This is a genomic window from Hydrogenophaga sp. FG152 (genome assembly GCF_057809615.1).
On the sequence record NZ_JBMDKH010000006.1, the window covers coordinates 222,253 to 263,264 of the forward strand.

44 protein-coding genes and 1 tRNA gene (1 of these 45 running past the window's edge) are annotated in these 41,012 nt (G+C 68.6%); 18 read left to right on the forward strand and 27 right to left on the reverse strand.

The window, feature by feature from the left end; all coding sequences use genetic code 11:
* Together lgt and ACODTB_RS09795 are read right to left on the reverse strand one after the other, a co-directional pair.
* On the reverse strand, nucleotides 1–150 hold the 5' portion of the coding sequence (gene lgt, locus ACODTB_RS09790) for a prolipoprotein diacylglyceryl transferase (RefSeq protein WP_291118277.1). Its footprint begins 651 nt before the window's first position; the window shows 150 of its 801 coding nt (coding positions 1–150); the start codon lies at nucleotides 148–150; its stop codon lies off the left edge, out of view.
* A 5-nt stretch (nucleotides 151–155) separates the two neighbouring features.
* The gene (locus tag ACODTB_RS09795; RefSeq protein ID WP_291118280.1) at nucleotides 156–1,076 is read right to left on the reverse strand and encodes a LysR family transcriptional regulator; all 921 of its coding nucleotides are present in this window, start codon (nucleotides 1,074–1,076) and stop codon (nucleotides 156–158) included.
* 104 nt (nucleotides 1,077–1,180) lie between these two features.
* Between ACODTB_RS09795 and ilvD the strand changes: the two genes are divergently transcribed.
* Nucleotides 1,181–2,887: a dihydroxy-acid dehydratase gene (gene ilvD, locus ACODTB_RS09800; protein WP_291118283.1), complete on the forward strand. Its 1,707-nt coding sequence runs from the start codon at nucleotides 1,181–1,183 to the stop codon at nucleotides 2,885–2,887.
* An 18-nt stretch (nucleotides 2,888–2,905) separates the two neighbouring features.
* Here the strand turns inward: ilvD and ACODTB_RS09805 are convergent, their stop codons facing one another.
* Complete coding sequence (locus ACODTB_RS09805) at nucleotides 2,906–3,151, reverse strand: TIGR04438 family Trp-rich protein (protein WP_291118286.1); 246 nt, start codon at nucleotides 3,149–3,151, stop codon at nucleotides 2,906–2,908.
* Between the two features lie 123 nt (nucleotides 3,152–3,274).
* Here ACODTB_RS09805 and ACODTB_RS09810 point away from each other — a divergent pair, with 123 nt between their 5' ends.
* Entirely contained in the window at nucleotides 3,275–3,589 is a 315-nt protein-coding gene (locus tag ACODTB_RS09810; RefSeq protein ID WP_291118289.1) for a c-type cytochrome, read from the forward strand.
* Between the two features lie 82 nt (nucleotides 3,590–3,671).
* Here the strand turns inward: ACODTB_RS09810 and acs are convergent, their stop codons facing one another.
* Nucleotides 3,672–5,666: an acetate--CoA ligase gene (gene acs / locus ACODTB_RS09815; protein WP_291118292.1), complete on the reverse strand. Its 1,995-nt coding sequence runs from the start codon at nucleotides 5,664–5,666 to the stop codon at nucleotides 3,672–3,674.
* 149 nt (nucleotides 5,667–5,815) lie between these two features.
* Here acs and ACODTB_RS09820 point away from each other — a divergent pair, with 149 nt between their 5' ends.
* The 4 genes from ACODTB_RS09820 (at nucleotide 5,816) to proX (ending at nucleotide 10,190) form a co-directional block, all read left to right on the forward strand.
* Nucleotides 5,816–6,415 carry a YqhA family protein gene (locus tag ACODTB_RS09820; RefSeq protein ID WP_291118295.1) on the forward strand — a complete coding sequence of 200 codons (600 nt, stop codon included), beginning with the start codon at nucleotides 5,816–5,818 and terminating at the stop codon, nucleotides 6,413–6,415.
* A gap of 384 nt (nucleotides 6,416–6,799) precedes the next feature.
* On the forward strand, nucleotides 6,800–7,999 hold the full coding sequence (gene proV / locus ACODTB_RS09825; RefSeq protein WP_488929272.1) for a glycine betaine/L-proline ABC transporter ATP-binding protein ProV: 1,200 nt from the start codon (nucleotides 6,800–6,802) through the stop codon (nucleotides 7,997–7,999).
* Between the two features lie 29 nt (nucleotides 8,000–8,028).
* A complete protein-coding gene (proW, locus tag ACODTB_RS09830; protein ID WP_291118301.1) occupies nucleotides 8,029–9,123 on the forward strand; it encodes a glycine betaine/L-proline ABC transporter permease ProW in 1,095 nt (364 codons plus the stop codon).
* 98 nt (nucleotides 9,124–9,221) lie between these two features.
* A complete protein-coding gene (gene proX / locus ACODTB_RS09835) occupies nucleotides 9,222–10,190 on the forward strand; it encodes a glycine betaine/L-proline ABC transporter substrate-binding protein ProX (protein ID WP_291118461.1) in 969 nt (322 codons plus the stop codon).
* Nucleotides 10,191–10,242: 52 nt separating this feature from the next.
* Here proX and gltS read toward each other — a convergent pair whose 3' ends face one another.
* Together gltS and fumC are read right to left on the reverse strand one after the other, a co-directional pair.
* A complete protein-coding gene (gene gltS / locus ACODTB_RS09840; protein WP_291118303.1) occupies nucleotides 10,243–11,472 on the reverse strand; it encodes a sodium/glutamate symporter in 1,230 nt (409 codons plus the stop codon).
* A 16-nt stretch (nucleotides 11,473–11,488) separates the two neighbouring features.
* On the reverse strand, nucleotides 11,489–12,886 hold the full coding sequence (fumC, locus tag ACODTB_RS09845; RefSeq protein ID WP_291118306.1) for a class II fumarate hydratase: 1,398 nt from the start codon (nucleotides 12,884–12,886) through the stop codon (nucleotides 11,489–11,491).
* Nucleotides 12,887–13,037: 151 nt separating this feature from the next.
* Between fumC and ACODTB_RS09850 the strand changes: the two genes are divergently transcribed.
* A complete protein-coding gene (locus tag ACODTB_RS09850) occupies nucleotides 13,038–14,591 on the forward strand; it encodes a fumarate hydratase (RefSeq protein WP_291118309.1) in 1,554 nt (517 codons plus the stop codon).
* Complete coding sequence (gene murI, locus ACODTB_RS09855) at nucleotides 14,588–15,388, forward strand: glutamate racemase (RefSeq protein ID WP_291118312.1); 801 nt, start codon at nucleotides 14,588–14,590, stop codon at nucleotides 15,386–15,388. Before ACODTB_RS09850 ends, murI begins: the two co-directional genes overlap by 4 nt.
* On the opposite strand, the gene ACODTB_RS09860 is transcribed toward murI, so the two are convergent.
* From ACODTB_RS09860 to ACODTB_RS09875, 4 genes are all read right to left on the reverse strand, one after another.
* Complete coding sequence (locus tag ACODTB_RS09860; protein WP_488929273.1) at nucleotides 15,385–16,686, reverse strand: MFS transporter; 1,302 nt, start codon at nucleotides 16,684–16,686, stop codon at nucleotides 15,385–15,387. The two genes, murI and ACODTB_RS09860, sit on opposite strands and share 4 nt — an antisense overlap.
* Before the next feature lie 62 nt (nucleotides 16,687–16,748).
* Nucleotides 16,749–17,369 carry a DUF6806 family protein gene (locus ACODTB_RS09865; RefSeq protein WP_291118316.1) on the reverse strand — a complete coding sequence of 207 codons (621 nt, stop codon included), beginning with the start codon at nucleotides 17,367–17,369 and terminating at the stop codon, nucleotides 16,749–16,751.
* 42 nt (nucleotides 17,370–17,411) lie between these two features.
* Nucleotides 17,412–17,496, reverse strand: a tRNA-Leu gene (locus ACODTB_RS09870).
* Between the two features lie 117 nt (nucleotides 17,497–17,613).
* A complete protein-coding gene (locus tag ACODTB_RS09875) occupies nucleotides 17,614–19,170 on the reverse strand; it encodes a methyl-accepting chemotaxis protein (RefSeq protein ID WP_488929274.1) in 1,557 nt (518 codons plus the stop codon).
* A gap of 295 nt (nucleotides 19,171–19,465) precedes the next feature.
* Here ACODTB_RS09875 and fliE point away from each other — a divergent pair, with 295 nt between their 5' ends.
* From fliE to ACODTB_RS09915, 8 genes are read left to right on the forward strand one after another with little or no spacing between them, the layout of a single operon-like run.
* Complete coding sequence (fliE, locus tag ACODTB_RS09880; RefSeq protein WP_291112553.1) at nucleotides 19,466–19,789, forward strand: flagellar hook-basal body complex protein FliE; 324 nt, start codon at nucleotides 19,466–19,468, stop codon at nucleotides 19,787–19,789.
* A 5-nt stretch (nucleotides 19,790–19,794) separates the two neighbouring features.
* Nucleotides 19,795–20,679 carry a FliM/FliN family flagellar motor C-terminal domain-containing protein gene (locus ACODTB_RS09885; RefSeq protein ID WP_291112551.1) on the forward strand — a complete coding sequence of 295 codons (885 nt, stop codon included), beginning with the start codon at nucleotides 19,795–19,797 and terminating at the stop codon, nucleotides 20,677–20,679.
* A 6-nt stretch (nucleotides 20,680–20,685) separates the two neighbouring features.
* The gene (locus ACODTB_RS09890; protein WP_291112549.1) at nucleotides 20,686–21,072 is read left to right on the forward strand and encodes a FliM/FliN family flagellar motor switch protein; all 387 of its coding nucleotides are present in this window, start codon (nucleotides 20,686–20,688) and stop codon (nucleotides 21,070–21,072) included.
* Nucleotides 21,069–21,863, forward strand: a complete 795-nt coding sequence (fliP, locus tag ACODTB_RS09895) for a flagellar type III secretion system pore protein FliP (protein ID WP_291112547.1) — start codon at nucleotides 21,069–21,071, stop codon at nucleotides 21,861–21,863. The genes ACODTB_RS09890 and fliP overlap by 4 nt, the downstream gene beginning before the upstream one ends.
* On the forward strand, nucleotides 21,860–22,129 hold the full coding sequence (gene fliQ, locus ACODTB_RS09900; RefSeq protein WP_291112544.1) for a flagellar biosynthesis protein FliQ: 270 nt from the start codon (nucleotides 21,860–21,862) through the stop codon (nucleotides 22,127–22,129). Before fliP ends, fliQ begins: the two co-directional genes overlap by 4 nt.
* 10 nt (nucleotides 22,130–22,139) lie before the next feature.
* Complete coding sequence (fliR, locus tag ACODTB_RS09905) at nucleotides 22,140–22,913, forward strand: flagellar biosynthetic protein FliR (RefSeq protein WP_291112542.1); 774 nt, start codon at nucleotides 22,140–22,142, stop codon at nucleotides 22,911–22,913.
* Between the two features lie 3 nt (nucleotides 22,914–22,916).
* Entirely contained in the window at nucleotides 22,917–24,041 is a 1,125-nt protein-coding gene (locus ACODTB_RS09910) for an EscU/YscU/HrcU family type III secretion system export apparatus switch protein (protein ID WP_291112540.1), read from the forward strand.
* A gap of 13 nt (nucleotides 24,042–24,054) precedes the next feature.
* Nucleotides 24,055–26,142 carry a flagellar biosynthesis protein FlhA gene (locus ACODTB_RS09915; protein WP_291112538.1) on the forward strand — a complete coding sequence of 696 codons (2,088 nt, stop codon included), beginning with the start codon at nucleotides 24,055–24,057 and terminating at the stop codon, nucleotides 26,140–26,142.
* A 7-nt stretch (nucleotides 26,143–26,149) separates the two neighbouring features.
* Here ACODTB_RS09915 and fliK read toward each other — a convergent pair whose 3' ends face one another.
* Together fliK and ACODTB_RS09925 are read right to left on the reverse strand one after the other, a co-directional pair.
* Nucleotides 26,150–27,115 carry a flagellar hook-length control protein FliK gene (gene fliK / locus ACODTB_RS09920; protein ID WP_291112536.1) on the reverse strand — a complete coding sequence of 322 codons (966 nt, stop codon included), beginning with the start codon at nucleotides 27,113–27,115 and terminating at the stop codon, nucleotides 26,150–26,152.
* A gap of 101 nt (nucleotides 27,116–27,216) precedes the next feature.
* Nucleotides 27,217–28,098 carry a flagellin N-terminal helical domain-containing protein gene (locus ACODTB_RS09925; protein ID WP_488929275.1) on the reverse strand — a complete coding sequence of 294 codons (882 nt, stop codon included), beginning with the start codon at nucleotides 28,096–28,098 and terminating at the stop codon, nucleotides 27,217–27,219.
* A gap of 194 nt (nucleotides 28,099–28,292) precedes the next feature.
* On the opposite strand from ACODTB_RS09925, the gene ACODTB_RS09930 reads away from it, so the two are divergent.
* A complete protein-coding gene (locus ACODTB_RS09930) occupies nucleotides 28,293–29,141 on the forward strand; it encodes a class I SAM-dependent methyltransferase (RefSeq protein ID WP_291112533.1) in 849 nt (282 codons plus the stop codon).
* Here the strand turns inward: ACODTB_RS09930 and ACODTB_RS09935 are convergent.
* From ACODTB_RS09935 to flgB, 12 genes are read right to left on the reverse strand one after another with little or no spacing between them, the layout of a single operon-like run.
* A complete protein-coding gene (locus ACODTB_RS09935; protein WP_291112531.1) occupies nucleotides 29,122–30,189 on the reverse strand; it encodes a hypothetical protein in 1,068 nt (355 codons plus the stop codon). The two genes, ACODTB_RS09930 and ACODTB_RS09935, sit on opposite strands and share 20 nt — an antisense overlap.
* A 14-nt stretch (nucleotides 30,190–30,203) precedes the next feature.
* Entirely contained in the window at nucleotides 30,204–31,115 is a 912-nt protein-coding gene (gene flgL, locus ACODTB_RS09940; RefSeq protein WP_291112529.1) for a flagellar hook-associated protein FlgL, read from the reverse strand.
* A 13-nt stretch (nucleotides 31,116–31,128) separates the two neighbouring features.
* The gene (gene flgK / locus ACODTB_RS09945; RefSeq protein ID WP_291112527.1) at nucleotides 31,129–32,505 is read right to left on the reverse strand and encodes a flagellar hook-associated protein FlgK; all 1,377 of its coding nucleotides are present in this window, start codon (nucleotides 32,503–32,505) and stop codon (nucleotides 31,129–31,131) included.
* 3 nt (nucleotides 32,506–32,508) lie between these two features.
* Nucleotides 32,509–32,889 (reverse strand): rod-binding protein, encoded by a 381-nt coding sequence (locus ACODTB_RS09950; RefSeq protein WP_488929276.1) that lies wholly within the window; start codon nucleotides 32,887–32,889, stop codon nucleotides 32,509–32,511.
* 12 nt (nucleotides 32,890–32,901) lie between these two features.
* Nucleotides 32,902–34,050: a flagellar basal body P-ring protein FlgI gene (locus ACODTB_RS09955; protein WP_291112523.1), complete on the reverse strand. Its 1,149-nt coding sequence runs from the start codon at nucleotides 34,048–34,050 to the stop codon at nucleotides 32,902–32,904.
* 10 nt (nucleotides 34,051–34,060) lie between these two features.
* Nucleotides 34,061–34,723 (reverse strand): flagellar basal body L-ring protein FlgH, encoded by a 663-nt coding sequence (gene flgH, locus ACODTB_RS09960; RefSeq protein WP_488929281.1) that lies wholly within the window; start codon nucleotides 34,721–34,723, stop codon nucleotides 34,061–34,063.
* Nucleotides 34,720–35,508 (reverse strand): flagellar basal-body rod protein FlgG, encoded by a 789-nt coding sequence (gene flgG / locus ACODTB_RS09965; RefSeq protein WP_291112519.1) that lies wholly within the window; start codon nucleotides 35,506–35,508, stop codon nucleotides 34,720–34,722. Before flgG ends, flgH begins: the two co-directional genes overlap by 4 nt.
* A gap of 43 nt (nucleotides 35,509–35,551) precedes the next feature.
* Nucleotides 35,552–36,280 carry a flagellar basal-body rod protein FlgF gene (gene flgF, locus ACODTB_RS09970; protein ID WP_291112517.1) on the reverse strand — a complete coding sequence of 243 codons (729 nt, stop codon included), beginning with the start codon at nucleotides 36,278–36,280 and terminating at the stop codon, nucleotides 35,552–35,554.
* 10 nt (nucleotides 36,281–36,290) lie between these two features.
* Complete coding sequence (locus ACODTB_RS09975) at nucleotides 36,291–37,484, reverse strand: flagellar hook protein FlgE (protein ID WP_291112515.1); 1,194 nt, start codon at nucleotides 37,482–37,484, stop codon at nucleotides 36,291–36,293.
* A gap of 17 nt (nucleotides 37,485–37,501) precedes the next feature.
* Nucleotides 37,502–38,170 carry a flagellar hook capping FlgD N-terminal domain-containing protein gene (locus ACODTB_RS09980; protein WP_291112513.1) on the reverse strand — a complete coding sequence of 223 codons (669 nt, stop codon included), beginning with the start codon at nucleotides 38,168–38,170 and terminating at the stop codon, nucleotides 37,502–37,504.
* Nucleotides 38,171–38,172: 2 nt separating this feature from the next.
* On the reverse strand, nucleotides 38,173–38,592 hold the full coding sequence (gene flgC / locus ACODTB_RS09985) for a flagellar basal body rod protein FlgC (protein WP_291112511.1): 420 nt from the start codon (nucleotides 38,590–38,592) through the stop codon (nucleotides 38,173–38,175).
* A 2-nt stretch (nucleotides 38,593–38,594) separates the two neighbouring features.
* Nucleotides 38,595–38,957 carry a flagellar basal body rod protein FlgB gene (gene flgB / locus ACODTB_RS09990; protein ID WP_291112510.1) on the reverse strand — a complete coding sequence of 121 codons (363 nt, stop codon included), beginning with the start codon at nucleotides 38,955–38,957 and terminating at the stop codon, nucleotides 38,595–38,597.
* A 16-nt stretch (nucleotides 38,958–38,973) separates the two neighbouring features.
* Here flgB and flgA point away from each other — a divergent pair, with 16 nt between their 5' ends.
* On the forward strand, nucleotides 38,974–39,648 hold the full coding sequence (flgA, locus tag ACODTB_RS09995) for a flagellar basal body P-ring formation chaperone FlgA (RefSeq protein ID WP_291112508.1): 675 nt from the start codon (nucleotides 38,974–38,976) through the stop codon (nucleotides 39,646–39,648).
* Between the two features lie 10 nt (nucleotides 39,649–39,658).
* Here the strand turns inward: flgA and ACODTB_RS10000 are convergent, their stop codons facing one another.
* The 3 genes from ACODTB_RS10000 to flgM all read right to left on the reverse strand — a co-directional run.
* A complete protein-coding gene (locus ACODTB_RS10000) occupies nucleotides 39,659–40,378 on the reverse strand; it encodes a glycoside hydrolase family 73 protein (RefSeq protein WP_291112506.1) in 720 nt (239 codons plus the stop codon).
* Nucleotides 40,365–40,790 carry a flagellar export chaperone FlgN gene (gene flgN / locus ACODTB_RS10005; RefSeq protein ID WP_291112504.1) on the reverse strand — a complete coding sequence of 142 codons (426 nt, stop codon included), beginning with the start codon at nucleotides 40,788–40,790 and terminating at the stop codon, nucleotides 40,365–40,367. Before flgN ends, ACODTB_RS10000 begins: the two co-directional genes overlap by 14 nt.
* On the reverse strand, nucleotides 40,787–41,012 hold a 226-nt coding region (gene flgM / locus ACODTB_RS10010), incomplete at its 5' end, for a flagellar biosynthesis anti-sigma factor FlgM (protein ID WP_488929277.1). The genes flgN and flgM, both read right to left, overlap by 4 nt.

Here is a 41,012-nt window from a genome sequence, read left to right on the forward strand (position 1 = left end):
GGTCACGCTGGCGAATGGGGGATGGCGCAGGCGCGCGTTGGCCAGCAGCAGGAACAGGCCGAAGGCCAGCAGGTAGGTCAGGCCATACCAGTGAATGGCCAGCGGGCCGATCTGGAGGGCGACGGGGTCGATCTGGGGGTGTTGCAACATGGGGCCTATTGTGGTGCAGCTTGCGCGCGGGCGAATTCGATGAAGTGGCTCAGCGCCGGCGTGAGTGCATCGGCGCGCCAGACCAGGCTGGTCTCGCACGCCGGCACGGCCCGCCCGCGTGAGGGCTTTGGGCTGCGGTAGACCACACCGGGGCGCTGGAACTGCCGCACGCTCTGCGGCACCCAGGCCAGCCCCAGCCCGGCCGACACCAGGTTGACGATGGTCTGCATCTGGATCGCCTCCTGCGCCACCTGTGGCGCGCGGCCGGCCGCGTGGTACAGCGCGAAGATGGCGTCGTGCAAGGTCGGCAGGATGCGCCGCGGAAAGATCACCAGCGGCTCGGCCAGCAGCGCCGGCAGCCCCGGGTGGTCCCGCGCGGCCAGCGGGTGCGACTCGGGCAGCGCGACCACGAAGGGCTCGCTGGCGATGCGCGCGTGCGCCAGGCCCGGCGCCTGCAACCCCGGGGAATGCAGCACCATGCCCGCGTCCACCTCGCCCCGCGCGAGCAGCTCCAGCTGCACGTCGCCCGTGGCCTCGATCAACTCCAGCGCCACCTGCGGCCAGCGCTGGCGAAAGGCGCGCACCCAGCGCGGCAGCAGTTCGAACCCCACGGTGGACACGAAGGCCAGCCGCAACCGGCCCAGCTCGCCCGCGGCGGCCGCGCGCGCCAGCTCGGGCAGCGCCTGCGCCCGGCCCAGCAGGTCGCGCACCTCAGGCAGCAGGGCCCGGCCCGCGGGCGTGAGCGCCACGCTGCGCTTGGTGCGATCGAACAGGCGCACGCCCAGCGCCTGCTCCAGCCCCGCGATGGCCTGGGTGAGCGGCGGCTGCGTGATGTGCAGGCGCGCGGCGGCCCGGCCGAAGTGCAGCTCTTCGGCCAATGCGGCGAACTGGCGCCACTGGCGCAATTCAATGTGCAACGTTTTCATGGCATCACTCATATGCATGGCATATTAATGGAAGCCCCGAAAGCAATTGGAAACGGCCGCCGGCCTGACGCATACTTCCCGCACCTCCCCACGAAGAGACCTCCATGGCCGACAACAAAACCATCTCCATCAAGCCCATCAACAGCCGCAGCGCCAACATCACGCAGGGCAAGTCGCGCGCGCCCAACCGCTCCATGTACTACGCCATGGGCTACGAGGAAAGCGACTTCAAGAAGCCCATGGTGGGCGTGGCCAACGGCCACAGCACCATCACCCCCTGCAACAGCGGCCTGCAGAAGCTGGCCGACGCGGCGGTGGCCGGCATCGAGGAAGCCGGCGGCAACGCCCAGATCTTCGGCACGCCGACCATCTCCGACGGCATGGCCATGGGCACCGAAGGCATGAAGTACTCGCTGGTCAGCCGCGAGGTGATCTCCGACTGCATCGAGACCTGCGTGCAGGGCCAGTGGATGGACGGCGTGGTCGTGGTCGGCGGCTGCGACAAGAACATGCCCGGCGGCATGATGGGCATGCTGCGCGCCAACGTGCCCGCCATCTACGTGTACGGCGGCACCATCCTGCCCGGCCGCTACAAGGGCCAGGACCTCAACATCGTCAGCGTGTTCGAGGCCGTGGGCCAGAACGCCGCCGGCAACCTGAGCGACGAAGACCTGCGCGAGATCGAGATGCGCGCCATCCCCGGCTCCGGCTCGTGCGGCGGCATGTACACCGCCAACACCATGTCCTCGTCCTTCGAAGCCCTGGGTCTGTCGCTGCCGTACTCCAGCACCATGGCCAACCCGCACGACGAGAAGCAGAACTCGGCCAGGGAGTCGGCGAAGGTGCTGATCGAGGCGATCAAGAAGGACATCAAGCCGCGCGACATCGTGACCAGGAAGTCGCTGGAAAACGCCGTGGCCGTGATCATGGCGACCGGCGGCTCCACCAATGCGGTGCTGCACTTCCTGGCCATCGCGCACGCGGCCGGCGTGGAGTGGTCCATCGACGATTTCGAGCGCATCCGCAAGAAGACCCCCGTGCTGTGCGACCTCAAGCCCTCGGGCAAGTACCTCGCGGTCGACCTGCACCAGGCTGGCGGCATCCCGCAGGTCATGAAGGTGCTGCTCAAGGCCGGCCTGCTGCACGGCGACTGCCTCACCATCACGGGCCAGACCGTGGCCGAGGTGCTCAAGGACGTGCCCGATGCGCCGCGCGCCGACCAGGACGTGATCCGCCCCATCGACAACCCCATGTACGCGGAAGGCCACCTGGCCATCCTCAAGGGCAACCTGTCGCCCGAAGGCGCGGTGGCCAAGATCACCGGCCTGAAGAACCCCGTCATCACCGGCCCGGCGCGCGTGTTCGACGACGAGCAGTCCGCGCTCCAGGCGATCCTGGACGGCAAGATCGTCGCGGGCGACGTGATGGTGCTGCGCTACCTGGGCCCCAAGGGCGGCCCCGGCATGCCCGAGATGCTCGCCCCCACCGGTGCGCTGATCGGCGCGGGCCTGGGCGAGAGCGTGGGCCTGATCACCGACGGCCGCTTCTCCGGCGGCACCTGGGGCATGGTGGTGGGCCACGTCGCGCCCGAAGCCGCCGCAGGTGGCACGATCGCCTTCGTGAAAGAAGGCGACTCCATCACCATCGATGCCCACCAACTGGTGCTGGAGCTCAACGTGCCCGAGGCGGAGATCGCCAAACGCCGTGAAGGCTGGACGCCGCCGGCACCGCGCTACACGCGCGGCGTGCAGGCCAAGTTCGCGTTCAACGCGGCCAGCGCCAGCAAGGGCGCCGTGCTCGACAACTACTGATCCGCCAGCGCGGATCGGTCAGCGCGAGGGGCGCTTGGGCTTGATGCCCAGCGCCTCGCGCTGCTTGTCGATGCGGTCCTTCTTCTTCTGATCCATCTTCTCCATCGCCTTGCGCTTGGTGTAGCCGGTGGCGTCGGCCCAGGCCCACCAGGCCACGGCCAGGGCAAACGGCGACAGCACCCACCACCACGACCATTCGGCCACCACGCCGAACTCCAGGTACTTCAACAACGACAGCACGACGCCTGCGATCAGCAAATACATCACAAACTCCGGTAAAGGCCCCGTGAAGCGGGCAAGAAACTGTAAGCGTTCGTTTCTGGGCGGGTGCGGCTCGGTAGAATCGATCGCGTGACACTCTCCCGCATTCATCGACAAGGACACCCCATGAAACGCGCTCTCCTGATTATGGCCGCCATGACGACGCTGGCCGCTCCGGCCATCGCCGACGAAGCCCTCGCCAAGAGCAAGAACTGCATGGCCTGCCATGCCGTGGACAAGAAACTGGTGGGCCCCTCCTACAAGGACGTGGCCAAGAAGTATGCGGGCGACGCCAAGGCCGTGGACGCACTGGCCGCCAAGATCGTCAAGGGCTCCGAAGTGGGCAAGGGCAACTGGGGCGCCGTGCCCATGCCGCCCAACCCGCAGGTCAGCGAAGCCGAGGCCAAGAAGCTCGCGGCCTGGGTGCTGAGCATCAAGTAAGCCGCCTGCCTGCTCACCCACAAAAAAACCCGCTGGAGTCCAGCGGGTTTTTTGTTGCCGGCACGGCGCCGGCATGGGACCTTCAGTTGGTCTCGGCCAGCTGTTCGAGGATGGCCGGGTTCTCCAGCGTGGAGGTGTCCTGCGTGATGGCCTCGCCCTTGGCGATGGAGCGCAGCAGGCGGCGCATGATCTTGCCGCTGCGGGTCTTCGGCAGGTTGTCGCCGAAGCGGATGTCCTTGGGCTTGGCGATCGGGCCGATTTCCTTGCCCACCCAGTCGCGCAACTGCCTGGCGATGGCCTTGGCCTCCTCGCCCGTGGGGCGGCTGCGCTTGAGCACCACGAAGGCGACGATGGCCTCGCCCGTGAGGTCGTCCGGGCGGCCCACCACGGCGGCCTCGGCCACCAGGTCCGTCTTGCCCACCAGCGCGGACTCGATCTCCATCGTGCCCATGCGGTGGCCCGAGACGTTGAGCACGTCGTCGATGCGGCCGGTGATGCGGAAGTAGCCCCGGTCGGCGCTGCGCACCGCGCCGTCGCCCGCCAGGTAGTAGCCCTTGAGTTCCTCGGGGAAGTAGCTCTTCTTGAAACGCTCCGGGTCGCCCCAGATGGTGCGGATCATGGACGGCCAGGGCTTCTTCACCACCAGGATGCCGCCCGCGCCGTTGGGCACGTCGTTGCCGGCCTCATCGACGATGGCCGCGGCAATGCCCGGCAGGGGCAGCGTGCACGAGCCCGGCACCAGCGGCGTGGCGCCCGGCAGCGGGGTGATCATGTGGCCGCCGGTCTCGGTCTGCCAGAAGGTGTCCACGATGGGGCAGCGCTCGCCGCCCACGTGTTTGTAGTACCACATCCAGGCTTCGGGGTTGATGGGCTCGCCCACCGAGCCGAGCAGGCGCAGGCTGGAGAGATCGGAGCGCGCCGGGTGCACCTTTTCATCGCCCTCGGCGGCCTTGATCAGCGAGCGGATCGCCGTGGGCGCGGTGTAGAAGATCGTGACCTTGTGCTTCTCGATCATCTGCCAGAAGCGCCCGGCGTTCGGGTAGGTGGGCACGCCCTCGAACACGACCTGCGTGGCGCCGGCGGCCAGCGGGCCGTAGGTGACATAGGTGTGGCCGGTGATCCAGCCGATGTCGGCCGTGCACCAGAAGATGTCTTCGGGCCGCAGGTCGAAGGTCCAGTTCATGGTGAGCTGCGCCCACAGCAGGTAGCCGCCGGTGCTGTGCTGCACGCCCTTGGGCTTGCCGGTGGAACCCGAGGTGTAGAGCACGAACAGCGGGTGCTCGGCGCTCACCATTTCCGCCGGGCAGCTGGTGGACTGCTCGGCCATGGCGTCGTGCATGAAGGTGTCGCGGCCCGCGACCATGTTGCAGGCCGTGGGGGTGCGCTGGAACACGATCACGTTCCTGATCGAATCGCAGCCGCCCATGCCGATGCCTTCGTCCACGATGGCCTTGAGCGGCAGCTCCTTGCCGCCGCGCAACTGGTAGTTGGCGGTGATCACGGCCACGGCGCCCGCGTCCTGGATGCGCTCCTGCAAGGCCTTGGCCGAGAAGCCACCGAACACCACGCTGTGCGTGGCGCCGATGCGCGCACAGGCCTGCATGGCCACCACGCCCTCGACCGTCATGGGCATGTAGATGACGACGCGGTCGCCCTTCTTCACGCCGCGCGCCTTGAGCGCGTTGGCGAACTGCGAGACCTTGGCCAGCAGTTCCTTGTAGGTGACCTTGGTCACGTCGCCGTTGTCGGCCTCGAAGATGATGGCGGTCTTGTTTTCCAGCGGCGTGCCCATGTGGCGGTCCAGGCAGTTGTACGAGGCGTTGAGCTCGCCATCCTCGAACCACTTGTAGAACGGCGCCCTGGAGGCATCAAGGGTCTTCGTGAAGGGCTTGTGCCAGCTCAGGGTTTCGCGCGCCAACCGGGCCCAGAAGCCTTCGAAGTCCTTGTCGGCCTCGGCGCACAGCGCCTGGTAGGCCTCCATGCCCGAGACCCGCGCGGCCTTCACGGTGGCGGCCGAGGGCTCAAAGACGCGGTTTTCGACCAGGGTGGATTCGATCGTCGACGAAGGCGCGGACATGAAGGTCTCCTAAATGTTGTGGGCAGATGACAGGCCGGGACTGTGCTCAAGGGCTCTTACGAGTCACTTACAGGACAGGACGCAGACCTACAATACCGCCTGCCGTCTGGCCGCCCATCCCGGGCGCTCGGCACATTGTGTCACCATCCATGAGCGACCCCGTCAAAGCCCAAGCCCCGATCCGCGCGCTGCCCAACCTGATCTTCGCCAGCCGCTGGCTGCAGTTGCCCCTCTACATCGGACTGATCGCGGCGCAAGCGATCTATGTGTTCCATTTCTGGGTCGAGCTGGTCCACCTGATCGAGGCCGCGTTCGGCAACGACGTGGCGCTGGCCAAGCTGGTCACCAGCATCGGCTACAAGAGCGACGTGCAGCTCACCGGCCTGAACGAGACCATCATCATGCTGGTGGTGCTCGCGCTGATCGACGTGGTGATGATCTCCAACCTGCTGATCATGGTGATCGTGGGCGGCTATGAGACCTTCGTGAGCCGCATGCACCTGGAAAACCACCCCGACCAGCCCGAGTGGCTGAGCCACGTGAATGCCTCGGTGCTCAAGGTGAAGCTGGCCACGGCCATCATCGGCATCAGCTCGATCCACCTGCTCAAGACCTTCATCAACGCCGCCAACTACGACGTGAAGGTCCTGATGTGGCAGACCATCATCCATGTGGTCTTCCTGCTCAGCGCCATGGCCATCGCCATGACCGACCGGCTGATGGCCCACCCGGCGGACAACGGCCACTGACGGCGCGCCTTCGGGCGCATGGGGGTTTTCTGCAACCCAGCGCGGGCCATCCATGCACAAAAGTTATAATTGACGCCTCAGCCATCCGGCCCCTGGCCGGGTGGCGCTCATGTGCTACTCGCGGATCGCCCTGCATCCCGTCGCGGCACAGAGATTTCAATGGCCGGTCTTCCGGCCTCGACGCCGCGTCACTCCCGCACCGTGCCAGCCCCCCAGACAGGGCCCGCTGACCGGGCTTGCGTGATGGCAGGCGCTGGGTTTGCCGATTCGTCGCTGTCAGTGTCTGTCTGCGGTCTTGAATGACCCGGTCGGGCACGCGCGTGCCCCCTGCTTCAAGACCGTTCGCGGTGCCTTGTCCAACTTGCACAGGAGGCAGCACCACCCATGGCCCAACCGATTTCCATCGAACACGTCTTCAAGGTGTTCGGCGACCAGCCCGAGGCCGCCCTCGATCTCGTCCGCGAAGGCCGCAGCAAGCAGGAGATCCTCGCCGAAACCGGGCAATCCATTGGCGTCTTCGACGCCCACTTCGAGATCGAGGCCGGCGAGATCTTCGTCATCATGGGCCTGTCGGGCTCGGGCAAATCGACGCTGGTGCGCCTGCTCAACCGGCTGATCGAACCCACGGCCGGCCGCATCCTGGTCAACGGCCAGAACATCAACGACCTCTCGGACGCCGGCCTGCGCGCCCTGCGGCGCAAGGACATCAGCATGGTGTTCCAGTCGTTCGCGCTGATGCCGCACATGACCGTGCGCGACAACACCGCCTTCGGCCTGGAACTCGCGGGCGTCAAGCCCGCGCAGCGCCTGGCGCTGGCCGACCAGGCGCTCGAACAGGTGGGCCTGGCTGGCTGGGGCGACAGCTACCCCGACGAACTCTCCGGCGGCATGCAGCAGCGCGTGGGCCTGGCGCGCGCGCTGGCCTCGGACCCGTCCATCCTGCTGATGGACGAGGCCTTCTCGGCGCTGGACCCGATCATCCGCACCGAGATGCAGAGCGAGCTGCTGCGCCTGCAGCAGGTCCGGCGCCGCACCATCGTCTTCATCTCGCACGACCTCGACGAGGCCATGCGCATCGGCGACCGCATCGCCATCATGAAGGACGGCCAGGTGGTGCAGGTCGGCACGCCCGAAGACATCCTGCGCCAGCCGGCCGACGACTACGTGCGCAACTTCGTGCGCGGCGTCGACGCAGCGGCGGTGTTCAAGGCCGGCGACATCGCCCGGCACACGCAGGTCGTGGTGGCCGAGCACCCGAACAAGGGCGCGCGCGCCGCGCTCAAGCTGCTCGAGGACAAGGACCGCGACTGGGCCTACGTCGTCAGCCCCGACCAGCGCTACCTCGGCCTGGTGTCGGCGGATTCCCTGCGCCATGCGCTGCAGGACCACGACGGCCCGCTCGGCCTCTCGCGCGCCTACCTGCCCGACGTGCAGGTGGTCAACGCGGCCCACCCGGTGGCCGAGCTCTTCGGCCAGGCCGCGAACGCGCCGTACCCGCTGCCCGTGGTGGACGCCAACGGCCGCTACCGCGGCGCCATCAGCAAGAACACGCTGCTGAAGTTCCTGGACCGCGCGGCGGCCTGAGGCCGCCCCCATTGGAGAGTACCGACACCATGACCGACACCGACATCGAGATCACCGCCAGTCCCGCCACCACCGATGCGTGGGGCGCGTCCACCGCCGCCGCCAGCGACAACTGGCTCGACACCACCGCGCTCGCCGACACCAGCACCCCGATGGCCGACGATGGCTTTCGCCTCAGCCAGCTGTGGGACGGCTCACTGCCCGTCGAGAACTGGATCAACGACGCCCTGAGCTGGACGGTGGACCACTTCCGCCCTTTCTTCCAGACCGTGCGCGCGCCCATCGACACCACGCTCACCAGCGTGGAACAACTGCTGTTGAGCGTGCCCATGCTGGCCATGGTCACGCTGATGGGCCTGCTGGCCTGGCAGTTCGCCGGCCGCGCCATTGCCATCGGCACCGTGGTTTCGCTGCTGCTGGTGGGCATGCTGGGCATCTGGCCCGAAGCCATGGTCACGCTCTCGCTCGTGCTGACCTCGCTGGTGTTCTGCATCGCCATCGGCCTGCCGCTGGGCATCCTGCTGGCCAGCAGCGACCGCACGCAGCGCCTGCTGCGCCCGGTGCTCGACGCGATGCAGACCACGCCGGCCTTCGTCTACCTGGTGCCGGTGGTGATGCTGTTCGGCATCGGCAACGTGCCCGGCGTCATCGTCACCATCGTCTTCGCCCTGCCCCCGCTGGTGCGCCTGACCGACCTGGGCATCCGCCAGGTGCGGCCCGACCTGATCGAGGCAGCGCGCGCCTACGGCGCCTCGCGCTGGCAGATGCTGGCCAAGGTGCAGCTGCCGCTGGCCCTGCCCTCCATCATGGCGGGCATCAACCAGGCGCTGATGCTCTCGCTGTCCATGGTGGTCATCGCTTCGATGATCGCCGTGGGTGGCCTGGGGCAGATGGTGCTGCGCGGCATCGGCCGCCTGGACATGGGCATGGCCACCGTCGGCGGCCTGGGCATCGTGCTGCTGGCGATCGCGCTGGACCGCATCACCCAGGCCCTGGGCCGGCCCGGCCGGGGCGCGCGCCACTGGTGGCAGCAAGGGCCCGCCGGCCTGCTCGTGCGGCTGCTGCGCAGTTCGCCGTCCCGCCCGGTGGCACCGCCCTCCACCGCTCCGCTTTCCACCTCCTGAGCGTCCGCGCCCAGGTCTTCCCACCCACCATCGAAAGGAAACCGATGACCCTTCACACGACCACCCCTCTGTGGCGCAGCCTGCTTGGCGGCGGCCTCATGGCCCTCGCCCTCACGGGCCCGGCCCAGGCGCAGAACCTGCCCGGCAAGGGCATTGCCGTGCAGCCACTGCAAAGCTCCATCGCCGAAGAGACCTTCCAGACCCTGCTGGTGTCGCGCGCGCTGGCCAAGCTGGGCTACGACGTGAAGCCGATCAAGGAAGTGGAGTACCCGACCGCCCACGTCGCCATCGCCAACGGCGACGCCACCTTCATGGCCGACCACTGGGACCCGCTGCACGCGGACTTCTACAAGAACGCTGGCGGCGACGCCAAGCTCTACCGCCAGGGCGCCTACTCCCCTGGCGCGGCCCAGGGCTACCTCATCGACAGGAAGACCGCCGAGGCCCACAAGATCACGCGCGTGGACCAGCTCAAGGACCCGGCGATCGCCAAGCTGTTCGACCACAACGGCGACGGCAAGGCCGACCTGACCGGCTGCAACCCCGGCTGGGGCTGCGAGGCGGTGATCGAACACCACCTCGACGCCTACAAGCTGCGCGACACCGTGACCCATGTGCAAGGCAGCTACGCCGCCCTGATCGCCGACACCATCACGCGCCTCAAGCAGGGCCAGCCGGTGCTGTACTACACCTGGACGCCCTACTGGGTGAGCGGCGTGCTGCGCCCCGGCCAGGAAGTGGTGTGGCTACAGGTGCCGTTCTCATCGCTCCCGGGTGAACAGAGCAAGCTCGACACCCAGTTGCCCAACGGCCAGAACTACGGCTTCGTGCTCAACACGCAGCGCATCGTGGCCAACCGGCAGTTCACCGAGCAGAACCCGGCGGCCGCGCGGCTGTTCGAGGTGATGGCGCTGCCGGTGGCCGACATCAACGCCCAGAACCTGCGCATGCGCGAAGGCCAGAACAAGCCGCAGGACGTGGAGCGCCACACCGACGCCTGGATCAAGGCGCACCAGAAGACCTTTGACGGCTGGGTCGCGCAAGCCCTTGCGGCCGCCAAGCGCTAAGGCGCCGACACCCCGTGAAAACGCCCGGCCTCTGCCGGGCTTTTTCATGCGCTCATCGCGCCAGCAGGCCGATCACCAGCGCGTTGGCCAGGTCGATGAAGAAGCCGCACACGAGCGGCACGACGATGAAGGCCCGGGGCGCGGCGCCGTAGGCCCGCACCACCGCGCTCATGTTGGCGATGGCCGTGGCCGTCGAGCCCAGCGCGATGCCGCCGAAGCCCGAGCAGATGACGGCCGCTTCGTAGTCGCGCCCCATGAAGCGGAACACGACGAAAGCCGTGAAGGCCACCGCGAGCAGCACCTGCAGCGTCATGGTCACGGCCATGAAGCCCAGCACCGGCTCCAGCTCCCACAGGCGCAGGCCCATGAGCGCCATGGTGAGGAACAGGCCGAGGCTCAAATCAGAGATCAGCGCCACCCCCAGCCGCATGCTCGGCCAGTTCCACAGGCGACCGCCTTCGGGCGCCAGCCACTGCCCAGCGCTTCGCAGGCCGATGCCCGCCATCAGGCAGCCCACGAAAGCCGGCAGGTGCAGCCCGGTGAGCGCGACCAGCTCGTTGACGCCCTGCCCCAGCATCAAGGCCAGGTTGAGCCAGAGCAAGGCCATCAACACGCCGTGGTAGTCGAGCCGCAAATGGACTTCATCCTGGTAGCGCGTGCCGACCTCCACGTCCGCCTCGCCCGAGGGCACGATGCGGTGGCGCCGCATCAACCACGCCGCCAGCGGCCCGCCCACCAGGCAGGCCGCGATCATGCCCACCATGTTGGCCGCCAGGCCCAGCTCGCCCGCGTTGGCAATGCCCAGGCGGTCGACGAAGTGCGGCGTCCAGGCCAGCGTGGTGCCAACCCCGCCGGTGAGCGAGATCGATCCCGCCATGAGGCCCGCCCGCGCGTCCATGCCGAACGCGCTGGCCGCGGCCATGCCGACCCCGTTCTGCAGCAGCATGAAGCCGATGGCCAGCACCAGCAGCACCACCAGCGAGCGACCGCCCTGGCGCAGCGTGCGCACATCCGTGCCCAGGCCGATCGCGGCGAAGAAATACAGCAGCAGCATGTCCCGCGCGCCGAGCTCGAACACCACCCGCACGTCCAGCGCGTAGTAGAGCGAACACACCACCAGCGCACACACCACCCCGCCCACCACGGCCTCGGGGATGTTGTAGCGCTGCAGCCAGGCGTGGCGCTGCGTGAGCCACTTGCCGACGAAGAGCAGCAGGATGGCGAGCGTGAAGCTGGCGAAAGGATCGACCAGGAAGCTGGTGCGCCAGGGGAACGGGATCATGGCGCCATGGTAGCGGTCAACGCCCGGTCATCTTCTCCGGCACCACCCACTGATCGAACTGCTCGGCCGTCACATGGCCCAGCGCCAGCGCGGCCTCGCGCAGCGTCGTGCCCTCCTTGTGCGCCTTCTTGGCGATCTGCGCGGCCTTGTCGTAGCCGATGTGCGTGTTCAGCGCCGTCACCAGCATGAGCGAGCGGTCCACCAGCTCGGTGATGCGCGCGCGGTTGGGCTCGATGCCCACGGCGCAGTGGTCGTTGAAGCTCTTCATGCCGTCGGCCAGCAAGCGCACGCTCTGCAGGAAGTTGTGCGCCACCATGGGGCGGAACACGTTGAGTTCGAAGTTGCCCGAGGCGCCGCCGAAGTTGATCGCCACGTCGTTGCCGAACACCTGCGCCGCCAGCATGGTCACGGCCTCGCTCTGCGTGGGATTGACCTTGCCCGGCATGATGGACGAGCCGGGCTCGTTCTCTGGAATGCTGAGCTCACCGATCCCGCTGCGCGGACCGCTGGCGAGCCAGCGCACGTCGTTGGCGATCTTCATGAGGCTGGCCGCCAGCGTCTTGAGCGCGCCGTGCGCGTGCACCAGGGCATCGACGCTGGCCATGGCCTCGAACTTGTTCGGCGCGGTGACGAACGGCAGGCCGGTGAGGCGGGCCAGCTCGGCCGCCACCTGCTCGGCATAGCCCTTGGGCGCGTTCAGGCCGGTGCCCACCGCCGTGCCGCCCAGCGCCAGTTCGCACAGGTGCGGCAGGGCCGCGCGCACGTGCGCCTCGCCGTGCGCGAGCTGTGCCACCCAGCCCGAGAACTCCTGGCCCAGCGTGAGCGGCGTGGCGTCCTGCAGGTGGGTGCGGCCGATCTTGACGATGCCGTCGAAGTCGCGCGCCTTTTTCTCCAGCGTGCCGCGCAACAGCGCCAGCGCCGGCAGCAGGCGGTGCGTGAGGGCCTCGACCGCCGCCACGTGCATGGCGGTGGGGAACACGTCGTTGCTCGACTGGCTGCGGTTCACATCGTCGTTCGGGTGCACCAGGCGCCCTTCGCCGCGCTCCCCGCCCAGCAGCTCGCTGGCGCGGTTGGCCAGCACCTCGTTCACGTTCATGTTGGTCTGCGTGCCCGAACCGGTCTGCCAGACCACCAGCGGGAACTCCACCTCGTGGCCGCCGGCGATCACCTCGTCGGCCGCTTTCGCGATGGCCTGGGTCTTCTTCTCGTCCTGCAGGCCCAGCGCGTGGTTGACCACGGCCGAGGCGCGCTTGACCTGCGCCAGGGCGCGGATCATCTCGCGCGGCTGGCGCTCGCCGGAGATGTCGAAGTTCTGCAGCGAGCGCTGCGTCTGGGCGCCCCAGAGGCGGTCGGCCGGGACGTCGATGGGGCCGAAGGTGTCGCGTTCGGAGCGGGTGGCCGGGCGGGAGTTCATGGTGTGGCGTGACCTGTCAAAATAGAGGGCTGGAGAAGCCAAGCCCCAAGGCCCTCCAGCATAGCTCCAAATAAAAGCAATTCTCATCTGATGGCCTCTTGACGCCCTGCCCCGGCCGCCGACGCGATTTGCCCCCAACGCCCACGACACCATGACGACCACCATCCGCCAGGCCGACCTCATCGAATCCATCGCGGCCGCGCTGCAGTACATCAGCTACTACCACCCCGCCGACTACATCGCCCACCTGGCCCGCGCCTACCAGCGCGAGCAGAGCCCGGCGGCCAAGGACGCGATCGCGCAGATCCTCACCAACAGCAAGATGAGCGCCACCGGCCAGCGCCCGATCTGCCAGGACACCGGCATCGTCAACGTGTTCCTCAAGGTCGGCATGAACGTGCGCTGGGAAGGCTTCACCGGCGGCCTGGAAGACGCCATCAACGAAGGCGTGCGCCGCGGCTACAACCACCCCGACAACACGCTGCGCGCCTCCGTCGTGGCCGACCCGCAGTTCGCCCGCAAGAACACCAAGGACAACACGCCCGCCGTGATCGTCACCGAGCTGGTGCCCGGCGACACCGTGGAAGTGACCGTGGCCGCCAAGGGCGGCGGCAGCGAGAACAAGAGCAAGATGATCATGCTCAACCCCGGTGACTCGGTGGTCGACTGGGTGCTCAAGACCGTGCCCACCATGGGCGCGGGCTGGTGCCCGCCGGGCATGCTGGGCATCGGCATCGGCGGCACGGCCGAGAAGGCGGTGCTGATGGCCAAGGAAAGCCTGATGGACGACATCGACATGTACGAACTGCAGGCCAAGTCGGCCAAGGGCGAGAAGCTCGACCAGGTCGAGGAACTGCGCCTGGAGCTGTACGAGAAGGTCAACGCCCTGGGCATCGGCGCGCAAGGCCTGGGCGGCCTGACCACCGTGCTCGACGTCAAGATCAAGATGTACCCCACGCACGCCGCCAGCAAGCCCGTGGCCATGATCCCCAACTGCGCGGCCACGCGCCACGCGCACTTCGTGATGGACGGCAGCGGCCCGGTCTACCTGGACGCGCCGAGCCTGGACCTCTGGCCCAATGTGAACTGGGTGCCCGACACGCAGAAGAGCAAGCGCGTCGACCTGAACACGCTGACCAAGGAAGAGGTCGCCAGCTGGAAGCCCGGCGACACCCTGCTGCTCAACGGCAAGATGCTCACGGGCCGCGACGCGGCGCACAAGCGCATCAAGGACATGCTGGCCAAGGGAGAGAAACTGCCGGTGGACTTCACCAACCGCGTGATCTATTACGTGGGCCCGGTCGACCCGGTGCGCGACGAGGCCGTGGGCCCGGCCGGCCCCACCACGGCCACCCGCATGGACGGCTTCACCGAAATGATGCTGGCCGAGACCGGCCTGATCGCGATGATCGGCAAGTCCGAGCGCGGCCCGGTCGCCATCGAGGCCATCAAGAAGCACCAGAGCGCCTACCTCATGGCCGTGGGCGGCGCGGCCTACCTGGTCTCCAAGGCCATCAAGACCGCGAAGGTGCTGGGCTTTGCCGACCTGGGCATGGAGGCCATCTACGAATTCGACGTGGTCGACATGCCCGTGACGGTGGCCGTGGACGCGGGCGGCACCAGCGCGCACATCACCGGCCCGGCGGAGTGGCAGAAGCGCATCGCCACCGGCGAGTTCAAGGGCATCGAGGTCGCCGCCGCTTGAAAACCGTCGGGGTGTTCGACAGCGGGGTCGGCGGCCTGAGCGTGCTGCGGGCCCTGCTCGCCGAGCTGCCGGGCACGCGCTTCGTCTACGCCGCCGACAGTGCGCACGCGCCCTACGGCGAGCGCACGGCGCAGGACGTGTCGGCGCGCACGCACCGCATCACCGCCCAGCTGCGCGAGCAGCACGGCATCGACGCCCTGGTGGTGGCCTGCAACACCGCCACGGCACACGCCATCGACGACCTGCGCAAGGCCTACCCCGACATGCCCATCGTGGGCGTGGAACCCGCCCTCAAGCCCGCCGCCGCCCTGAGCCGCAGCGGTGGCATCGGCGTGCTGGCCACGCGCGGCACGCTCGAGAGCGCGCGCTTCGCCCAGTTGCGCGACCGGCTGATCGCCGCGGCGCCCCGTCCGCTGCGGTTCATCAGCCAGCCCTGCGACGGCCTGGCGGCGGCCATCGAGCGGCACGAGCTGCCCACCATCGAGACCTTGAGCACGCGCTATGTGAAAGAACTGCTGCAAGGCCCCCAAGGCGACCACCCCATCGACACCCTGGTGCTTGGCTGCACGCACTACCCGTTCGCCGCCGAGCTGCTGGGCCGCCTGTGCGGCCCCGATGTGACGCTGGTGGACACGGGCGCGCCCGTCGCGCGCCGCACCCGCGACGTGCTGGGCCTGCCTCTGCTCCCGGGCGCGCCCGCTGTGCCGCCCTTGCTGCTGTCCAGCGGCGACCCCCCGGCCCTGGCCCAGGCCGCCCGGCGCTGGCTGGGTCTCGCGGTCGAAGCGGGAAGTCTCTAAGGCGCCTGCAACGCGGCCTCGCGCCCGCGCTGCATGTTCACCGGCATCAGCAAGGCCAGGCCGGCCACGAACAGCACGGCCGTGAAGCCGATCGCCAGGCGCTGGTTGCCCCCGGTCATCCAGGTGATGGCGCCGTAGCTCAGCGGGCCGATGATGCTGGCCACCCGCGTGGCGAAGGTCCACAGGCCGAAGAACTCGGCCAGTTGCGCCGGCGGCGCCAGCATGCCGGCCATGGCACGGCCGGAAGACTGGCTCGCGCCCATGCACACGCCCGCAATGGCCGCCGCGTACCAGAAGCCGCCCTTGGTGGTGGTGAGCGCCGCGATGATGCAGGTCGCCACCCAGCCCACCAGCGTGATGCCCAGCGCCAGCTTGTGGCCCAGGCGGTCCTGCCAGTAGCCGAAGGCCAGAGCCCCGAGCGCGGCCGCGATGTTGAGCACGAAGATCAGCACCATGGTCTCCTGCTGCACGAAGCCGATCACCTGCTCCGCGTAGATCGCCGCCAGGGTGATGGCCACCGCCACGCCGCCCTGGTAGGCCGCCACGCACGCCAGCAGCCACATGAAATCCCGGTAGCGGCGCGCCTGCTGGAAGGTGCGGTGCAGCTGACGCAGCGATTCGCGCCACCCCGCCGCACCGGCTGGCCCGGTCTGCGGCTGGGCGCGCTCGCGCAGCAAACCCAGCGTGAACAGGGCCGCCACCGCAAACACCGACGCCGTGATCCCCATCGTCACCGGCACGAACTGCTCGGCTTTCTGGCCCTGCGCCTGGGCCCACAGCACATAGCCCAGGCTCAGCCCCAGCGCCAGCATGCCGCCCACGTAGCCCAGGCTCCAGCCCCAGCCGCTCACCCGCCCCATGGCCGCCGGTTTGGCCAGCTCGGGCAGGAACGCGGCAATGAGCGACTCGCCCCAGGCAAAGAACACGTTGGACACGACGATGAGCACCATGCCCAGCACCACCGCCCCCGGCCCCACCAGACCCAGCGCGGCCGTGGCCAGCACACAGCCCAGCGTGGTCATCATGAGCAAGCGCTTCTTGGCGGCGTGGCGGTCCGCCCACGCGCCCATGGCGGGGATGGTGAACATCACGATCAGGTGCGAAATGCTGAGCGCCAGCGTCCAGGCGAAAGTCGCCCATTCGGCGCCGCCGGCCACCGCCCCCACGAAATAGGCCGCGAACACCGCGGTGATCACCACCGTGGTGTAGCCGGAGTTCGCGAAGTCGAACATCGCCCAGCCGAACACCTCGCGCTTGCGCACGCCGGGGTTCAGGGCATCGGTGGAGAAGAAGGCCATGAAGACTCCAGAGGGCGAGACTCAGCTGCTCGCGCTGAGCCGGAGTCTAGTGGACCGGGAGGTCAGTGCAGGTGGCGCGGCTTGCGCGGGCCACCGTGCGACGGGCCGCCATGGCCGCGCGGCGGCTTGCCCAGCTGCATCGAATTCACCAGCGACTCGAAGCGCTGGTTGAAGAGCTTGTCGATCGCGCCCACGACATCGCCCAGCTCGGCCTGGTCGAAGTGGCGTTCCATGACGTGCAGCACGTCCTGCACCAGCAGGTCGCGCTGCACCTGCATGATGGCGGCCGGCGTGGGGCCCACGAAGCACATCAGGAAGTCGTCGCGCGCTTCCTCGTCGGGCGCACCTTCTTCTTCGTCGTACTCGGCGTCGTAGAACGACACTTCCAGCGGTGCCCCGGCAGACGCGATGTCGTTCAGGCCCATGCAGGCCTCTTCGATCGCCTGGCGGAAATCCTCGTCGCCCGGCACCGTCCAGCAGATCTGCAGCACGTGGGCCTCGGCGTCGAAACGGATGCCCGGCTCGTCTTCGTAGCTGCTCTCCGCCGCCGCTGCCAGCGAACGGGCGCCTGCGTACTGCCACAAGGGTTTGAGCGCATCCTGAATCTGGCCGTAGGCCACATCCTCGCGCAACGGCACGTCGCCGTGCACGTGGATCTCGAAGGGCGCGTTGTATCGGGTCATGGAAAACTCACTGTAGCGGCGAAACCGCAAAAAACCTAGAGGTGGTGCCTCGAAGCGGACTCGAACCGCTAAGTCTCGCGACGGGGGATTTTAAGTCCCCTGTGTTTACCAGTTTCACCATCGAGGCCCAATGGCCGATTGTGGCAGGTTGAAAAACGCCGGCCCCGCCAACGCGGGGTTGGCGGGGCCGGCGCCTCCGCGAGGATTTCCTAAAAGTCGTTATCCATCAACCACTTAGCGGACCTCAAACCTTGAACACCGCGACAATCTCCGCCAGCCGGCTGGCCTGGCTCTTGAGGCTGTCGGCCGCGGCGGCGCTTTCCTCCACCAGGGCGGCGTTCTGCTGCGTGACCTGATCGAGCTGGTTCACCGCGTCGCTGACCTGGCTGATGCCCTGCGACTGCTCCACGCCGGCCGCGCTGATCTCGGTGATCATGTCCGTCACGCGCTTGACCTGCGACACGATGTTTTCCATGTTGCGGCCCGCGTCGTCGGCCAGCCGCGAGCCGGCTTCCACCTTCTCCACGCTCTCGTTGATCAGGAGCTTGATTTCCTTGGCGGCGCCCGCGCTGCGCTGCGCCAGGTTGCGCACCTCGCCGGCCACCACCGCGAAACCCCGGCCCTGTTCACCGGCGCGCGCGGCTTCCACCGCGGCGTTCAGCGCCAGGATGTTGGTCTGGAACGCGATGCCGTCGATCACGCCGATGATGTCGGCGATCTTCTTTGAGCTTTCGGTGATGTCCTGCATGGTGCCCACCACCTGGCCCACCACGTCGCCGCCCTGCACGGCCGCCTCGCTGGCGGTCGTGGCCAGCTGGTTGGCCTGGCGCGCGGTCTCCGAGTTCTGGCGCACCGTGGAAGTGAGCTCTTCCATCGAGGCCGCGGTCTGTTCGAGGTTGCTCGCCTGTTCTTCGGTGCGCTGGCTCAGGTCGTTGTTGCCGATCGCGATCTGCGAGCTGCCGGTGGCGATGGACTCGGAGCTGGAGCGCACGTTGCTCACGATGTTGAGCAGGCTGGTGTTCATCGCCTTGAGCGCGTTCAGCAGCTGCCCGGTTTCGTCGGTGCTGGTGACGTGAATGCGCGAGGTCAGGTCGCCGGCGGCCACGGTCTCGGCCACGCGCACGGCCTCGTTCAGCGGCCGCGTGATGGAGCGGCTGATCACCAGACCCAGCGCCATGCCGATGCCCACGGCGGCGGCGACGAGGGCCAGCATCATGGTCAGGCTGGTGGCGTAGAGCTGGTCCGTCAGGTCGTTGGCCTTGCTGGCCGCGCCTTCCTTCATGCGGGAGAGTTCCGTGAACAGGTTGTCGACCTTGGTGGACTCGATGCGGGCGTCGTCCAGCGCCTTGGTCAGCGCCTCGCTGCGGGTGGACAGCAGGGCGTCCTGCGCGGCCAGGCTGAGCGCGGTGTTCAGGTGCTGGCGGTAGGCGGCCAGCGAGGCTTCGGCCTCGGCGAACATGTCCTTGGCCTTCGATGAATAGAACAGGGGCGCGGCCTTGCCAAGCAAGTCGCCGGCGGCGTTCAGGCTCTTGTCCAGGGTCGCCTTGTTCGCCGCGCGCTCTTCCTCGGTGGTGGCCAGCATGAAGTTGGAGCGGGCGCGCCCGGCGTAGATCAGGTTGATGTTCGCCTCCTTGATGTGAGAGAGGCCCATCAGCTCAAGGGTGTACATCTTGGTGGCCTCGTCGTTGATCCTCGACATGTTGAAGATGCCGATGCCGCCCACCAGGGCACAGATGGCGCAGATGACGAGAAAGGCGGCGATCAGGCGAGGGCCGACCTTCAGAGACTGGATGAAATTCACTTTTTTCCCGGGGTTGATGGCCAGAGGCGGCCGGTGGATGCAGCGCCGTCAGCGCTGACGTTCAGACGTTGATCCGCCAACTATCGGCGCCGCCGCGGGCGTCTTGAGGAAAGAAAGCGCCTTTATCCGCCATGCGGTCGCGGTGCATACCTTCCGCCTCATTCCCCGCGGAAAACGCGCCGTCGCTGGCGCCGCCGGAGGCTCCAACGCCGGGTTTTCAGCCTGTTGACCCGGGCCGGCCGCGCCCTCGCCCCTCGATACTTTCTTCACCCCAAGCCCTTACGCCGCCGCGCCCATGAACAGCTCCATGCTTTTGAACATCCAGAGCAGCCTTGCGCAGATCAAGGCCAGCGAGTCGCACATCGCCGAGGCGTTGCCGCTCGGCGGGGGCCAGGGCGCCCGCTCGTTCACCGACCACATCGGCGGCCTGATCCGCTCGGTGGACGACAAGGGCCACGAGGCCCAGGCCATGGTGAGCGCGGTCGAGACGGGCCAGAGCGACAACCTGGTCGGTGCCATGCTCAAGAGCCAGGAAGCCTCGCTCAACTTTCAAATGATGATGCAGGTGCGCAACAAGGTCGTTTCGGGCCTCGACGACCTCATCAAGCTGCCGATCTGAGCCGCATGCCCGCGACCACGAAGATCATCGGGCCCGCCCGCGGGGCGCTCATGACGGTGATCGACACCTGCGAACTGGGCCGCCCCGTTCACGTGCTGGACCGTTTTTGCGAGGTCCTCCACGCCGATCTGGCGGCCGCCGTGGAAAGCCTGTTCGCCACCCGCACCACACCGGGCTTCCAGCTGGGGCGCATCGAACATTCGCGCCGCGTCCATCCGCACAGGCCCCTGCGCTGGTTCCTGTTCGACACGGCCGCCGGCCGCCTGGGTTTCTCCATCGATCGCCAGGCCGCGCTCGCGCTGCTGGCCCGCCGCCTGGGCATGAGCAACTGGAACCAGCTGGATCAGGAAACGCTGCAGCGCTCGGAAACCGCCACCGAACAGCGGCTCGCCGCGCAGGTGGGCAAGCGCCTCGTGCAGTGCCTCTCGGCGCGCCTGCTCAGCGGCTTGCAGGAGCGCACCGCCCCGGACACCGCGCCGGCCGTGCTCGACACCGAGCGCCATGGCTTCGGCGGCCCCACCGATGCCCAGGCCCTGTTCCTGGGCTGCGACCTGCTCGACGCCCAGGGCAGCCCCATGGGCCGGCTGAACTGGGTGCTGGAAGACTGCGCCCTGGACGCCCTGCTGCGCGCCCTGGCGCCGCCCCGGCGCAAGCCCGCGAAAAAACCCATCGACCCGGCCACCCTGCGCCGGCAGCTGCCCATGCTGCTCGACGTGCGGCTGCTGGAGAAGCCGCTGTCGCTGGGCGACGTGATGGCGCTGCGGCCTGGCAGCGTGCTGCCGGTCGACCTCGGCCTGGCCACCGTGCGCATCCAGGACAGCCCGGTGCTCAAGGCCAGCGTGGTCGAGCACGGCGGCAAGCTCTGTCTCACCTCCCTCCAAGAAGTCTGAACCGCCATGGAAAACCTCACCGCGCCCTCCCCAGCCGACGCCACCGGCGGCATCGACGAACTGCTGTCCTACATGGACGGCCCGGCCGAGAAACCCGCGGCGGAACCGGTGGCGTTCGAGGCCCCGGCACCCCGGCTGGGCATGGGCAGCCTCATGCGCAAGATCCCGGTCACGCTCACGCTGGAGCTGGGCTCGACCCGGGTGTCGCTGGAAGACCTGGCGCACCTGAGCACCGACAGCGTGGTCGAACTCGATGCGCTGGCTGGCGAGCCGCTGACCATCAAGGTCAATGGCGTGTCCATCGGCAAGGCCGTGGTGGTGGTCTCCGGCGAAAACTACGGCCTGAAAGTGGTCGAGATCTCCGACCTGAACCTGGACAGCCTGGCCGCATGACGCCACGCGCCCTTCGACCCGGCGCCCTGCTCCTGGGCGCCGTCACGCTGGCAGCGCTCGCGGGGCTGGCCAGCACCGATGCGCTGGCGCAGGCCCAGGCGCCGGCGGGGGGTCAAGGGCTGCAGATCTTCAGCAGCAACACCAGCGGCGGCACCACCGACTACACGGTTCGCACGCAGATCCTGATCATCATGACGCTGCTGGGCTTGCTCCCGGCCATGATGCTCATGATGACCAGCTTCACCCGCTTCGTCATCGTGCTCTCGCTGCTGCGCCAGGCGCTGGGCCTGCAGCAGGGCCTGCCCAACCGCATCATCACCGGCATCGCGCTCATCCTCACCCTGCTGGTGATGCGGCCGGTGGGCGAGCGCATCTGGACCGACGCGCTGCAACCCTACGACGAGGGCAGGATCACCCTGGCCCAGGCGCTGGAGAACGCCGAGGCGCCGCTCTCGCGCTTCATGCTCGCGCAGACCAGCAAGCCCGCGCTCGAACAGATCGCCACGCTGGCCGGCGCGCCCGCCGTCACCGACCCCGCGTTGCACCCCTTCACCGTCAAGCTCGCCGCCTTCGTGCTGAGCGAGCTCAAGACGGCTTTCATGATCGGCTGCATGCTGTTCATTCCCTTCCTGGTCATCGACCTGGTGGTCTCGTCCGTGCTGATGGCCATGGGCATGATGATGCTCTCGCCCCTGGTGATCTCCCTGCCGCTCAAGCTGCTGCTGTTCGTGCTGGTGGATGGCTGGACGCTGACGGTCAACACGCTGGTGACCAGCGTGCGCGCGATATGACGCCCGAGATCGCCGTCGAACTGGTGGCCGAGTGCCTGAAGCTGGTGGTGGTGCTGGTCACGCTGCTCATCGGCCCCAGCCTGGTGGTGGGCGTGGTGGTGAGCCTGTTCCAGGCCGCCACGCAGATCAACGAGCAGACGCTGAGCTTCCTGCCCCGCCTCATCGTGACGCTGCTGGCCATCATCTTCATGGGGCAGTGGCTGGCGAGCAAGCTCATGGACTACTGCATCGCCATCTTCGAACGCGCCGCGCAGCTGGCGATCTGACGTGAGCCCCATGGAGCCGGTCTTCGGTCAATTGCTGGCCACGCTGCTGGCGATGTGGTGGCCCTTCGTGCGGCTGCTGGCCATGCTCTCGTTCATGCCGGTGGTGGGCGAGAACATGGTGCCCGTCACCGTGCGCGTGCTGCTGGCGCTGGCGCTGGCCGTGGTGCTGCTGCCGGTGGCGCAGCCCCCGGCGCCGATCACCCCCTTCTCCCTGCTCGGCATCGTCACCACCATCGAGCAGGTGGTGATCGGCCTGATCATTGGCCTGTGTTTCCAGTTCATCATGGCGGTCTTCACCCTGCTGGGCTTCATGGCCTCGTCGCAGATGGGCCTGTCCATGGCGGTCATGAACGACCCCATGAGCGGCGTGTCCTCCGACGTGGTCTCCACCCTGCTCTACGTCATGAGCATCCTGGTGTTCTTCGCCGTCGAAGGCCACCTGGTCTTCAACGGCGTGATGGGATCGAGCTTCAAATCCTGGCCCGTGGGCGGCGGCATCCCGCAGGTGGCGCTGGAGATGCTGCCGCTGCAGGTGGCGTGGGTCTTCTCGGCCGCCCTGCTGCTGGCCCTGCCGGTGATCTTCTCGGCCTTGGTGGTGCAGATCGGCTTCGGCCTGCTCAACCGCATCGCGCCGGCCTTCAACCTGTTCTCGCTCGGCTTCTCGCTGATCATCGTGTTCGGCCTGTTCATGCTCTCCGGCCTGGTGCGCTACATCCCCGAGCAGTACGTGCGCCTCACCTCGCGCGTGCTGGGCATGCTCGAACAGATGATGGTGGTGAGGTAAGCCATGGCCGAGCAGGACACCGGGGAAAAGACCGAAGACGCCAGCGCGCAGAAGCTGCGCAAGGCGCGCGAGAAGGGCCAGGTCGCCCGCTCCAAGGACGTGGCCACTGCCGTGGGCCTGGTCTGCAGCCTGCAGCTCATCGTCATCCTGGCGCCCTCGTACCTGGCGGATTTCAAGCACCTGTTCGGCCTGGGCTTCGTGGTGCTCGACGGCGAGGCCGCGCTGGACAACCTGTGGTCCAACGCCTTCAAGCCGGCGATCCTGCTGGTGGGCAAGATGGTGCTGCCCCTGGCGCTCATCCCCCTCATCGTGGCCGCGTTCACGCTGTTCCCCAGCGGCTGGGTGCTCAGCACCGACCAGTTCATGCCCAAGCTGGAGCGGCTGAACCCGCTGAGCTACTTCAGCCGCATCACCAAGCCCAAGCACCTGATCGACTGGGCCACCACCGCCGCCAAGGCGGCCTGCCTGGGTGGCGTGCTCTGGCACACCGCGAGTTCCACCCGCCCAGCCTTCCTGCGGCTGCAGGGCCTGCCGCTGCACGAGGCGCTGGCGCAGGCCATGGGCTTGGCGATCACCGGCATCTTCACCCTGTGCAGCGTGTTCGTGGTGTTCGCGCTGATCGACCTGCCGCTGCAGCGCTTCGTCTTCCTGCGCGAGCAGCGCATGAGCAAGCGCGACCTGAAGGAAGAGCACAAGACCAGCGAAGGCCGGCCCGAGGTGCGCCAGCGCATCCGCCAGCTGCAGCAGCAGATCGCCAAGCGCAGCGTGCGCAAGATCGTGCCCACCGCCGACGTGGTGATCGTCAACCCCACGCACTACGCGGTGGCGCTCAAGTACGACACGCAGAAGGCCGAAGCGCCCTACGTCATCGCCAAGGGCGTGGACGAACTCGCGCTCTACATCCGCGCCCTGGCCACCGAACACAAGGTGGAGGTGCTGGAGCTGCCGCCACTGGCGCGCGCCATCTACAACACCAGCCAGGTCAAGCAGCAGATCCCGGCCGCGCTGTACCAGGCCGTGGCGCTCGTGCTGCGCCATGTGCTCCAGCTGCGCGCCTACCGCGAGGGCGGCCGCAAGGCGCAGCCCGCGCTGCCCGCCGACCTCCACGTCCCCGCCCACCTGACCTGACCCGAAGCCCGCCATGAACGCCCTGAAGTCACTCTGGTCCGACCTGCAGCGCATGCGCTACGCCGCGCCGCTTTTCCTGCTGGCGATGCTGACGATGGTGATCCTGCCGCTGCCGCCGCTGCTGCTGGACGTGCTGTTCACGTTCAACATCGTGCTCTCCCTGATCGTGATTCTGGTCGCGGTCAACAGCCGCCGGCCGCTGGACTTCTCCATCTTCCCCACCGTCATCCTGGGCGCCACGCTGCTGCGCCTGATGCTCAACGTGGCCTCGACGCGGGTGGTGCTGCTCAACGGCCACCAGGGCACGGACGCGGCCGGCCAGGTGGTCGAGGCCTTCGGCCACGTGGTGATCGGTGGCAACTTCGTGGTCGGCCTGGTGGTGTTCGTGATCCTGATGATCATCAACTTCCTGGTGGTCACCAAAGGCGCCGAGCGCATCTCGGAGGTGTCGGCGCGCTTCACGCTCGACGCCCTGCCCGGCAAGCAGATGGCGATCGACGCCGACCTCAACGCCGGCCTCATCAACCAGGAAGGCGCCCAGACGCGCCGCAAGGAAGTGGCCGGCGAGGCCGACTTCTACGGCGCCATGGACGGCGCCTCCAAGTTCGTCAAGGGCGATGCCATCGCCGGCATCCTGATCCTGCTGATCAACCTCATCGGCGGCGTGCTCATCGGCAGCTTCATGCACGACCTCTCGCTGGGCGAGTCGTTCAAGCTGTACGCGCTGCTGACCATCGGCGACGGTCTGGTCGCGCAGATCCCGGCGCTGCTGCTCTCCGCCGCCGCGGCCATCATCGTCACCCGCGCCAGCGAGTCGGGCGACATCGAGAAGCAGATCACCGGCCAGCTGCTGGCTTCGCCGGGCGTGCTGTACGGGGCGGCCGGCCTGATGGCCCTGCTGGGCGCCATCCCGGGCATGCCCACCTTGATCTTCTTCGCCTTCGCCGGCGTGCTCGGTTACGTGGCGTGGCGCATGGGCTCGCGCGTGGTGGTGGCCCCGCCCGACCCCACCGCCCAGGTGCAGGTGGCCCTGCTGACCGAGAGCCAGCCCGAGATCGACTGGAAAAGCCTGCCGGTGGTGGAGCCGGTGGCCGTGTCGGTGGGCTACAAGCTGGTGGGCCTGATCGACCCCGGGCAAGGCGCCGTGCTCGCCAAGCGCCTCAAGGGCGTGCGCCAGACCCTGAGCGAAGGCATGGGCGTGGTGCTGCCGCCCATCGGCGCGCGCGACGACCTCGGCCTCAAGCCCAACTTCTACTCGGTGCTCATGCACGGCACGGTGCTGGCGCAGGCCGAGGTGTTCGCCGACCGGCTCATGGCCATCCCGGGGCCCCAGGTGTATGGCGACATCGACGGCATCCCGGGCGCCGACCCGTCGTTCCGCATGCCGGTGGTCTGGATCGAGCCCGCGCAGAAGGCGCACGCCCTGGGCATGGGCTACCAGGTGGTGGACGTGCCCACGGTGATCGCCACGCACGTGACCAAGCTGATGCGCGAGAACCTCGGCGAGCTGTTCCAGCACGACGACGTCCACGCGCTGATGGAGCGGCTGGGCGCGCTCGCCCCCAAGCTGTCGGCGGCGCTGGACAAGGCCTTCACCCACAGCATGCTGCTCAAGGTGTTCCGCACCCTGCTGGCCGAGAACGTGTCGCTCAAGGACATCGTGCCCGTGGCCACCACCCTGCTGGACAACGCGGAGCAGACCAAGGACCCATTGCTGCTGGCCGCCGAGGTGCGCTGCACGCTGCGCCGCCAGATCGTCGGCGCCCTGTGCGGCCAGACCGGCGAGATCAAGGCCTTCAACATGGGCGGCGAGCTGGAGAACCTGCTGCTGGGCGCGCTCAACCAGGCGCGCAGCGCCGGCAAGGTGGCGCTGGACAACTTCCCCATCGACCCCAACCTGCTCAACCAGCTGCAGTCCCACATGCCCATCGCGCGCGAGCAGATGAAGCAGATGGCGGCCACGCCGCTGCTGCTGGTGATGCCCCAGGTGCGCCCTCTGCTGGCGCGCTACGCCCGGCTGTTCGCGCCGGGCCTGCACGTGCTGTCCTACAACGAGGTGCCCGAGCAGCGCGAGGTCTCCATCGTCGGCTCGCTGGGCTGAGCGGCCTTCAGGCCAAGGCGTCCGGCGGCACCGGCCAGTGCCGCGTGACGCTGCTTACCACCTCGGCCAGGGCGTGCAGCAACAGCGGCGAGGTCGGGCCGGGTCGGTAGTTCAAGCCCCCTGGCGGCAGGGGTGCCAGCGGCGTGCCCAGCTGCACCTTCACCAGCGGCGCGCCCAGGCGGTCCAGGGCCTCGGCCAGCGCCGGCATCAGCTCGCGCAGCAGGGGCAGCACCTGAGCCTGTCGGGGAATCAGGGCCATGGCCAGGCCGCCCCCCACCCACAGCAACTGCACCGTGATCGGGCCGGCCTGCGGCAGGGTCAGGGCCACCTCCAGGCCGGCGGGCCCCTCTTCCCGTGGCCGAGGCTTGCGTCGCTCCCACCGCGGCGCCGCGGCCACGCGCAGCGCCACGCTCATGCCGCCCCAGGCGTACAGGTGAAAACGCCAGTGACCGGGCTCGCCGCGCTCCGGCAGCGGCGAACCGGGCGCCGTGTGCGGGCCGGGCAGCGCCAGCGGTGGCCGCTCCAGCAGCGCCAGCCCTTGCAGGCCCAGGTCCATATGGCGGGACGTGAGGATGACGCGCCATGCGGCCGCCAGCTCGGCGGGCGGCGGCAGCTTCCACTGGTAGGCCCGCAGGGCCGCCTGGTCCAGGCGCATCGCGGGCAGTTCGTCGGGTGATGCGAGGGCGCCCGGCACGCCCGGCCGGGGCGCGACGAACTCGAGTTCGAGCGAAGGCTCGGTCGCCAGCACCCGCATCCACACCATGTCGCCCACCGAAAGGCCCTGGGCCCAGGCGCCTTGCGGGGGCAGGCGCAGCGTGGCGCCGCGATCGCGCCGCAGCGTCACGCCGTGCTCGTCGCGCCCCTCGTAGCGCAGCGCAATGTGCTCGCCCACGGCCGGTCGCGGCGCGCCGTCCCGGGCGGGATGGCGCTGCTGCGGCGTGAGGCTCGCGGCGGTGACGCGATCGATGTTCATGCAGGTCTCCGTCCACCCCTTCGGAATGAAAAAAAGCCAGCCGGTTCACCGGCTGGCTTTGTCGTCTCGGGCCGCCGTGGAAGGCGGCCGAAGTCGCCGGTTTACTGCATGAGCGACATGACCAGCTGCGACATGCTCGACGACTGCTTGAGCATCGAGGTGCTGGCCTGCATCAGCATCTGGTTCTTCGTCATGTTGGCCGTTTCAGCGGCGTAGTCCACGTCCATGATTCGGCCCTTGGAGGCTTCGGTCTGGGTGCGCTGGTTGCCCAGGTTGTTGTAGACGCTTTCCAGGCGGTTGGACGAAGCACCCAGCTGCGCGCGCACGGCACCGATGGAGTCCAGCACGTCGGCCAGGTCGTCGATGGCGGTGTTGGCGGCGGCGGCGCTGGCGATTTCGGTGCCGGCGGTGGCGGTCACGCCGGCGGTGTAGGTGGCCACCACGGCGTCGAGGTCGGTGCCCAGGTCGCCCAGGGCCGTGGTCACGTCCACGTCCATCGTTTCGGCGGTCGTCGCGCCGATCTGGAACGTCACGGCCGCAGCGCCGAGCTTGCCGGCCGTGCCGTCCTTGCTGAACAGGGCTTCACCGGCGAACGAGCTGTTCGTCATGATGTTGCCGAGCTCTTCACCGAGCTGGTCGAACTCGGACTGGAGGGCGTCGCGGTCTTCCTGGGTGGCCGAGCCGTTGGCCGCTTCGGTGGCCAGGTCCTTCATGCGGGTGACGATGTTCGTCATTTCCTTGAACGCGCCTTCGGCGGTCTGCATCATCGAGATGCCGTTCTGCGTGTTGCGCATCGCCACGGCCATGCCGCGCGACTGGGCGTTCATGCGGGTGGCGATCTGCAGGCCGGCGGCATCGTCCATGGCGGAGTTGATGCGGAAGCCCGTGCCCAGGCGGGCCATGGACGTCGTCAGGGTCTTCTGGGTGGAGCCCAGGGCGTTCTGGGTGCTCAGCGAAGCGTAGTTGGTGTGCAGGCTCAACATGGTGGGTACTCCTTGATCGGTTGGGACGCCGGGTATCGACGACCTCACCAGTACAGAGCGACCTGCTGGAGCGGGTCCTTAAATGCGGCAGCAGAATTTTTTCGAATAGATCCGTTGGCACCGAGAAAGCTGGCTGAGCGGCGTTGACGAGGGCTCTGACGAAGCGCACCATCCCACCTTCCATGGGAGGTCTCATGGCCGAAACCCACACCGTCTTCGCGGGCTCGATCCCGAAGTTCTACGACAGCCTGATGGTCCCCATGATCTTCGCGGCCTACGCGAAACACATGGCGGAGCTGGTGGCAGCCTTCTCACCCGGTGCGGTACTGGAGACCGCGGCTGGCACCGGTGTGGTCACCCGGGCACTGGCGCCCCGGCTCGGCGCTCACGCACGCTACGTGGTGACCGACCTCAACCAGCCCATGCTGACCCATGCCGCCGCCCGGCAAGGGGTCGATGCCCGCATCGAATGGCAACCGGCGGACGCGCTCCACCTGCCGTTCGCGGACGGCACATTCGACGCTGTCTGCTGCCAGTTCGGCGTGATGTTCTTCCCCGATCGGGTCGCCGGCTATACCGAGGCCCGTCGCGTGCTCCGGCCGGGTGGGCACTTTGTCTTCAGCACCTGGGACCGCATCGAGAACAACGCCTTTGCCGACGAGGTCACCAACGCCCTCGCCACCGTGTTCCCGGACAACCCGCCGCGCTTCCCGGCCCTCGTACCGCACGGTTACCACGATGTCGCCGGGATCCGCGACGAGCTGAGCCGCGCGGGGTTTACCGACATCCGGATCGAGACGCGCGAAGAAGTGAGCCATGCTGCTTCGGCACGGGACGCTGCCACCGCCTACTGCCAGGGGACGCCGCTGCGCAACGAAATCGAGGCGCGGGATGCCGGTCTGCTGCAGTTCGCCACGGACCGCGCGACCGAGGCCATCGCCAGCCGCCACGGCGACGGCCCGGTGGCCGGCAAGATCCAGGCCCACGTGGTGGTGGCGACGAGCGCCGGCGCTCCGGCCCGCGTCAGCCCAGCAGCGCCATGACCCGCGCGCGGTTCACGCCCGCCAGGGCCGGCGCCACATCGGCATAGGTCTCGAAGCGCATCGACTGCGTGCGCACCAGAAAGGCCTGGGCCGAACGCTCCACCGACTCTGCCGGAATCTCCGCCGAGGCGGCGCTGGCCTCGGCCGAGGCCAGTGCCAGCGCGCCGGCCACCTGGGCCTGGGTGAAGCCCACGCGGTCCAGCGCATGGATCACGCGCTGCAATGCGGTGCGGATTTCCTGCAGCTCTACCGGCGCCTGCTCGTACAGGGCCGAAGGCAGGGCCGGTGCCTCGGTCTGGGTGCGCACGCGCTGGGCCACGCCGTCGGCAAACCGATGTCCTTCGCCCTTGATGGTGATGCGGTCCTGCACCTTGTCCCAGGTGGCTTCCGATGCGCTGAACACCGGTTCACCCCGGTCATCGATGTGCACGCGCACCTCGGCCGCAGCCAGGGCGTGGTCGAGCCGGCGCACGTTGCTGTGCACGCCCTGCTCGGGGTCGATGGTGACGGTCAGCGGGCCGGCCAGGTTGGACGGCAGGCCGATGCTGAGCACCTCGCGCGCGCCCTGCGAGAGCGCGGCCGCGTCGATGCCGCGGATGCGGAAGGTCTGGCGGGCCGCACCGTGGCCCTGGTACTGCAGTTGCGGGTCGATGGCAGCGCCGGTGGACGCGGCGCGCTGGCGCCAGAGGGTCTTCAGGCCTTGCCGCGCCGCCGCGAGTTCGGGCTCGCGCTGGTGGGCCGTGGCCGGCTCGGCGAGCTGGTCGCTGTAGCCCGACTTGAGCGTGTGCAGATCGGCGGACAGCCGGCCCAGGTAGGCCTTCGACGACTGGGCTGCGGCCACCTGACCGTGCCGTTCGCCATCCCAGGGACTGAAGGCGGACGCCGGTCGGGCCGCCGCGCCCGCCGGGCCGCGCAGGGGATGGGCGCTGGCCGCCACGGGCACCGCCGTCGCCAGGCCCGCAGTCCGCCCGGCATTGAGCGCGGCGCCGGACGACGAGCGCTCGGGGCTCGCGCTGGATCGAAGGGCCGGAAGCGTGTTGACCTGCATGCGCGAACGACCGGTCAGAGCACGTTGAACAGCGAGAGCGCCGACACCTTGGCGTAGGCCTTCTGCGTGGCCTGCAACGCGGTGGTGTAGCCGCTGAGGTGCACGGCGGCTTCGGCGTAGTCGAGCTTGCCGAGCGCGAGCACCGCATGGTCATTGGACAGGCTCACGTTGGCCAGCGAGGTGTCCTGCGAGTCCAGCGTGGTGAGCGAGCCACCGATGCGCGCGATGCGCGAGCTCACGCTGTTGAAGGTGGTGTCGAGCAGGTCCGTGGTGGCCTTGAGGCGGGCCCGCACGGCGGGGTCGTTGACGGTGACGCCGGGCGTCTGGAAGTCCTGGATGGTGAGGTCGAGCTGGTTCAGGAAGGCGGCCATCTCGTCCAGCGGCACGTTGGCCGCCTGCGTGATGCCGTTGCCCACCACCACCTGTTGCAGGTCGGTGTTGCCGGTGAAGCTGTAGCGCGCGCCGGGCGCGGCGGCCGGGTCGTGCGTGAGGGTCGCGGTGTTCGAGGCGGTGCCCGAAAACAGGTAGCGGCCCTCCTGGTCGCGGGTGTTGGCGGTGGCGAAGATGCTGTCGCGCAGCGAGATGAGCTGCGTGGCCATGGCCTGCACGTCTTCCGAGGTGTTGGTGCCGTCGGCGGCCCAGATCTGCAGGTCGCGCATCTGCAGCATGTCGCGGCTCATGCTGTCGAGCAGCACCTCGCTGTGCCGCAGGCGCCCGCCCAGGGCGGCGATGTTGTCGCGGTACTGGTCCAGTGCGGCCTGCTCGCGCGCCAGGCGGCCCAGGCGCACGCTGGCGATGGGGTCGTCCGAAGGCACCAGCAGGCGCTCGCCCGTGGCCATCTGCTGCATGAGTTGCTCGACCTTGAACGACGCCATCTGCAGCGAGGTGTTCATGGTGGTGTGGTACTGGGTGCTGGCGATGCGCATGGTCTCTTCTCCTTCAGCCGAACATGGCCAGCGTGGTGTCGAACAGCTCGTTGGAAACGGCCAGCACCTTCATGTTGGCCTGGTACATCTGCTGGTACTGCACGATGTTGATGGCCTCCTCGTCGGTGTTCACGCCGCTGGTGGACTTCCAGCTTTCCTCGGCCTGGTTGCGCACGGTCCTGGCGGTGTCGTGCGCGGCGCGCGCCTGCTGGTTCTGCGTGCCCAGGCGCCCGACGATCTGGGTGTAGATGTCGCCCAGGCGCACGGTGCCCAGCGAAGGCACGGTCAGTGGCTGGTCGCGCAGGCCGATGAGGGCCTGCAGGTTGTCGCTGTTGCCGGGTTTGGTCGGGTCCGAGGAGAACGCCAGGTCTTCGCCCAGCAGGCCATTGACCACCTTGAGCAGGCCGGTGGAGGCGGCGTCGAACTGGAACAGGTCGGTGCCCGGCGTGCCGTCCATGGCGAAGCCGGCGGCCATCTGGGTGTTCACCCGCGTGGCGATTTCTTCGGCCAGCGCGGCCACGTCGTCGATCACCGGCTTGAGCACCGTGCGCTCGAATTCGTCGAGCCCGCCGAGCTGGCCGCCCAGGTTGCCCTGGGTGACGGTGAAGGACTCGCTGGCGAAGGCCAGCTTCAGGGTCTGGGAGCCGTCCGGGTTGTTGACGGTGGAGAGCGTGGCGGCCAGCGAACCCGCCACCAGCGGCACACCGCTGCGCAGGGACACGCTGGCGCTGCCATCGGCCTGCTCGACCACCTGCAGGCCCACCAGGTTGGACAGCGCGTCGATCTTGAGGTCGCGTGCGTCCATCAGGCTGGAGGGGTTGATGCCGGTGGCGCGCGTGGCCGCGATCTTTTCGTTGAGGTCGGCGATCTCCGCGCTCAGCGAATTCACCTGCGCCACCGAGGCGGTGCGCTGCTGCGCGACCGAGGCGCGCTGGTTGTTGAGCACCTGGTTCAGGTTGTTGAAACGCTGCGCCAGCGCCTCGGCCGAGGTGATCACCTGCTGGCGCAGAGGCGCGGAGGTGGGGTCCACGCTGGCGGCGTTGAGGGCGTTGAAGAACAGGTCCAGCCCGCTGTTGAGGCTGGAGCCGTCGTCGCCCATCACCTGCTCGAGCTGCTTCATGTAAGGCTGCGAGGTGTTGTAGCGGCCCAGTTCGGCGTTGGCCTGCCACATCTGCATGTTCTTGTAGCCGTCGCTGAAGCGCAGCAGCGCAGGCACCGAAACGCCGCCGCCGGTGGCGGCCACGCCGCCCTTGAACGGGCCGACCGCCGCGAACAGCGCGCCCTGGCGGGTGAAGCCCGGCGTCATCACGTTGGCGATGTTGTGGCTGGCCGCGGCCAGCGCGGTCTGCGCGGCCAGTGCGCCGGTCAGCGCGGTGTAGTGGATGGTCATGGGTCAGGGTTCCAGCGGGGTGGCGGCCCCGCGCACGGTCGGGGTCTTCTCGTGGAGAGCGACCGCCGCCGGCGTTTGCTTAAGCACGGCGGGCGTGGGCAGCAGCTGGCGCAGGATCACGTCGGCGATGCCGAAGGCGCGCTGGCGGGCCATGGTGTCGGCCACCACGTTGTCGGCCAGGTCCAGCATGTCCTGGTTGATCTTGTTGTTGAACGGGCTGTCTTCGCTCGCCAGGGCCTGCGTGGAGCGGCGCATGGCCTTGAGGTTCTGCGAGATGAAGAAGGCCTCGAATTTCTCTGCGGCATCGACCGCCTTGGCGCGCAGCACCGGGTCGATATCGGCCGGCTGCCCGGCGCCGGAGGCCGAAGGTCCAATGGCTTGCATGGTGGGCGCGCCTCAGATGACGACGAGTTCGCCGTCGATGGCACCGGCCTGGTCCAGCGCCTGCAGGATGGCCATGATGTCGTCGGGCGAGGCGCCGGTGCTGTTGATGGTGTCGATGATGCCTTTGAGGCTGGTGCCCGGTGGCCAGCTGAACATGCGGCCGCTGCCCTGCTCCACCGCCACGCTCGATTGCGGCACCACCTTGGTCTCGCCCCGGCCGAAGGGCGCGGGCTGGCTCACCAGGGGTTGTTCGCCGATCACCACCTTGAGCGAGCCGTGCGACACCGCCGCCGGCCGCACGCGCACGCCGTCGGCGATCACCACCGTGCCGGTGCGCGAGTTGAAGACCACCTTGGGCGTTTCCGTGCCCACGGCCACCGGCAGCGCCTGCAGCATGGCCACGAAGGCCACGCGCTGGGTCGGGTTCGCGGGGGCGACCACGTCCACGCTGGTGGCGTTGCGCGTGGTGGCGAGCGTGCCGAATTGGCGGTTGATGGCCTCGACGATGTTGGTGGCGGTCTGGAAGTGCGGGCGCTTGAGGCTCAGCGTCACGGTCTCGCGGGTGTCGAAGTCGCTTTCGATCTCGCGCTCCACCGTGGCGCCGTTGGGCACGCGGCCGGCGGTCGGGGTGTTCACGGTGACGCTGGACCCGCTGGCGCCCTGCGCCGATAGCCCGCCCACCACCACGTTGCCCTGGGCCAGCGCGTAGACCTCGCCGTCGGCGCCGCGCAGCGGCGAGAGCAGCAGCACGCCGCCGCGCAGGCTCTTGGCATCGCCCATCGAGGACACGGTCACGTCGATGCTCTGCCCCTTGCGGTAGCCCGGAGGGAAGACCGCGCTGACCATCACCGTGGCCACGTTGCGCGCCTTGGTGTTGCTGCGCTCGGGCAGCTTGACCCCAAACTGCTTGAGCATGTTCTCGACCGTCTGACCCGAGAAGCGGATCTGGCTGCTGTCACCCGAACCCTGCAGGCCGACCACCAGGCCGTAGCCGATCAGCTGGTTCTCGCGCATGCCTTCGACGTCGACCAGGCTGTGCAGCGGCCGGGCCGGCACACCTGGCGCTTGTGATGGCGCCCGTGACTGTGCCTGCACCGGCAAGGCGAAAACCAGCAGGGCGGCGCCCAGGGCCAGGGCGGCGCGGATCGGGGCGAGGTTCATGGCGGGCATCTCAGAAAGGCATCCAGGGACTAGTGAAGAAGCGGGTGAGCCAGCCCGGGCTGTTGGCATCGGCCAGGGTGCCGGTGCCGGAATAGGCGATGCGCGCGTTGGCGATGCGCTGGGACGACACGCGGTTGGTGGCGTCGATGTCCTCGGAGCGCACGAAGCCGCTCAGGCGGATGAACTCTTCGCCCTGGTTGAGCCACAGGCTCTTCTCGCCCGAGACGCGCAACAGGCCGTTGGCCATCACCTCGTGCACCACCACCGTGATCGCGCCTTCCAGCGCGTTCTGCTGCGTGCTGCTGGAGCCGCCCGAGAACTCGCGGTCGGCCGAGAGGCCGATGCTGGTGTCGAGCACCTTGCCGGCGATGCTCAGGGGTTGCGCGCTCATGCTGCTGCGCTTGTCCAGGCTGGTGCCCGAGCGCTTGCTGGCCTGCGTGGTCTCCGCCAGGATGACGGTGAGCACGTCGCCGGAGCGGAACGCGCGGCTGTCGTTGGTGAGCACCCAGGCCGAGTTCGGGTTGAACAAGCCGCCCGACTGGCCCTTGCGCGCCGGGGGCTGCACCGGGGGCATGGGCGCCTCGGCCAGCGGCGGTGGCGCGGGCGGCACGATGGCGCAGCCACCGAGCACGGTGGCCGCCGCCAGGGTGAGGACGGCCAGCGCGCGCATCAGCGCACCGCCTGGGCCAGGTTCTGCAGCATGCCGTCGGCGGCGGACAGCACCTTGGTGTTCATCTCGTAGGTGCGCTGCGCGGAGATCATCTCCACCATTTCCTCGACCACCTGCACGTTGGAGCCTTCCAGCGCGCCCTGCTTGAGCTTGCCGAAGGCCTCTTCGCCAGGCACGCCTTCGTTGGGCACGCCGCTGGCGGCGGTTTCCTGGAACAGGTTGTCGCCCAGCGCCAGCAGGCCGGCGGGGTTCACGAAGCCCGCGAGCGTGATCTGGCCGAGCTCGGTGAGCTCGGTCTCACCCGCGATCTTGGCGCTGACCACGCCGTTTTCGCCGATGGCGATGGACAGCGCGTTGGCGGGCACGGTGATGTCCGGCACGATGGGGTAGCCCTGCGCCGTCACGAGGCGGCCTTCGGGGCTGGTCTGCAGCTGGCCGGCCCGCGTGTAGGCGGTGTCGCCGTTGGCCAGCTCCACCTGCAGGAAACCCTGGCCGACGATGGCCACGTCCAGCTGCTGGCCGGTGGTCTGCAGGCTGCCGGTGGTAAAGACCTTCTGCGTGCCGACCACGCGCGTGCCATTGCCCAGCTGCACGCCGGTGGGCGTGTTGGTGTTCTCGTCGCGGGCTGTGCCGGGCTGGCGCTCGACCTGGTAGAACAGGTCCTCGAACATCACGCGGTCGCGCTTGAAGCCCACGGTGTTGACGTTGGCGAGGTTGTTGGCGATGGCCTGCAGCTTGGCGTCCTGCGCCTGCACGCCGGTCTTGCTGACCCACATGGCGGGATTCATGGTCGGTTTCCTGGTTGGTTGTACGGGAGGTGCCGGAGCCGGATCAGCCGCGCACCAGGCGGTTGCCCGCTTCGGACATGCGTTCGGCCGAGCCAAACAGCTTCATCTGCACCTCGAAATCGCGGCTCAGCGTCATGGTGGCCACCATTTCCTCGACGGCGGACACGTTGCTGCCTTCGAGGTGGCCCGAGCGCATGGTCACGGTGTCGTCGGCCGGCAGGGGCTGGCCGTCGCGCGCCACGATCAGGCCGGCTTCGTTCTTCGTGACCTCGCCGCCCAGCGGCCGCACGGTCTTGATGCGGTCCACCGGCTGCAGGTCTTCCTGGCCTGGCGGCTGGATCGAGACCGTGCCATCGCCCGCGATGTCCACGCGCGTGAACGCGGGCAACACGATGGGGCCGCCATCGCCGACGACGGGGCGCCCGTTCACCGTCAGCGTGCCATCGGCATCCACGGTGAACTGGCCCGAGCGGGTGTAGGCCTCCTGCGCGTCGCGGTGCTGCACCGCGAAATAGCCCTCGCCCGTGATGGCCACGTCCAGCTCACGGCCGGTGGACTTGAGCACACCGTTGCGCGCGCTCACGCCGTCGGCATTGAGCTGGCTCATGTGGCGGTCGTCGTAGCCATAGCCGGGGGTGGCAAGCGCGGTGCTGAACGCGACATCGGCCCGGAAGCCGGGCGTGTCCGCATTGGCCAGGTTGTTGGCGCGCACCTGCTGCTCGCGCAGCGTGCGCTCCGCGCCGCTCATGGCCGTGTAGATCAGGGCATCCATGGCGAGGGGCTCAGACGGCCTGCATCAGGGCCTGGGTCATGGCCTGCTGGGTGGAGAACACCTTGGTGTTGGCCTGGTAGTTGCGCTGCGCGGTCATCAGGCCCACCAGTTCACCGGTCATGTCGACGTTGGACTGCTCCAGCGAGCCGGGGCTGATGGTGCCGGCCTGGCCCGCGCCGGGCACGTCGTACAGCGGCTCGCCGCTGGCGTTGGAGATGGCCCAGCTGGTGTCGCTCACCGGCACCAGGCCGTCTTCGTTGGGGAAGTTGGCCAGGGCGATGGTGCCCACGCGCTGCTTCAGGCCGTTGCTGTACTGGGCCAGCACCGAGCCGTCCTTGTCGAGCGCCACACCCACGAAGGAGCCCGAGGCGTAGCCGTTGCTGGCGTTGACGGTGGTGGTGGCCTGGCCCGCGAACTGGGTCGTGCCGTTGTAGTTCACGGCCAGCGCGATCGGCGCCACCGTGGCCGGCACCGGCAGGTTCTTGGTGACCGGTGCGGCCGGGGTCAGCAGCTGGCCGGCGGTGCTGAACTGCAGCACGGTCTGCGAGCCCGCGGGCAAGGCCGCGCCGTTGAAGGTGTAGTGCACCGTGACTTCGTTCGGGTTGGTCTTCACGAAGTACTGCGTCACCGTGTGCTTGGTGCCTTGCGAGTCGTAGACCACCGAGACCATGGAACCGTTGTACGACTGCGGGTCGGTCGGGGAGAACGGCGCCACGGCCGGGTTGGGCCAGTCGGCCGAGAGGTTGCCCACGTAGTCGAGCGTGCTGCTGGCCTGCGCCGGCAGCTGTCCCTTTTCGATCTGCATGTCGCCCAGGGCGCCGAGCGCCGTGCTGCCCGGAATGGCGGCATAGCCCTGCACGCGGCGGCCGAAGCTGTCGGTGACGTAGCCGTCCTTGTCGGCGCCGAAGATGCCCACGCGGGTGAACAGGGTCTCGCCGTTGGTGTCCTTGGTGACGAAGAAGCCCTTGCCCTGAATCGCGGCGTCCATGCTGCGGCCGGTGTTGAGCGCGCCGCCGCTGGTACCGATGGTCTGCGACATGGAGCCGACCTCCACACCGATGGCCTGGCCATCGGCGTACATCGAGGCGAAGTTGGCGCGGCTGGACTTGAAGCCGTAGGTGCCGGCGTTGGCGATGTTGTTGCTGATCGCTTCCAGCTGGGTGTTGATGGCGTTGACGCCGCCGAGGGCAATGTTGAAGCTCATGGAAGGAGGTCCTTAAATCAACTGTTGGAGGTCTTCAGGCGGCCGAAAAAGCCGGTGATGGCATGGGAAGGCACGTCCCCCAGGTGCGCCACCTGCAGCAGCACGCCGCCGGTGGGCGAGAGCTTCACGCTGGTGAGTTCGCTCTGGATCTCCACATCGGGGGACACGCCTTCGCCGCCATCGATGGCGATGTCGTAGCTGCCACCCGGCAGGCCCAGGGCCTGGGGGTCCACTGAAAAATACACGGAGCCGGCGCTCTGGGCACCCAGCTCTACGCGGTGTTTCTGGCCATCTGGCGCCGTGAGCACCACCGCCAGGTTGGAATTCGCGGCGTCGAGCTTGAAACTGCCCGAGACCTTGTCGGTGCCCAAGATCACCGACTCGGTCACCACGGACACCTGGCTGCCCACCTGGGCGCCGAGCGAGAGCACCTGCAGGCTCTCCAGCATGGAAGCGCTGTTGCGCGTCTGCGCCACCACGTTCTGCATCGCCTCGGTCTGGCTCAGCTGCGTGAGCTGGTTGACGAACTCGGCCGGGTCGCTGGGCTCCAGCGGGTTCTGGTTGCGCACCTGCGCCACCAGCAGCTTGAGGAACATGTCCTTGGTGCCGGCGTCCGCGTTCGCGCTGACCGGCGCTTCGGCGGCGGTCTTCGCGTTCTTCTGGGTCAGATCGGTGATGGCTTCCATGATCAGGACTCTCCCAGCCGCAGCACGGCCATCTGCATCTGGCGGGTGCGGGTCAGCACCTCGACGCTGGTTTCAAAGGCGCGCGAGGCCGACATCATGTCGGTCATCTCGGCCACGGGGTTCACGTTGGGCAGGTAGATGTCGCCGGCCTCGTTGGCCAGCGGGTGGTCGGGCTGGTGCATGCGGCGCAGCGGCTCGTCGCTCTGGATCACGTCGAGCACCTGCACGCTGGCGCCCGGCGTGGCGCCGCTGCCACCGTTCTCGTAGATCGTGGCGAACACGGGCTTGCGCGCGCGGTAGGTGTCGCCTTCGGCGCCCGAGGCGGCCTCGGCGTTGGCCAGGTTGCTGGCGATGGTGTTGAGGCGCACGGTCTGGGCCGACATGGCCGAGCCGGCGATGCGGCTGATGCTTTCGAACGACATGTTTATTGCCCCGCGATGGCCTGCGCCAGGCCCTTGAATTTCATCTGCACGAAGGTGAGGCTGGTCTGGAAGCCGACCGCGTTCTGCGCGAACGCCGCCTGCTCGACGCCCAATTCCACGGTGTTACCATCCGCCGAAGGGTGGTGCGGCACGCGGTACATCAGCTCGCCGCCATCGCCCGTTTCCACCCCCTCCCCGCCTTCGCTCATCACCCGCTCCAGGCTGGCGGCGAAGTCGATGTCGCGGGCCTGGTAACCCGGGGTGTTCACGTTGGCGAGGTTGGAGGCCAGCACCTTGGTCCGCTCCGCCCGCAACTGCAGTGCGTCGGCATGCACCGCAATCACTTGCCCGATATCGATACCCATGCGCAGTCCTTTCTGTTTGAAGTTGCTTGTCTGGTTCGGCGCGCTGCCCGCGCTCGCGGTGGCGGCGCCCGTGCTGCCGCAGGTCGAGCAGGCGGTGCGCGCGCACTGGCTCGCCCACGCCGCAGACCTGGGCTGGAAAGCCCCTGAAGTGAGCGTGAAGCTCGGCAGCCGCGCGCCCGCGAACCTGCAGTGCGCCAGCCCGGTCGCGGTGGACCTGGGCGATGCGCGCCACCCGACCCGCATGCCGCTCAAGGTGAGCTGCCCGGACACACCGGGCTGGACGCACGAGTTCGTGGCGCGCGTGGCGCTCGAAGCCGAGGTGCTGGTGAGCGCCGGGGCCATCGCGGCCGGCAAGGCACTCAGCGCCGCGGACGTGCGGCCCGAGCGCCGCGACGTGACGCAGATGGCCGACGCCCTCGGCACCGCGGATGAAGCGCTGGGCCAGTCGAGCCGGCGCGCCTTGCGCGAAGGCCAGGTGCTGCAGGCGCGCCTGCTGAACAAGGCCGTGCTGGTCAGGCGCGGGGCGGCCGTGCGCATCGTCGCACGCCAGGGCGGCGTGTCGGTGGAGAACGCGGGCGAGAGCCTGCAGGCCGGCTCGCTCGGCGAGCTGGTGCGGGTGCGCAACACCGCGTCGGGCAAGACGCTGAGCGCGCGCGTTGTCGACGAGGGCGTGGTCGAACCCGCCGAATAGCGCCGGCGGCTCATCGGTTGGCTCCCTGGATCTGGCGGGCCACCTGTTCGAGCTTGTCGGCGTAGGCCGGATCGGTGGCGTAGCCGCCCGCCGCCAGGCCCTGGGCGAAGGCCCGGGCGTCCTGGCCCGCGTTGATGGCGCCCCGGTAGCGCGGGTTGTCGCGCAGCAGGCGCGCGTAGTCCTGGAAGGCCTCGCCCGGATCGGCGTAGGCGCGAAAGCGCTCGGTGGTCTTGTGGGCCTCGCCCTCGCTGAACTCGGTGGTGAGCGCGTCGGTGGTGCCGCCCTTCCAGCCGCCCGTGGCCTTGAGGCCGAACAGGTTGTGCGTGTCGCTGCCGTCGGCGCTGCGCAGCGGTTGCAGGCCCCAGCCCGATTCGAGCGCCGCGTGCGCAGCCACCAGCTCGGGCGCCACGCCCAGCGCGCGGCCGGCGTTTTCGGCCCAGGGCGCGATGCGGTTGAGGAAAGCGGCGCGTTCGGCCTCGGGCACACCGGCCCCGGTGGCGGGGCTGGCGGCGGTGGCCGAAGCCATGCGAAGGCGCAACGATGCGGCCTCGGGCGTGAGCCCGCCAGGCAGGCCGGCGCCCGAGCCCTGCGCGATGAAGCGGCGCACCTCGCCGTCCACCGAGCGCATGAGGGCGCCGAAGCCGCCCGCGCCCGCTCGCGGCAATGGGGCCATGCCCTCCACCCCCAGGTTGGCGGTGCCGGCGGCGAAGCGCGCGTCAGGCAGGCGCATAGGTGTGCACCTCGTCGTTGAGCACGCGCTGCATGATTTCGTGCTGGCCCATCAGCAGGTCGCAGTTGCGGGTGTTGAGCCGCTGGCACTCGGCCACCATCGCCTGCAGGTCGGTGTACCACTGCTTCACGGTGGCGCGCACGCCCAAGGGCAGCACGGCCTGCACCATTTCGTAAGCGGCATCGCCCTGGGTGCCGCTGATGCGCCGCGCCAGTGCGAGGCGCTCTTGGCCGCGCTGGGTGATGCGCTCGGTCAGCGCCGAAATGGATTCGCAGACGGTCGCCACGCGCACCGGGTCGTGGCGCAGCGCGGCGTCGAACTGCGCCTGCAGCAGGTCGCGCATGGCCTGGAAGTCGGTCTGGTCTTCGCGCACCAGCTCCAGGAAGGCCACGCACTCGCGCCGCACGCTCACGGCCGGCTCCCGTGGTAACGCGTGATGAGGCTGGCGAGCTTGCCGGCGTCGAAGCGGATCTCGCCGCGCGCCAGGGCTTCGCGGATCTCGGCGACGCGGGCTGTGTCCACGTCCGACAGGGCGCGCAGCGCGTCCATGGCGGGCTGCATGACGCCCGAGGCCAGCGCGGCCGGCGCGGTGGCCAGCGAGGGCGCGCCGGCGCTGGCCGCGTCGGTGCGGGGC

Excerpts from the sequence above, each read along its gene's own strand:
- ACODTB_RS09795 (WP_291118280.1), bottom strand. The coding sequence starts at position 1,076 with ATGAAAACGTTGCACATTGAATTGCGCCAGTGGCGCCAGTTCGCCGCA.
- ilvD (WP_291118283.1), top strand. The coding sequence starts at position 1,181 with ATGGCCGACAACAAAACCATCTCCATCAAGCCCATCAACAGCCGCAGC.
- ACODTB_RS09805 (WP_291118286.1), bottom strand. The coding sequence starts at position 3,151 with ATGTATTTGCTGATCGCAGGCGTCGTGCTGTCGTTGTTGAAGTACCTG.
- ACODTB_RS09810 (WP_291118289.1), top strand. The coding sequence starts at position 3,275 with ATGAAACGCGCTCTCCTGATTATGGCCGCCATGACGACGCTGGCCGCT.
- acs (WP_291118292.1), bottom strand. The coding sequence starts at position 5,666 with ATGTCCGCGCCTTCGTCGACGATCGAATCCACCCTGGTCGAAAACCGC.
- ACODTB_RS09820 (WP_291118295.1), top strand. The coding sequence starts at position 5,816 with ATGAGCGACCCCGTCAAAGCCCAAGCCCCGATCCGCGCGCTGCCCAAC.
- proV (WP_488929272.1), top strand. The coding sequence starts at position 6,800 with ATGGCCCAACCGATTTCCATCGAACACGTCTTCAAGGTGTTCGGCGAC.
- proW (WP_291118301.1), top strand. The coding sequence starts at position 8,029 with ATGACCGACACCGACATCGAGATCACCGCCAGTCCCGCCACCACCGAT.
- proX (WP_291118461.1), top strand. The coding sequence starts at position 9,222 with ATGGCCCTCGCCCTCACGGGCCCGGCCCAGGCGCAGAACCTGCCCGGC.
- gltS (WP_291118303.1), bottom strand. The coding sequence starts at position 11,472 with ATGATCCCGTTCCCCTGGCGCACCAGCTTCCTGGTCGATCCTTTCGCC.
- fumC (WP_291118306.1), bottom strand. The coding sequence starts at position 12,886 with ATGAACTCCCGCCCGGCCACCCGCTCCGAACGCGACACCTTCGGCCCC.
- ACODTB_RS09850 (WP_291118309.1), top strand. The coding sequence starts at position 13,038 with ATGACGACCACCATCCGCCAGGCCGACCTCATCGAATCCATCGCGGCC.
- ACODTB_RS09860 (WP_488929273.1), bottom strand. The coding sequence starts at position 16,686 with ATGGCCTTCTTCTCCACCGATGCCCTGAACCCCGGCGTGCGCAAGCGC.
- ACODTB_RS09865 (WP_291118316.1), bottom strand. The coding sequence starts at position 17,369 with ATGACCCGATACAACGCGCCCTTCGAGATCCACGTGCACGGCGACGTG.
- fliE (WP_291112553.1), top strand. The coding sequence starts at position 19,466 with ATGAACAGCTCCATGCTTTTGAACATCCAGAGCAGCCTTGCGCAGATC.
- ACODTB_RS09885 (WP_291112551.1), top strand. The coding sequence starts at position 19,795 with ATGCCCGCGACCACGAAGATCATCGGGCCCGCCCGCGGGGCGCTCATG.
- ACODTB_RS09890 (WP_291112549.1), top strand. The coding sequence starts at position 20,686 with ATGGAAAACCTCACCGCGCCCTCCCCAGCCGACGCCACCGGCGGCATC.
- fliP (WP_291112547.1), top strand. The coding sequence starts at position 21,069 with ATGACGCCACGCGCCCTTCGACCCGGCGCCCTGCTCCTGGGCGCCGTC.
- fliQ (WP_291112544.1), top strand. The coding sequence starts at position 21,860 with ATGACGCCCGAGATCGCCGTCGAACTGGTGGCCGAGTGCCTGAAGCTG.
- fliR (WP_291112542.1), top strand. The coding sequence starts at position 22,140 with ATGGAGCCGGTCTTCGGTCAATTGCTGGCCACGCTGCTGGCGATGTGG.
- ACODTB_RS09910 (WP_291112540.1), top strand. The coding sequence starts at position 22,917 with ATGGCCGAGCAGGACACCGGGGAAAAGACCGAAGACGCCAGCGCGCAG.
- ACODTB_RS09915 (WP_291112538.1), top strand. The coding sequence starts at position 24,055 with ATGAACGCCCTGAAGTCACTCTGGTCCGACCTGCAGCGCATGCGCTAC.
- fliK (WP_291112536.1), bottom strand. The coding sequence starts at position 27,115 with ATGAACATCGATCGCGTCACCGCCGCGAGCCTCACGCCGCAGCAGCGC.
- ACODTB_RS09925 (WP_488929275.1), bottom strand. The coding sequence starts at position 28,098 with ATGTTGAGCCTGCACACCAACTACGCTTCGCTGAGCACCCAGAACGCC.
- ACODTB_RS09930 (WP_291112533.1), top strand. The coding sequence starts at position 28,293 with ATGGCCGAAACCCACACCGTCTTCGCGGGCTCGATCCCGAAGTTCTAC.
- ACODTB_RS09935 (WP_291112531.1), bottom strand. The coding sequence starts at position 30,189 with ATGCAGGTCAACACGCTTCCGGCCCTTCGATCCAGCGCGAGCCCCGAG.
- flgL (WP_291112529.1), bottom strand. The coding sequence starts at position 31,115 with ATGCGCATCGCCAGCACCCAGTACCACACCACCATGAACACCTCGCTG.
- flgK (WP_291112527.1), bottom strand. The coding sequence starts at position 32,505 with ATGACCATCCACTACACCGCGCTGACCGGCGCACTGGCCGCGCAGACC.
- ACODTB_RS09950 (WP_488929276.1), bottom strand. The coding sequence starts at position 32,889 with ATGCAAGCCATTGGACCTTCGGCCTCCGGCGCCGGGCAGCCGGCCGAT.
- ACODTB_RS09955 (WP_291112523.1), bottom strand. The coding sequence starts at position 34,050 with ATGAACCTCGCCCCGATCCGCGCCGCCCTGGCCCTGGGCGCCGCCCTG.
- flgG (WP_291112519.1), bottom strand. The coding sequence starts at position 35,508 with ATGAATCCCGCCATGTGGGTCAGCAAGACCGGCGTGCAGGCGCAGGAC.
- flgF (WP_291112517.1), bottom strand. The coding sequence starts at position 36,280 with ATGGATGCCCTGATCTACACGGCCATGAGCGGCGCGGAGCGCACGCTG.
- ACODTB_RS09975 (WP_291112515.1), bottom strand. The coding sequence starts at position 37,484 with ATGAGCTTCAACATTGCCCTCGGCGGCGTCAACGCCATCAACACCCAG.
- ACODTB_RS09980 (WP_291112513.1), bottom strand. The coding sequence starts at position 38,170 with ATGGAAGCCATCACCGATCTGACCCAGAAGAACGCGAAGACCGCCGCC.
- flgC (WP_291112511.1), bottom strand. The coding sequence starts at position 38,592 with ATGTCGTTCGAAAGCATCAGCCGCATCGCCGGCTCGGCCATGTCGGCC.
- flgB (WP_291112510.1), bottom strand. The coding sequence starts at position 38,957 with ATGGGTATCGATATCGGGCAAGTGATTGCGGTGCATGCCGACGCACTG.
- ACODTB_RS10000 (WP_291112506.1), bottom strand. The coding sequence starts at position 40,378 with ATGCGCCTGCCTGACGCGCGCTTCGCCGCCGGCACCGCCAACCTGGGG.